Below are 57671 nucleotides of genomic sequence, written 5' to 3'. Positions count from 1 at the left end.
TCGCTGTACTATTCTTGATACCGTGGCTCGACAGATCACCTGTACGCTCAATACGCTACAAAGGTATCTTGTCTAAGATTGCACTAACTGTCTTTGCTATTAGCTTTATAGTACTAGGCTACTTGGGTGCAACACCTGCGACGCCAACTGCGACGATCATGTCACGTATATTCACCATTCTGTATTTCTTGTTCTTCTTGTTGATGCCGTTTTACACTGCAATCGAGAAGTGTAAACAGCCACCAGAACGCGTTACCGGAGGTCACTAATGAGCACGCTAATCAAATCCCTAGCTGGTCTAGGCTTAGGCGCGGCATTGAGTTTGACTGCTGGTAGTGCGCTGGCAGCAGGCGGCGGCGGATGTGGTACTTTTACCAATGCCGACGGCGTGGTAGAACCTTTGGCTTGTAGTGAAGCCCCCATTGATTTTACCAATAAAGGCTCGCTACAAAACGGTGCAAAAATCTTTATGAACTACTGTGCTGGTTGTCACTCTGCACAGTACGTTCGTCATTCACGCATCGCCAAAGACTTGGATATTCCACCTGAGCTGGTCGAAAAATACCTAATGGTCACCACTGATCAAATCGGTGACCATATCACCGCTGAGATTGACCCTGAGGTTCAAGCAGCATGGTTTGGTGCGGCGCCACCAGACTTATCGCTTGAAACCAGACTACGCGGTGATGACTGGGTTTATACTTATCTATTGTCATTTTATGAAGATCCAAGCCGTCCTTGGGGTTCAAACAACTTAGTACTGGCAAACGCGGCAATGCCTCACGTATTGCATAACATGCAAGAAGAGCTTAGTGCTGAAGAGTTTGAATCTGAAGTTGGTGACTTGGTCAACTTTATGGCGTGGATGGCAGAGCCTGTCCGTCATGACCGCCAAGTGATTGGTTTCTTTGTGATTTTATTCTTGTTAGTATTACTGATCCCAGTTTACTTACTCAATAAAGAGTTCTGGAAAGACGTAAAGTAATAGAGTCATAAACATAGCTTATCGCTATAAAAACTTGGTCATAATAGACACAAAAAGGCACTACTTTGGTAGTGCCTTTTTTCATTTTGCTGCACCGTATTTTGTACGTGTTACTATAGCGTGGACAATAGAGGCTTATAATAGGACAAACACTTATCCATATGGCACTCATCCATCGCGTTTACGTACACTGGCTTGATAATCGGCTCTACTTTGTTTACGATGACACCCTTTACTATGAACATTAGGCTTTCATGATTGATGCAAATGACATTCCAAGTAGTCAGCTAATCTTATATGCTGATAACGGCTACGACAGTCATGTGGTGCGCCTACTACTTGAAGAAAAAAAGCTCGATTATTACTTGTCACGTTTGCACTCTGAGCGCCCCGAGGACTTGACTGAGCTAAACCCCTATCATACCCTGCCTGTGTTGCAGCAACGTGATATTGCTCTTTATGAAATCAACGTGATTTTTGAATACTTAGAAGAGCGCTATCATACCAATAAGCTGCTCCCTGAAGCACCGCAAGAGCGCGCACAGTTTCGCCAATTGGCATGGCGCATCCAGCATGATTGGCTGGTGCTCGGCAGGCAACTACTGACACATCCTGATAGTTTTAATAAAGCAAAAGCTGTCATTGCCAAAAAACAGCTGAGTGATTCTTTGATCACGCTTGCGCCTTTGTTTGCGCATAAGCCTTATTTTATGGCAGATGATTTTGGCTGGTGTGACGTGTTGTTAGCGCCTTTACTGTGGCGACTAGAAGACATGGACATAGCGCTACCGCGTGCGATTAGTCGGCCTTTATTGGACTACCAGCAGCGTATCTTTGAGCGCGAGAGCTTCCAAAGAAGTGTGCGCTAATTAGACAACGCTCGATGTCTGTCTCAAAATAAAAAATGTAAAAAGAATAAAAACCAAACAAACAGTGACTACGCAAAAATTAGTCCCACCATATTTGCCTGTTGCAAACAATGTATTATTTAAAATAGTAGACTGTTGTCACAGATGACCGTTTATCTCATAACCCATATTTAGTATAGGAAATCATTAGATGAGCGATACCACTTCTCTCACCCCAACTCGCCCTTATATGGTACGCGCCCTTTACCAATGGATAGAAGACAATGCGCTGACGCCCTATCTGATGGTCGATGCGACGGCCAAAAACGTCCAGGTACCAACCGAACATGTGCAAGATGGCCGTATTGTACTCAATATTGCCAGCCGTGCGACAGGCAACATGCGTATGGACAATGACTATATCCAGTTCAGCGCTCGTTTTGGCGGCGTCTCACAAGAGATTTGGGTGCCATTGACGGCGGTGATGGGTATTTATGCCAAAGAAAACTCGCAAGGCATGTTTTTTGATCCAAACGAGTATGATAATTATGAGCCAGAAGAGCAGCACACGACGCCAAAGGCTGACAAGCCTAAACCCAAACGCGATAACAAAGCGGGTCTAAAAGTCTTAAAGTAACAGAAATCTCCAACACCTTGGTCTTTAGCCCACAAAAAAGCCAGTCATATGAACCATGACTGGCTTTTTGTCTGTTTAACACTCTATAAAGCTAAAAACCTAAGCTAGTGCCAAACAGCGATAATTAAGCAGCTGCCTGCCGACTACGTTCTTGGTAGCGTGACACCGCGTTGGCCTTGGTACTTGCCGCCGCGGTCTTTGTAGCTGGTTTCACAAACATCATCGCTATCGCTTTGGAAAAACAGCATCTGTGCGACCCCTTCACCCGCATAAATACGCGCAGGTAAATTGGTGGTATTACTAAACTCAAGCGTCACGTGCCCTTCCCACTCAGGCTCAAGTGGTGTGACGTTGACGATGATGCCACAGCGTGCGTAAGTAGACTTGCCAAGACAAATAGTCAGGACATCGCGCGGTATGCGGAAGTACTCAACAGTACGCGCCAGCGCAAATGAGTTGGGCGGAATGATGCACTCATCACCAACGATATCGATAAAGCTTTTATCATCGAAGTTTTTGGGATCGACCACCACAGAGTGTACATTGGTAAAAACTTTAAACTCAGGGGCACAGCGTACATCGTATCCGTAGCTTGAGGTGCCATAGCTGACCAAACGCTCGCCTGCATCGTTGAAACGTACTTGACCCGCCTCAAATGGCTCAATCATGCCATGTTCTTCAGCCATTTTGCGAATCCAGCGGTCAGATTTGATAGACATTTTTGTTCCTTAGAAAATAGTAATATAGGGATTGGGCGCTGACGATAGCGCATCAATGACCCAGAGGCTGTTATGATTACCACCCTCTAAGAGACACGCTTCGTATATTGGTAGCGGTGATTATACGGAATTGAGCACTGAATTTATAGAGCTGTCACTATTTATCATGCAAACCATTTAACAGCCAAACTGCTTGACAACCAAAATTTTAACATCCGAGTCAACCGAGTAACTTTATAAAAATCAGGCATATCTAGGCTACCATTTGGCAAAATGGTCTTCTGCCAATCCCATAACATGATCGAGCCTAATGACGGTATCGCCCAGCCGTATCTCTCCACTATACCAGCCAAGCCATTGCTCAAAAATACTGGCCAGCACGCCAAAGTTATCAGTTTTTTGATAGACAGTCATGGGCGTAAAGGTCAAATCAATATCGACATTGCTCCAGCCAAGGTTTTGATGATAAACACGCCAAGTACTTGGCACAGCTGACTGCGAGTCCTTACGTACAAACATCACAGGCGGTAGATAATGTATCCTCCCATCTAGCCAGCAGGCATTTTCGCTCATACCTGTTTCATTGACACCCATCGATAAGTTCAGTAAAAAATGGCGACCATCGGGCAAATAATGATTGATACATGTCCAAAACCAATTGGTCTTGCGGCGCATATAGCCCAGCGTCCAATCTAAATTGGCAATTGCAGACGCATCAAAGTCTATTTGCTTGGTTTGGCTGCCAGCCGTAACCGCAGCGGTATTAAATACCGACGCTTCTTTGATACGCATGTGTCCCATGATTGCTGTCAGTGGCTCTTTTTGCGTGTATGTCCAGCCGCGCCTGCCCGTTGGGGTGCAGATCGCAAGTGGCTGCGCTTGCCGCTGTAGCGTAGCATCAAGCGTAATGTGTTTACTATCCAATGCTACTGCGATTTGTGAAGGCGTAAAATCTAATGTTACGGTCAGCTTATTATGAGTAAATGCCATTCGCCCTTGATAGCAATCACCTATTAGCTGCGTCTGCCGTGTCAAAGGCTGCAAAGCTTCACAAACCTCTAGCTCATCAATCTCATCGTTATAAAGGTAGACAAAGGCGCTGGTGGCAAGCTTGATGGTCGCCAGTGCCAAACAGATGCGATAAGGCGGCTGGATAATTTGGATAAAGCAAAATTGATTGGCTTTGAGATCTTTTCGCCAGTTTGGCAGCGGCTTTTGCGAGATCAGATAACTGTGGTAGTCAAGATAATTGATGCTTTTGACTTGCGTAAATACCCCAAAAGTGGGCTGTCCCTCTTGGATAAGCTGTTCAATAACTGGTCTTGCACTCACAGATGAGTGCGGCTGATTTTGTGCGTTGGGGCTGGGGTTTTGGTTCATGTTTACGGCATCCTAGCCAAATTTTATCGTGAGACTACCCGTCCTTGGTAGCCAACGGTGGTGCTTATGACGCTTCTTTTCGCTTGTCTTGCAGACACCCAAATGGCTTCTCTTATCACCTTAATCTCTATATCGGTCAAACCATCTGCTAGCGTTTGTGTCACATCGGTAACGGCTATCGCGCTCGTCCACAAAAAGTGCCGAGGAAACTTCTTTAATAACTCAGCAAACACTGTTGAAAACTTATTAAAATCAGCGATCACCATGCGGCGATTGCTAAATTCGGCGTTGATTTGATACCGTTTGCTACTACCGTCTTTGTAATAGCAAACAGCAATTATTTGATTGTTTGAAAGCTCGATCACATATATCGGCGGGCGCAATAACTTCAATAACACATACTGCTTGGGAATATCGTCCAAATAACGTCGATAAATCGATACGCTCACCATACTTCCTTGTTATAAACCACGTTCTTTATGGAAAAAATGGAAAAATACGCTTAGGCTATCTTGCTATTATTCGAGCCGCGCGCAAAACTTATCAAAAAATCCGCTTATCATCGACTGGTTTGGCAAATTTTGCAATATTGGCTTCGATGTTTTTGGCAATGCTCAAATAATAAGAGGCAAACTCATCGTCAGCCAAGACGCTTGGCACCCCTTTGTCCACTTGGGCGCGGATGCCACTGGCAAGTGGCAGCTGGCCTAGTAGTGGCACCTGATACTGCTCAGCGATAAACTCGCCGCCACCGCTGCCAAAGATAGCCTCGGTATGGTTGCAGTTACTACAAGTATGTAAGGCCATGTTTTCTACCACACCCAGTACGGGGATATTGGTTTTGTGAAACATCTCAACGCCCTTTTGCGCATCCATCAAGGCCACATGCTGCGGTGTTGTCACAATTACCGCCCCTGTAACAGGGATACGCTGCGCCAATGTCAGCTGAATATCGCCCGTACCTGGTGGCATATCAATCACCAAATAGTCCAATTGTGGCCAGTTGGTTTGATTGTATAGCTGCATCAGGGCGCCCGTGGCCTTGGGGCCGCGCCACGCGACAGGAGTGTTGTCACTATCGAGCAAGCTACCTATCGAGAGCATGGCCATGCTGTGCGCCTCGACAGGCACAAACTGCTCGTTTTCTAGCTCAGGCTTGATATCCGCCACACCCAGCATCGTTGGCATACTAGGGCCGTAGATATCGGCATCTAGCACGCCCACACGGTTGCCAAGCTTTTGTAATGCCAAAGCAATATTGACTGTCGTCGTTGATTTGCCGACGCCGCCTTTGCCTGAGGCCACCACAATGATATGACGAATACGTGGGTGCGCCGCCAGTGATGCTTGCGTCGGCGCAGCCTTAGTAATCGGTGGTTCGCTACTTGTCGGCTCTTGGTCTACTTGGGTAGCAGGTTTGGCGTGAGTGGCCATGGCATCTGTCGTCTTTGGCATCGATTTGGGCGTCGCTTTGGGCAAGCTTGCACCGGCGCCTTTAGCATCGGCTGGTAGGCGCACATTCATATGAATGGTTCTGATACCATGCGGATGCAGCAGTTGACCCAGCTCCTGTTGTATCTGTTCAGGGTTACTGTCTTTGGGTAAGCGCAAATCTAAGGTGAGCACTTGCCCGTCGCGCTCAAGCCCCGTCACCATCGTGGCAATGCTAACGGTGCCGACTTCATAGCCGAGCAAGACTTTATCGACCGCGCTATCACGCTCGGCGCGCTGCTGCGGTGTTTCGGCTTTGGGTTTTTTCTTCATAAAATTAAACATGGCTATCATGACTACCTATTTTGCAAGTGGGCCGGTAAGACAACTCGAGCAATACCGTCATCGCGCTGGTCAATAATATATCATCAGCTTTTTGTCTACCCTTATTATCCGACAGTGTAGCTCAATTGACGCTATAAAAAAACCACAATGCCAGTGGGAACACGCGCGCCGACGATGCCTATGGCAAAAACCAAATCAACCAATCGCCAAAAACTTCGAGGCGATAAATAAATAGATCAGTACCCCCGACGCATCACACACTGAAGTGATCAAAGGCGCACTGGCGGCGGCAGGGTCAAAGCCTAATTTGTTCAGTACAAATGGTAAGCTCATGCCGATCACACAACCAATCATCACCACCGATATCATGCTAAGCGCCAGCACCAGCGACACCACGGCATCACCGCGAATATAACCGATGATAGAGATCGCCACCGCCATGGTGGCACCGAGCATCAACGCCACCAGAGCCTCACGACCAAGTAAGGAAAACCAATCGCGCATCACCACATCACCCGTGGCCAGTGCCCGTACCATCAAGGTTGCAGACTGCGAGCCGGCGTTGCCACCACTATCGACCAATAGCGGCAAAAAAAACACCAGCACTAAATTGGCGGCAATCACCTCTTCAAAATTTGCAATACTCAAACCAGATAGCAAGTTACCAAACACCAAAAACACCAGCCAAAACACCCGTTTGCGGTAGAGCATACGGATACTGACGTCTTTTAGCTTACCGACCATGGTCGAGACACCACCCGACTTATGAAAATCGTCGGTGGCTTCATCATTGACCACATCGATCGCATCATCATGAGTGACGATCCCGACCAGAGCGCCACTGTCATCAGTAATGGGCAAGGCGATCAAATCATAACGCGCGATGGTCTTAGCGACGTCCTCTTGGTCATCATGGACATTACACGACACCACGCTACTCATCATCAGATCCGCGATACGCTGTTCAGGCGATGCCAAAATCAATACACGTAAGGACACCACGCCCAACAGCTTGCGCGCCGCATCGATGACATAAGCATGATAAATGGTCTCAGCATCCGGCGCCTCTAAGCGTAGCGCGGCCAACGCCTCAGCGACACTCATCTGAGCGCTCAAGGTCGCATAATCTGAGGTCATCAGCGCCCCAGCGGTACGCTCTTCATAGGCGGAGAGTCTGCGAATGTCTTCGCGCTCTGCCTGTGCCAATGCTGGTAGCAGGGCATCACGCTGCGCTTGATTGAGGCGCTTATATAAATCGGTACGCTCATCAGCTGGCATCTCACCGACTATCTTTGCTAGGCTTGCCCGCGGGAACACCTGCGCCATGGCGACCTGAATATCAGGCGCTAAATATGCAAACACTGTCGCACGATTGGGCAGTCGCTGTAGTAATGGCCACGCAAGCGTGGGTGTCATTAATGCCAGTACGTCAGCGCTATCGATAGGTCGCAGGTCTTGCAACTGCTGTACCGACTCATCAAGTTGCTGCTGTGCGACAGCTCGGCTTAATTTGGCTGCAAACGTTTCTGCAAAATCTTTCTCATTCATCATTGTCACTCCGTGCAGCGCGAAGTCAGGCAACAGGCGCTCATAAAAAAGAGCCAATACAATTGGCTCAAGTCAACATAAAATCAAATCCTAATGGATTGGTCTTTTATTAGCAAGCTGATGATGACCAAATGCCTCAAATAGCCAGCAAACTACAATCACGGTCAGTTTTGTCAAAGTTGATAGCACAAACATCGATGGTATCAATTTATCTAAAAGCGTCATAAACCCGCGACTGGCTCAGTTTGGATTTTATTAATTCATAAACCAACCATGGCTGGCGACGATGGATTGCCCAGTAAAGACATTGCTTGGGAATGCTGCTAAAAACAAGGCCAGCTGGGCAATATCATCGACCGTGGTAAACGCTTTATCGACGGTATTGACCAACATAATGTCATTCACCACTGACTCTTCACTGATGCCTTTTTCGGCGGCTTGTTCAGGGACTTGTTTTTCGACCAGTGGGGTTTTGACAAACCCAGGGCAGATCACATGCGCGCGGACATGATGAGGCGCGCCTTCTTTTGCCAGCACACGGCACAGCCCTAGGAGTCCATGTTTGGCAGTGACATACGGCGCTTTATATAGCGATGCTTCGTGCGAATGCACTGAGCCCATATAGATGATCGTACCGCCTTTGTCATCTTTATACATATGCTGCGTGGCCGCTTTGGTGGTCAAAAACGCCCCGTCCAAATGAATGGCGAGCATTTTTTTCCAGTCTGCAAACGCCATCTTATCGATAGGGTCAATGATCTGAATACCGGCATTGGAGACGAGAATATCGATACTGCCAAACGTATCGACCAGCTGCTGCACGCCAGCGTTTACTGCAGCTTCTGATGTGACATTCATTTCAATAGCAAGTGCCCGACCACCAGCTGACTCGATGGCATCGGCCGTTTGCTGGGCGGCGGCCAGATTGATATCGGCAATACCAACCGCGGCGCCTGCCTTGGCATAGGTTTCGGCGATATCGCGTCCGATACCACTTGCAGCGCCTGTGACCAGTGCCACTTTACCTGTCAAATCTTGTTGTAACTGGGTCGCCATACGCGATCATCCTTTATCAGTTGGCTGTGTTCAGTCTGTGTGGGCCGTCGTTATTGCACAATGTTCACTGGCGTTTTTTCTTGTAGCTCCTCAAAGCTGACACCCTCTGCCAATTCCACCAGCTTTAGGCCATCGTCGGTGACGTCTAATACCGCAAGCTCGGTGATGATACGATCGACCACGCCTTTGCCCGTCAAGGGGAGCGCGCATTCTGCAAGGATTTTTGGGTCGCCGTGTTTGTTGACTTGCTCCATCAGTACAATCACGCGCTGTACGCCTGCGACCAAATCCATCGCCCCGCCCATGCCTTTGACCATTTTTTTGGGGATCATCCAGTTGGCCAAATCGCCTTTTTCTGAGACTTCCATCGCGCCGAGTATCGCCAGATTGACATGCCCACCGCGAATCATCGCAAATGACTCTGAGCTACTAAAGTAACTGGCACCCGGCTCTGCAGTGACGGTTTGCTTGCCGGCGTTAATCAAGTCGGCATCGACATTCTCCGCCGTTGGAAACTCGCCAATACCTAATAAGCCATTTTCAGACTGCAGCCAGACATCTACCCCTTCAGGAATGTAGTTGGCCACGAGGGTCGGTAATCCGATGCCCAAATTTACATAATAGCCGTCTTGCAACTCTTGTGCGGCACGCTGTGCCATCTGTTCTCTTGTCCATGCCATGGTGATTTCCTTATTTTTATAACCACTCGAAAAAATATGATTTGCGGCATCCAACTCGCCTAGTCTACAAAATGTAGCACTTAGGGTTATCTTGCTTACTGCTCAATTTTTAGAAGTGGTATTACAATATTCTATTATTAATGTCATCTTTGAAAGGTTTGGATAAAACCATTAACTAAGCACTCTCAGCGGCTTTGGTGGTGGTTTTTTCGATGCGTTTTTCAGGAGTCGTATTTAATACAATGCGCTGCACAAAAATACCGGGTAGGTGTACTTCATCTGGGTCAAGGCTGCCTGTCTCGACGATTTCTTCGACCTCGACGATGGTCACTTTGCCTGCCATCGCGCAATCTGGGTTGAAGTTACGGGCGGTCTTATTAAAGATTAAATTGCCTGCCTTATCGGCCTTTTGCGCTTTAATCAATGCCACATCGGCGCGCAGTGAATGCTCTAGCACATAAGTACGGCCGTCAAACTCACGGGTTTCTTTGCCTTCAGCGACCAATGTACCAACGCCTGTGGCGGTATAAAACGCAGGGATACCTGCACCGCCTGAGCGCAGTTTTTCGGCCAAGGTGCCTTGCGGCGTTAGCTCTACTTCAAGCTCGCCGGCCAAATACTGACGCTCAAACTCTTTGTTTTCGCCGACGTAAGATGAAATCATCTTTTTGATTTGACGGGTTTGTAGTAGTAATCCTAAGCCAAAGTCATCGACACCGGCGTTATTACTGATACAAGTCAAATCTTTGACACCGCTATCACGTAGCGCCTCGATTAATGCTTCAGGAATCCCGCACAGACCAAACCCGCCAATGGCAAGCGTCTGCCCATCGCTGACGATGCCTTTTAGCGCCTCTTCGGCACTACTGTATACTTTTGAGCGACTCATATTTATCTCCTTGCAAGTCTGTTTTTTTGTTATTAACGTCCATTATCTATTTACTGTGCCAATCAATAGCGTATTGGCTGTTTTAAATTTAAATCAATACATTTTCTATCGATATATCATATACTAAATACTTATGCTAACTTAACATATAATTCTCGTAGCGAGAAGACAATAACGCTAAGAACGAATGAGACAGCGAAGTATGAGGCAATTCAACATCATATTACTCTAGATTAATGTTTGATAAAAAATCAAAAATTCCATATTTTGATTAATTTTATTGACCTACACAAACATGCCCTGCATACTCGCTGATTGAACTTTGCCAAGGAGGGCGATTATGTTTAGCACATTTGCTATTGTCATTACGTTATTATTATTGATGTTCTTTGCTTATCGCGGTTATTCAGTGCTGATATTAGCACCGATTATGGCGACGCTGGCCGTATTACTGTCGGGCGACTTTCTTAGCAGTATTCCGGCTTATACCGATGTGTTTATGGGCGCGTTAAGTGGGTTTTTGCTTAAGTTTTTCCCCATATTTTTGTTAGGTGCGCTATTTGGGCGCTTGATGGCAGACTCAGGCGCGGCGACAGCGATTGCCAATACCGTGGTCGAAAAGCTCGGTGCTAGCAAAGCCATTCTCGCCGTCATCTTAGTCTGCGCTATCTTGACCTACGGCGGTGTGTCGTTATTTGTTGTGGCCTTTGCCATTTATCCAATCGCCAAGGATTTATTTAAGGCGGCGGATGTACCCAAGCGCTTGATTCCAGCGGCGATTGCGCTTGGCTCCTTTACCTTTACCATGACAGCATTACCAGGCACGCCAGCCATTCAAAACGCCATCCCAATCCCATACTACAATACCAACGTTTTTGCCGCGCCGATACTGGGTATCATCGGCGGTACCATTATGTTTGTCTGCGGCTGGCTATGGCTACAGACACGCGCCAAAAAAGCCAATGCCGCAGGTGAAGGCTATGGTCAGCATGACGAAACAGATGTGGGCGGTGTTGGTGCGGTTAAAAAAGAAACCGAAACTCTCAGTACGCATCCTACCTCATTTACCGTTGCGATGATTCCGCTGGTGTTGGTCATCGCTCTCAACGCTGTTCTGACCTATTTCATTTTTCCGTCAATGGACTTTAGCGGCTTACAAGCGCAGTTTCCTGATCTCAATATCGCAGGCTCGCTTGGCCTTTGGTCAATTATCATCTCGTTGGTCGTTGCTTGTACGGTTTTAATTGTGCTGCGTATTGGTCATTGGAATAATCTAAAAAAAACCATCAACCGTGGTACTTACGACTCGATGTTGCCGATTTTTAATACCGCCTCAGAGGTCGGTTACGGCGCGGTGATTGCCTCACTCGCAGGCTTTCTTATCATTCGTGATAGCATCTTAAACCTAAATCCTGACAATCCTTTGATTTCAGAAGCGGTGGCAATGACGACCTTGGCAGGTATCACTGGCTCCTCGTCTGGTGGCTTGAGCATCGCTCTGTCAACCTTGGGTGAGGACTATCTTAGAATGGCAGTCAATGCTGGTATCGACCCTGAGCTGATGCACCGTGTAGCGGTCATGGCGGCAGGCGGCCTGGATACCTTGCCGCACAGTGGCGCGGTCATCACCTTGCTGGCTATTTGTGGCTTGACTCACAAGCAGTCGTATCTCAACCTAGCCATGGTCACCATCGTGATTCCGCTGGTCGCAGTGGTCGCTATCATTATCTTAGGGACGATGTTTGGCTCTTTTTGATCGTACCGCTTGCCTAGCCTTAGCGCACCTCATTCTACAACCGTTTTATTTTCGATTGAAGATAACCACGAATACCACCCACTTAGCCTGCGCTCGGTGGGTTTTTTATGTCAAAGCGATGCTGTTTTTTTATAAAAAATCGGTCATCACTTAGCGTTAATTACTAAGGAATATCACAAATTTGGCCGAATTACGGTATCATAGGCACACTTTTTAGACTTTTGCTTATTTTAGAAGTTTTTAGCCTTGATAACGTCATCATCATATCTTTATAAACATCGTGTGACGTTTGATAACCAACCCATTTATACAAAAATATAGGTGATAAAAGTGCGTGAGATTTTAGTAACCAGTGCGCTGCCCTACGCCAATGGCTACATCCATTTGGGGCACCTTGTAGAATACATTCAGACAGACATCTGGGTACGTGCCATGAAGGCGCAAGGCCATCAGGTCACTTATGTCTGTGCCGATGACGCGCACGGTACAGCCATCATGCTCAAAGCAGAAGCCAATGGCGTCACGCCAGAAGAGCAAATCGCCTCAGTCAAAGCCTCACACGAAGCAGATTTTGCGAAGTTTTTGATTGAATTTGACAACTACCACAGCACCCACTCGGATGAAAACAAGCATTTCTCAGAGCTGATTTATCGTCGTCTTAATAACGCCGGCCACATTAGCACAAAGGATGTCGAGCAATTGTTTGACCCCGAAAAACAATTGTTTTTGGCCGATCGATTTGTCAAGGGAGAGTGCCCAGAATGCGCTAGCCCAGACCAATATGGTGATAACTGTGAAGTCTGCGGCACCACCTATGATGCCACCGAGCTAAAAAACCCCTATTCGACGTTGTCGGATGCCACGCCGGTACTCAAAACCTCAAAGCATTATTTCTTTGATTTGCCAGAATTTGAGCAGTTTTTAAAAGACTGGACCCGCAGTGATGAGCGCTTGCAAGTCTCGGTCGCCAATAAACTGCAAGAATGGTTTGAAGCGGGTCTCACCAGTTGGGATATCTCTCGCGATGCGCCGTATTTTGGTTTTCAGATACCCGATACGCCAAGCGATGAGCCAGACAAATACTTTTATGTATGGCTAGATGCGCCAGTGGGCTACATGGCCAGCTTTAAAAACCTCTGTGATAAGCGAGCGGGAACCGAAAACGAATTGGACTTTGATCGGTATTGGGCACAGGAAAATGAGCACAAAACCGAGGTGTATCACTTCATCGGTAAAGACATCGTGTATTTCCATGCGCTATTTTGGCCTGCCATGCTAGCCGGTAGTGAATTCCGCACGCCAACGGGCGTTTTTGCCCATGGTTTCTTAATGGTCAATGGCGAAAAAATGAGTAAGTCGCGCGGCACTTTTATCAAAGCTGAGACTTATGCCGAGCACTTGCACCCTGAGTATCTGCGTTATTACTTCGCCAGCAAGCTATCGGATAAGGTCGAGGACATTAACCTTGATTTAGAAGACTTTATGCAAAAGGTCAACTCTGATTTGGTGGGTAAAGTGGTCAATATCGCCAGTCGCAGCGCCGGTTTTATCGTCAAAAAATACGACGGAATGCTCTCAGAAGTCTGCGCTGAGCCTGAGTTGTTAGAAGACATCACCAAAACGGGCGATGAGATTGCGGCTGCTTATGAAAACCGCGAGTTCTCCCGTGCCATGCGCCTTATCATGCAGTGCGCGGACAAGGCCAACGAGTATATCGATGGCAAAAAACCATGGTCACTTGCCAAGCAAGAAGGCACTGAGCAAGAGGTGCAAGACGTCTGCTCGGTGGCGATTAATATTTTCCGTCAGCTCATGGTTTATCTTGCGCCCGTATTGCCTGAGCTGACCGCCAATGCTAAAACGTTTTTGAATATTGAAGATTTAAGCTTTGCCAGCCGCAATGAGTGGCTACTGGGTCATAAAATCAATAAATTCAAGCCACTCATGCAGCGTATCGAAGAAAAAGACGTCACCGCCATGATCGAAGACTCCAAAGCATCGCTAACCCAGAGTGAGACGCCAGCGGCTGAGCAGCCGGCTTCTGCCGCAGACAACGCAAGCGAGTCAGACGACTATATCGGTATCGAGGATTTTGCCAAGGTTGAGATGAAAGTGGCGCACGTGGTCGCGTGCAACCATGTCGAAGGTGCAGACAAACTATTGCAATTTACCCTAGATGTCGGCGAAGACAAACCACGCAACGTGTTTAGCGGTATTCGTAAGTTTTATGAGCCTGAGCAATTGGTTAATAAAAAAGTGATCTGCGTCACCAATCTGGCGCCGCGCAAGATGAAGTTTGGTGTCTCAGAAGGCATGGTACTCTCAACCGGTCATCCAAAGACAGGGCTTACGGTCGTCACCTTGCCAGATGACTGCGTGATTGGCGATACATTAGCGTAAAGTCGGTTTTGAGCGTGATGCTCTTTGTACATTTATGATTTTTTTGTTTCAAAAAAGACGTCCAAGTGACGTCTTTTTTGCGTTTTTGCCAATAAAAGCTGAGAAACGCCATCGTCAATATATCTGGCGAGACGACTGATGACGAACTCGCCTTAATTTTTTATTGCGATAACTTACATTACTGTCATAATATGGACGTAATAATCATGGATTGATTATTTTTATGTTCGCCCGTTATCTCAGCATGTACATAATATTGACTCGGGTAACCTGCACTTCTTTAACCGACGAGCCAGAATAACATGACCTTTGCTACTACTTTACGCTTTAGCCTATATGGTGCCGCCATGAGCGCTGCCCTTGGACTACTGGGCTGCTCAGACGCCACCGACACCGCCGCCGATAGCGCTGGTATTGATGCCGACAAACCTGCCAAGACCTTGGCCATCACTCAGATCGTCGAACATCCATCGCTAGATGAGATGCGCCGCGGTATTATTGATGAGCTGGCTGATAATGGCTACATCGAAGGTCAAAACCTCACAGTGAACTTCCAAAGTGCGCAGGGTAATACTGCCACCGCAGGGCAAATCGCCAAACAGTTTGCCGGCGACAACCCTGATGCCATCGTCGCTATATCGACGCCCTCGGCACAGTCAGTGGTGGCCTCTACCAAAACCGTCCCTGTGATTTATACCGCCATCTCAGACCCTGTGGCAGCGAAACTCATCGATGCCAATGATGTGCCTATCCAGTCAAATGTCACTGGCCTATCAAGTGAGCTGCCTATCGAGCCGCAACTGGACAATATCAAAAAAATCGTCCCCGATGCCAAAACCATCGGCTATGTCTATAGCCCAGGTGAAGTCAACTCTGTGGTGGTGCTCGATCAGCTCAAAAAAGCCGCGCCAAATTATGGCCTTACCATCTTAGATGTCACGGCCAATCGCCCAACCGATGTCGCCATGGCAACGCGCAGCCTCTCAGGTCGTGCCGATGTCATTTATACCTCGCTTGATAACAACGTGGTATCAGCCTTTGAGGCCATGGCAGGCGCAGCCAACGAGCTGGATATTCCGGTGATTGCCTCGGACGAGTTTAGCGTACGACGCGGCGCGACCGCTGCACTTGGAGTCAATGATTATGACTTTGGTCGTACCACAGGCAAGATGGTCTATCGCGTGCTAAATGGTGAGGCCGTGAGCGCCATCAAGCCTGAGGTCATGAACACCTTAACCTTGTACGCCAGTCCAAAGCATGCGGCGGAGCAAGGCGTAAGCTTGAGTGAGGATGTGCTAAAAAACGCCATCAATATCGACAAAAAAGCACAAACCACTGCACAGTAGTCATAGGGCGTGTGATGCAGTGATTTTATGACACAGTCAACTGACGTTATCCTTTACCCATTTATTAAATAATGTACGGACACATTATTATTTTCAGGAGTGAGAGCTATGTTTTATCAAAACCGTTTTGGTCATTTCAACTTCAGTAAGGCACTGTTATTAGGGGGCGTTTGTACTGCGATCTTAACTGGCTGTAATCAGACAGCCCAAGATACGGCCAATGCTGACGGTGCGACAGACAGTACCGCTACCCAAATGAAAACGGTCGCCATTACCGCTATTGTCGAGCATCCTGCCTTAGATGACGTGCGTAAAGGCGTGATCGACGAGCTCGATGAGGCAGGTTTTAAAGACGGTGAAAACCTAACGGTTAACTTTCAAAGCGCACAAGGCAATACGGCAACAGCCGGACAGATCGCCAAGCAGTTCGTCGCGGATGAGCCAGACGCTATCGTTGCGATCGCCACCCCATCCGCTCAGTCTGTTGCGGCAGCGACCAGCACCATTCCGATGGTGTTTTCGGCTGTGACCGACCCTGTCGCCGCCAAGCTAGTACCAAAACTTGATGGCTCAGGCACTAACGTCACTGGCGCATCAGATGCGCTACCCTATGAGCCGCAAATCGAGCTGATGCGTCAGATCATCCCAGACCTAAAAAACGTCGGTTATGTCTATAGCCCAGGTGAAGTCAACTCAACCATCATCCTAAAAAACCTAAAAGAAAAGCTGACGCCACTTGGTATCAATGTGCATGAAGCGCCAGCACAGCGTAGTAACGATATCGCTATGGCCGCCCGCAGTCTTGAGGGTAAGGTGGATATGATCTACACCTCAACCGATAACAACGTGGTGTCGGCTTATGAGTCGCTATACCAAATCGCCAAAGAAAGTAAGATTCCGCTGATTGCCTCAGACACCAGCTCAGTCGAGCGCGGTGCGGTGGCGGCGTTGGGCGTCAACTACTACGATCTTGGCCGCGAAACTGGCAAAATCGTTGTGCGTATCTTAAATGGTGAAAAAGCCGGCGCTATCCCTGTCTATACGCCGCAAGCGCTAGATTTGTATGTCAGTCCAAAACATGCGACTGAAGAAGGCATTACTTTGTCACAAGCGGTTATCGATAACGCCAAAGAAGTGATAGAATAACGCCCTTTTATCTTTGACGTCACATAGCAGCGTTTATCTATCAGAAAGACAACCAAACAGACAGCGCTATTCATGGCTGTCTGTCGTTGGTTTTGTCCGATGGGGCTATGCGATTAAAACCAAGGTAGCTTATGATCGTTATTCATCGTGATATGTTTTGGTTTACCCTAACCGCAGATTGTTTAATCTGTTAAATTCACCGCTTAGCTGTTTGGCGTTTATATAAGTGTGGCAATCGCCGCGCATTTATGTGACTCTCTCGCGCCGGACACTTGGTTATGACTTACTGATCTCTTATGTCTTTAATTGCTTTTTTTGGTGCGCTTGAAAGCGGTCTGATTTATGGCCTTGTTGCACTTGGCGTCCTGATCTCATTTCGTACGCTCGACTTTCCTGATCTGACGGCTGATGGCAGCTTTCCGCTCGGCGGCGCTGTCGCTGGTATCTCTATCGTCGCTGGTATCAATCCATGGCTTGCTTGCGCGTTTGGTATGCTCGCAGGATCAGTCGCAGGTATCGTCACGGCATGGCTCCACGTCAAGCTGGGTATCCTGCAGCTACTTGCCAGTATCTTGGTGATGGTCGCGCTATACTCTGTCAACTTGCGCATCATGGGTGCGCCAAACTTACCGCTCCTTGGTGAGACCACTGTATTTAGCAGCTTGGTAACTGATGGCAATGGCTATTGGATGCGCTGCTTAATTATTGGGGTGGTGATCTTACTGGCCAAGCTGTTTTTAGATTGGTTTTATAATACTGAAACTGGCTTGTCGATGCGCGCCACAGGCTCCAATCTACGGATGGCACAAGCCCAAGGTATCAACACCTCATGGATGACCATCATCGGTATGGCCATATCCAATGGTCTAATCGCACTGGCAGGTGCTTTGTTTGTACAAACACAAGGCGGCGCGGATATCTCTATCGGTATCGGTACCATTGTCATTGGTCTAGCAGCCGTCATCATCGGTGAGACCATCATTCCTGCCAAGCGTATTTGGCTGATTACCTTTGCTGTTATCGTCGGGGCGGTACTATATAAGCTGTTTATTCAGGTGGCGCTATCGAGCGATACACTACGTAGCATCGGCTTTGGTCCGCAGGATTTAAACCTAATCACCGCCCTACTGGTGGTACTGGCGCTGGTACTACCAAAAGCCAAAACTAAGTTTTTATCTCGTAAGGCTCGCGCTTAATAGTGGGTAAAGTAGCAATACAAGCTTGAAGTGACTGTCTTAAAGTGACAATAAGGAATAACAACTATGATGCAAGCCACAGATTTGCGGTTAACCTTTAACCCTGGCACGCCTATCGAAAATCCGGCGCTACGCGGCATCAATCTCAACATTGCTGATGATGAGTTTGTGACGGTGATTGGTACCAATGGGGCCGGTAAATCCACGTTTTTGAATGCTGTCAGTGGCACCACACGTGTCGATAGTGGCTCAATCTTACTCAATGGTATTGATGTCACCAAAAAAACCGCGCATCAGCGCGCGCACTGGGTCGCTCGCGTGTTTCAAGACCCGATGGCGGGCACCTGCGAGGCGCTTACCATCGAAGAAAACATGGCACTGGCGTACAAACGTGGCGGCAAGCGTGGGTTGAGCTTTGCCTTAAACCAAAGTAACCGTGATTTGTTTCGCGAAAAGCTATCCGTACTCAAACTGGGATTAGAAAACCGCTTAACTGACCGCATGGGATTGCTATCAGGCGGGCAACGTCAGGCAGTTAGCCTACTGATGGCCTCGCTCCAGCCTTCCAAAATCTTATTACTAGATGAGCATACGGCCGCGCTTGACCCGAAGACAGCGGCGTTTGTCTTGGAGCTGACTGATAAGATCGTCACAGACAACAGCCTTACGACAATGATGGTCACCCACTCTATGCAGCAGGCGCTGGCGCACGGCACGCGCACGGTGATGCTACATCAAGGCCAAGTGGTCTTGGATGTTGCAGGAGACACTCGTCGCGGCATGACCGTCCATGACCTACTCGATATGTTCGAGCAAACCCGTGGTGAAAAGGTCGAAGATGATAGCCTGATTTTAAGCTAAGTCGTTGATATTATGCACAGTGCTTATTTTAAAATAGATCCCCGATAGCTGGTAAGTAGACCGAAAAATGAGTCACCAGTAAGGACATGCCCTAAGAGTCAAGCAGCACCAGCTTTTGAATCAATTCACTGACATGCTGCGCTTGCATCTTTTTCATCACTTGTGAGCGGTGCACCTCGACTGTGCGCACGGCAATATCTAAGTGGTCGGCGATGACTTTATTGATATTACCTTGTAGCAGCTCATCGGCTACCAGCTTTTCTTTATCCGTCAGCTGAGCATACAGCTTGCGAATCTCGTACAGTTTGGCACGCTTGATGGTTAATGCTTGCGCCTGTGCCAATGCTTGCTGTAGACGCTGACTGCCTATGGGTTTTTCTAAATAGTCGGCCGCGCCCTGTTTGAGCATATTTACCGCATCCGCAATTTCGCCATTACCTGTCAAAGCGATGAGCGCCATAGGGCTATCATGATTATTCAGATACGCCTGTAGCGCCTGCCCGCTCATCTCCGGCATCATCAAATCACTGATGATGACAGCGGGACGATAGATATCTACCTGCTGCAAAAACGCTAACGCACTCGGCCATCCTTGTGCTTGCACCCCCAAGCTCCCAAGTAAAAACTCACAAGAGAGGCGCACGCTTTCTTCATCGTCGATGATATGGACGACAAGGGTCTCAGCGCTGGTTTTTGGTACATGGTCGGACGATATCATAGGCGTATATTGACCGTGCTCAGAGATGTGTGTCAAAGGGGAGAAAATCATATAAACCTTTTTGGCCCAATTGAGTGATGATAAATGATGGTGTTTTTAAATGTAGGTTGCACAGCATCGAAGGCATGCAGCACGTACGTAAAACTTATATCCATCACGCTTCACAATTTATAACCGTTTTCTGTTCAACTGGCTATATTACTGCCCGTTGTTTCTATCAAGTACAGACAGCGGCAAATAAAAAGAGACTTGCGCGCCTATCGTATTTGCTGGCGGCTGGCCTAGATGCGTGGGGAGCGACTGCAGTTTACCCTGTAAGGTACGCCGAAAGCGATAGGTCTGAGCGTTTGCCACAGGATATTTATCGAGCTCTGCGGCTACTTCGATATTACTTAGCGCTATCTGTGCCTCTATGGACTTACACAGTCGCTGACAAATCATCAGACCCAGCCCCAGACCATCCGCTTTGCTCGATTGCGCGGCATAATATCCAGATGCAGCGTCCTGCTGATGGGACTGAGCCAATTGCCGCGCATCAAACCCTCCTGCGTCGTCACTGACATGCAGCGCCAGCCACTTTTTGTCATGGCGGCTATCTATCTGACAGCGTAACGAGATACTTGTCGCACCTTGCTGGGCGGCATTGCTCATGGTATTGATGAGCAGTTGATCTAAGAGCAGATGCGGTAGGGTCACGCCTTTATAGTCGGTTGTCAGCCAAAAATCGATACCACTCGCTTTATCACCCAATAATAAAACACACTGCCGATAGGTCGCTATGATGTCGACCCTCACGTCATCGGTGGCGCTCCGCTGCGATCGTCCCGCCCAGCTGCGGATATTATTGACGACCGCCGCGACACGTTTGGTCTCATGGACGATCTGCTCTAAGGCAGTTTGTGTCATTTTATTATTTGCCTCTTTATTATTTGTCTCTGTTTTATGCTGATGCCGTATCAGCAATCCTTGTGCGTAGTTTTGAATAGTTGCCAGCGGCTGATTGATTTCATGGGCGATAGCACCACTCATCTCACCAATGACCGCAAAACGCTCTGATTGGCGCAGCTGCTCATCATAGTCACGAATGAGACGGTTTTGCCTCAGTATCTTTTGGCGGCGACGCCAAGCCAACCAGCTCATCCAGCCATAGTTGATGGTCGATATCAGAATAATAAACACCAGCACGCCGACTCCCAGCCGATGTTCTTGTATCCAGTCGAGCAAATGAGCGCTGAGCGGTTTTTGGGCTGGATGACGCTGCATCTCATACAAGACACGCTCAGCCTCCATGCTAGACTCTGGAGGAAGCCAGCGCAGTCCTGCCGTAGACATTGGCTCTGCTGACGGCGGGGCAAATACCTGCTGACTGACTTGCCGTACCAATGCCGCCGGTGCTTGCTCAGTGGCGGCCAACGTCCAGTTGGGATAGATTGCTGTAGAAGACTGGCAGCTTGATGCGGTCGCGACTGGGTGCAGTAGACGATATTGTTTGGCATGTATCTTCCCTTGCCGCGTCATCCCCTCCATCAAGCATAGCGGCACGATGGCAGCATCGACCCTGCCATGGGCCAAAGCCTGCAAACTCCGCTCAATCGGATAGCCGGTGAACTGTACGTGATAATGACTGGGCGTGATGCCGTTTTGCTGTAGTAAATGCGCGCCCAGCAAATATCCACCAAACGCATCGGCATCGACTGCGGCCACCGTACGGCGCTGTAAATCTGACAAACGATAGATATCGCTATCGGCTGCCACCCATAAGGCACTGGCGACCGCTTCCATCGCGCTGGGCTGTTGCTGCGCTATCGGCTCAGGTATTTGGTGAAACTGCTGAGCCAAGCTAACCGTCGCCTGCGATGCACGTTGGGTGAGCGTATGGGCCCGAAAGCCTTGCACCTTATCATCGACCGACAGCGCCTGCTCAGACAACACTGTCGGTGCCTGCAACGTAGCCAGCCAGCGCCATTTGGTGGTATTCATTTTTATAAACTGAACTTGCGGACCCAGCACAAATGCAAACTGTTTGGCTTGTATTTGCTGTTGCCAGTTTTCTAATGCCAACGGCACTAATATCACCGTGTCCTCGGCTAGCTGTCGATTGATATCATCTAGCCATGGCTGCCAGCGATCTTGCGCGGCTCTCTCGCCTTGCGGCGCCAGCACGCCCAAATAATACGTCTGCGCAAATGCTGTCGTGACACCTACCCCACTATATAACGTCATCACAAGCAGCAAAGCGGCACCAACAGACGCATGCCACGTCGCCTTATTTTTAGAGCCTTTGTACATCGCGCTCACTTCCCACTGGACCTATCAGTCGACATTATAAACCAAAACCCCAATTATAATGTGGTTTTCCACAATATCACTCTTGGCGCGCCTGCCCTATACTCAATCATCATAGTATGACCTTTAAATCGTCATGCGCACCGTATGCAATCCTAGGGCACGGTGTGCTGGACACAGCTATCTTATGGAGGGTGGACGGATGAAAAACAAAAAGTGGCCACTGATTATCTTGATCATCGGTATTATCGGGCTGGTCATTGCCTTTATTATTGGACAATTCCTGCCAAATATGCGCACCAGCACGAGCAATATCGAGGTCGATATCACCGACCCGGCCTTAATAAAAAAAGGCGCGTACATAGCCCGTACCGCAGACTGTGTCGCTTGTCATACGACGCTTGACGGCGAGACTTATGCAGGCGGTCTACCGATGCTGACGCCGCTTGGGGCGATTTACTCAACCAACATCACCCCCGACAAAGACACGGGCATTGGCAATTATAGTTTTGATGATTTCAAAAATGCGGTCAAACACGGGGTACGACGTGATAACAAAGCCTTGTATCCTGCGATGCCCTACCCGTCTTATCAGCTGATGCCAGATGAGGACGTGGCCGCGATGTATGCGTTTTTTATGTCTGACGTCAAACCCGTTCAGCAAGCCAACCTAAAGAGCGAGCTACCACCAGTGGCCAATTGGCGCTGGCCCTTAGCCTACTGGCAGGTGTTATTTGATCGTAAGCGTGAATTTGTCCCTGAGACAGACGATGCGCTCTTGACCCGTGGTCAATACTTAATCGAAGGCCCTGGACATTGCGGTTCTTGTCACACTAGCCGCGGTATCGGCTTTCAAGAGGTCGCGCTCAGTAACGCAGACTCCGACAAATATCTAAGCGGCGCGGTCATCGATGGCTGGCGTGCCAAAAGCATACGCGGCGAGCATCGCGGACTTGGCACGTGGACAGTGGCAGAGTTAAACGACTTCTTTAAGACTGGCCGTACCGACACCACTGCTGCCTTTGGTGCCATGGCGGAAGTGGTCGAGCACAGCACCCAATACATGACTGACTACGATATCAACGCCATGTCGTCCTACCTCAAAACCCTAAGCCCTGCACCAAACAAAGAAGAAACCCTGCCGAATAAAGCAGACACCACCACGCAAAAACTGTTAGATGGAAATTATGACTCACGCGGTGCAATCCTCTACGCAGAGTATTGTCAAGTGTGTCACCGCGCCGATGGTCAAGGTGTGGCACGTATCTTCCCCGCCCTTGATGGTAATAGCGCGGTGTATTCTAAAAACGCGGACTCCGTCTTGCAAATCACCTTAAGCGGCGGCCGGATGCCCAAGACCCCTTATGACCGTATGGCATTTACCATGCCTGAGTTTTCTAACTTAAGTGATGCGGATGTGGCCGAGGTGGTCAACTATGTCCGCAACAGCTGGACCAACCAAGCGCCCAAAATCGACGTCAATGACGTGGTAAAAATGCGCGCTTTTCTCGCCAAAAAACCAAAAACCAGTACCGATATCGCCCCAGACCTAAGCATTGATGCTGCAGAAAAAGGAGCAAACCAATGACCCATTTACTATTTACATTGCCGCGCGCTGCGGTTTATGCCATCTTAGGTGTCATCAGTATAAGCACTGTCAGCGGCTGCTCCAATCCTGCCCCTGCTGAGCGCAATGCACCTGAATTTAACACGGTCACAGCCGACGATGCCAACGAAGACATCGGCACATATATCCTACCGCAAGACACTGCCATCTTATATGAGCCAAATGCTGAGGAAATATTTTATGGCAAGCGGCTCCTCAACGAAACCAAGCGCCTGCTACCAGAGCACGTCGGCGCGCAGATGAACTGTAATAGCTGCCATATATCACAAGGCAAAGTCCCACTTGGTGACCCCTATATCAACAGCTATAACACCTACCCACGGGTGATGCCGCGTGCTGGCAAAGAAGTCGATTTAGAAGCCCGTATCAATGGCTGTTTTCAGCGCTCAATGAATGGCAAACCCTTAGACCGTGAGTCACCTGAGATGCAGGCGATGATGGCTTATATGAAATGGCTGTCACAAAATACGCCAAAAGAGCACAAAGTCGATATTAAAAACGCAGGCGCTGTCGATACCTCCTTGACACCGGACCCTATACGCGGCGAGCAAATCTATCAGGCACAATGCGCGACTTGCCATGGCGACAATGGTGAAGGGCTCAAAGACAGTCGCGGTGACATCGTCTTTCCACCATTATGGGGCGATGAGTCCTTTAATATCGGCGCAGGCATGGCTCGCACCTATAAAGCTGCCGCCTTTATTAAATACAACATGCCCATGGGCATTCAGACCAAAGGGCTATGGGGCCACGGCAATGTCCTAAGCGATCAAGATGCTGTCGACGTGGCGCATTTTTTTACCCATCAGCCTCGCCCTGATTTTGCAGGCAAGGTCAATGACTGGCCCAGTGGAAAAAAACCCAAGGACGCGCGCTACTGATCGTCCTAAACGCGGTGTTCTCCGTGGTTGTCTTTAGCTATTGATAAAACCACTCTAACAGAGCAAACCTTTAAGAAAACGCGCTTTTCTTAAAGGTTTTTTGTTATCTATGGTCACTACTGCTACACACGGTACAGCGGGCATTATGATGAAGTCGTGCAAATCCAAATCGGCGGCGCTGCTGACCGGCATTGCTAAATGGCTGATTGAGAATAATAAAGTTAATACCGATTTTATTACGACGCATACCTCAGGATTCGAGCCATTAAAACAATGGCTGACCGAGAAATTATGGACGGATATCGAGCAAGGCTGCGGTATGTGCAGTATCACGGGGCTGACATAAGCCTTACCTGATTTGAGCGCTTATACGCAAGATAGCCAACGAATTCGAGCAGCCTGTCCACGTCTGGATTGTTTATTAGGCTCATTGATACCCTGGCAAGCTCCTTCCCACAAATCCCATTTGGCAATGCTATTGTCATTTTCCTTGAGGCTTGTCCCTACCTTTTGACCATTTTTGACAGATAATTGACCGATAGATTTGAGCTTCACGGCAGAATAGGGTACCCTTAGCGCACGAGTATGTTACACATAGTTAACATAGCTGTAGTTTTATTTATAAATACCGAGCCTATGGTGCAACGCATCAGGGCTGTAGCGTGTTTGATACCTTAACTACAGGTAATGCGTCAATTACCCGAGTATAAGCAAAACTTTGCTCATGCTCGGGTGTATTACAGCCGGCTATACATATTAGCCGATGAAGCTGTCTACACTTAGCATCGTCATCAATAGATGACCAAATGCTTATCCATAATTTCGCTGTAGATACCTGCCTTGTCAGCGTTCTATAGCAGCCAGCTACTATCAAGTATGACAGCGTGGTGGACTATCCATCAACAGACGCATACTGATGACTACCCTAAGATTTTTGTGAGACGTGGCTCACTGTTGCATGTGATTTTTTCAAATGACGTACAACAGTGAGTGACCGGCATGATGTCAATGGGCAGTTGTCATTTACAGGTTGTAGGATCTACTCTTAAAACACCAAGTGTGGCAGCACGCTGCATTTGGGTCGGCGCTTACCGTTTTTTATGACGGTCAATTGTTAGCACTGTGTGATGCCTCTACATAAGAATTTTATGGGCTTTATTATATTCTTAACAGTTTTGGATAAAGTTATACTATTAAACTTTTATTTATGTAAAATAATCGCGAGGTATGAATTTGAAAACTGAGTCACTGTTCCAATTTTCATCGTTAACCATTATTTTATTATTGTTAGCGTTCTATGGCGGCACGTATTTGTTGTCATTGCTGATCAAAAAAGACAAAGAAACCACCTCAGGATTTATGGTGGCAGGCCATGGCGTCGGCTTTGGCATGGGTGCTGCCAGTATGACCGCTACTTGGATTTGGGCAGCATCATTTTATGCCGCGGCGACCTCTGGCTACAAGTATGGCGTGTCAGGGCCGATACATTACGGCTTTTGGGGCGCGCTGATGATCTTATTCATCTACCCTTTTGGCATGCGCTTTCGTGAGCTTGCGCCCGATGGTCATACGTTGGGTGAGCTTATCCACGCTCGTCATGGCTCATCAAGCCAATTAATTTTAGCCATATCCAACCTTATGGGCAGCTTAATTAGCTTGATGGTCAACTTCACCGCCGCAGGCGCTTTAGTATCCGTATTATCACCGTTATCGTTTCAGACCGGTGTACTTATCGCGGGTATCGGGGTGCTAAGCTACACCCTAACCTCAGGGTTTCGCGCTTCCGTCTTTACAGACTTTGCGCAACTGGTCGCTTTGATGGCCATCGGTATTGTCATTATTCCAGCGGTACTGTTTGCGATGGGAGGACCACAAGTCATGGTCGATGGCCTCTCCAACCTCACGCTTGAGCAGCAGGATTTCTTTTCATCCGAAGCGTTTTTTCAGCAAGGGGCGCCCTATTTTGTCGCTGTACTCGCTTATGCGATTGGTAACCAAACCATCACGCAGCGCTTGTTTGCGATCGATAAGACCAAGATTAAACAGACTTTCATTACCGCCACGGTCGGCTATGCTGGTATCGTCATCGGTCTTGGTATGATTGGATTGATGGCTTTGACCATCGGCATCGAACCACTAGATGGCAATATGAACAACCTCATCCCGCAGATGGTCAGCACTTACTTGCACCCTGTATTTATCGCTTTGTTCTTTATCTTGGTCATTGGTTCACTATCATCGACAGCCGACTCGGATTTGTCAGCCTTATCGACCATTATGATGGCGGATGTGTATGGCAAAAACATTGCCAAGGGCCGCGTCAAGCCTAAAACAATGCTGCTCGTTGGTCGTAGCACGATGATTATCGCCACCGCTGCTGGGCTGATCTTTGCCAGCTTCAAGCTAGATATTTTGGTGATGTTAGTCTTTGTAGGAGCACTATGGGGCGCGATTGTTTTTCCGGTCATCGCCAGTGTGTTTTGGAATCGCGTGACCAATACCGCCTTTACCTCAGCAGTTATCGTCGGCCTACTGCTATTTTGTGTAGTACGCTTTGAGCTGCTACCGATGACAGGCTTTACTGCCCTTTTCTTTGAAATACTGGCCAGTGTGGGCGCCGCAGTCGTGATTGGACTGATGGTCTTTGGCTTTTTGGGTCGTAAAATCGGCATGGTAGCGGCAGCGATCACGCTGGTACTGATGCTCATTTTTGCCACGGGCTTCTTACGTCAGTACATGGTGCTACTGGCCTCACTAACGGCCTATGGTGCCAGTACCATCGTTTGTATCATCGTTAGCCTCATGGGTGATGAACACTTTGATTTTGCTTTAATCAATCAACGTGTCGGCGACTACGAGAAGAAAGTCAAGGCATCGACCTCTGAGCTTTCATAAAAACAGACAGCGAGCATCGCTTGCTGGTCTGGCAGTTGGTCAAGATATGGCCAACTGCATAGGTAACTATGCATAAATACTATAAGGAGATATCATGGACAACGTCTTTATCTACGGCTTATATATTTTAATTTGGCCAGCCATTACGCTCGGCGTGCTGTTATTGATTTGTACCGCGACTTATCGCGATATCAAACGAGCCAAACGTAATAACGAAGAGATATTATAAAAGTACACACTCAATAATCAGTACTCTCATCAGTGAGCCCGGCTCGCTGATGAGCCTGAATACGCAAAAAACTTATAAAAAAGCACTAAAATTAGCACAAGTGAGCAAATAAGCTATTTTTCGCCAAAAAATGACTTGTAATTTAAATTATTTTTGCTAATATAGTCCACCTTGATTGGCTGGATGGCAGAGTGGTCATGCAGCGGACTGCAACTCCGTTAACGCCGGTTCGATTCCGACTCCAGCCTCCAATTATTTATTAACGTCATGTTAATTTCGGCTTGCATTATCAGCATAACCGCTTATAATAGCGACCACTTATCTTACCAGCGAAAAGCACTATCAACGCTTTTTAATGGATAGATAACACAAGTTTTGCCCGGGTGGTGAAATTGGTAGACACAAGGGATTTAAAATCCCTCGCTAGCAATAGCGTGCCGGTTCAAGTCCGGCTCCGGGTACCATTATAGCAGTACAGAAAAACCGCAAATCGTTATGATTTGCGGTTTTTTTGCATTTATGTCAAATACATAAGTTACAGAATTGATAACAAATCGAGCAGACTTACTATCGGAGCAAACTTCAGTTTATGGCACACTGACTGCTGGTATTTATTGAGCAAAGCACACTTTTAAAAGGAAAGCGTCGTGACTTCAGGAAGAAATCATAGCTTAAACCAATCAGCTGCCTATATTCAGCCAGAGCGCTTTATTAACTATTTAGCTCATCGTTCAAACCCTGATGCCATTGACTATTGTTTGTTTGTAGATATAGATGGCACGCTGGCTCCTTTTACCCTCAATCCTACCGACAGCTTTATCCCCTCGACCACTCTTGAGGTTTTACAAAGCTTGAATAACCACGGTATCAAAGTGGCGGCTGTGACCGGACGCAGCCTTGCACAAGCAAAACAAATGCTGGCGCCCATGGATCTGCCGATTGCTGCTTCACATGGCTTACAAATAGCAATGAACAGCCTTAATAATACTCACCAAAGTGGCGCTAATGACGTGATTAGCGCGGTACCAGTAGATAACGCTGCGCTGATTGAGATAAAACACGCCATTCGTCAAGCATGTCGGTCATACCCTGATTTTATACTAGAAGATAAACCACACTCTGCTGCTCTGCATTATCGACAAAACCCTACTTTGGCTCAGACTGCTTATCACATTATGTCAACGATAGCAGCGCCATATCCAAAATGGACATTGAGACAGGGCAAGTATGTGTGGGAGGTCATGCCAAAAGGGGCAGATAAAGGCTCGGCCATCCTCACGTTGTTACAGCACTTCCAAACCGACAAGCCGATTTTTTCGATATTTATCGGAGATGATATCACCGATGAAGTGGGATTCGCTGCGGTACAAGGAGGCTTTAAGTCTCAACCGTCTTTAAAAGGCAGCGCCACCCCTAGCCCATTTATCAAAAACCATCTAATAGATTGCCCTTCTCCATCAATAACAGGCATAGGTATCAAAGTCGGTAGCGCGCCTACGTGCGCCCATTATTACGTCAATAATATTGAAGAAGTCGTCGCTGTTTTAAACAACTTTTTGGTGTTTTGCCAACAGCGCTGTGCTGGTCGATCTGCTCTGATAAAAGAGCGCACTGCGATACAAAAATCCGTGAGAAGCATGTCATGAGCCGTTTAATCGCCTTATCTAACCGCGTAAAGCTGCCTGATAATGGCCCGATGGCAGGTGGGCTGGCAGTCGCTTTACATGAAGTGCTAAAGGGACGCTCCGTTGTATGGATGGGCTGGAATGGTGAAGTCGAAGACGCGCCTAATACCTTTCATCAGCAAGAGCAGACTGTCACGAGCACTGACAGCGAAGGACAAAAAGTCAGTAGCCAAATCACCTATGTCACCACTGCCTTAACGCCTAAGCAGTACCAACATTACTACTGCGGGTTTGCCAATAGTGTGCTATGGCTGCTCTTACATGAACAGCCAAATTTAATCCATCAAGCGCCAGAGGACTACGCCAACTATCAAACAGTCAACCGCCTTTTTGCTCAGCAGTTACAAGCGATCGCTCAGCCTGATGATGTGATTTGGGTGCATGACTATCATTTTTTGAGCGTGGCGTATCATTGCAGGCAGCTTGGGATGCGTAACCGGATTGGCTTATTTTTACATATTCCCTTTGCGCCATTGGTTTTTTGGCAGCCGCTGCAACAAAGCGCCGAGCTGATTTATCACCTTGCCCACTACGACCTACTTGGCACGCAGACCATACAAGACAAAACCAAGGCAGCTGCCGTCTGCCAGCATTATCTAAAAGATAGATTATTGCCACAGACGCTTGCTGATGCACATCTGGACATGACTACTCACCGTCAGCCGCCTCCGAATTCCAATGATACCCAGCTTACGCTGTGGTTAGATTTACAAAGCCCGCATCGCTTAAAGATTGACGCCTACCCTATCGGTGTCAATGTCGCTAGAATCCAGCAGCACGTCAGCCACTTGATCTCAGATGATCCTCTATACAAACACAGTGCTAAATCTGACACAAAGCAAATCATTGCCGTAGATAGGATTGATTACTCCAAAGGTTTGTTGGCGCGGTTTTCAGCTTACCGCAGTTTTTTACAACAAAATCCCCGCTATCAAAACCAGTTAAATTTTTTACAAATTGCCTGCCCTAGCCGCTTAGATTTGCCAGTTTATCAGCGATTGTATGCTCAGGTCAGACAGCTGGTGGCCGAGATCAATCAGCAGTTTTCGCCTTCTTTATATGCACCAAATAGTCTGAACCACCGACCAATCATTGATAATGATGACTCTGCTCTCGATGAGTGGCAAGCCATTACTTATAGCGAAAAAGTGCTGGAGCACAGACAACTGATGACGATGTTTTATAAAAGTGATGTCGGCTGGGTAAATTCACTCAAAGACGGTATGAATTTGGTTGCCAAAGAATATATAGCGGCGCAAAACCCTGATAATCCAGGGGTGCTGCTCTTGTCTCGATACGCTGGCGCAGCCGAGCAAATGCAGGCGGCAGTGATCATCGACCCTGCGCAGCCCAGCAGCATCATACAAGGCCTAAAAACCGCGCTGACCATGCCACTCAAGCAGCGACAAGAGCGGCATCAGGTGTTGCTACAAGGATTAAAAACCTATGATGTTCATCAGTGGCAACAGCAGTTTTTGGACGATTTGTATTTGAGTCGTCAATCTAAAATCATAGACTGAGCGTTGGTGGTATTATGATAATGACAAAAAATAAAACGGTAAAAAATCCTTTATTATCACAGATCCAAGCGGCCATAACAGCGGTCTTAACCACTGAGGATCACACCTCTGGTCACTGCGACATTACCGATGTATTACGCCGTGAGATATTAGAGGTTTTGCTAAGCTATGCTGAGCGAATTCCGCATCCTGCTGGCGATGAAGATGCTTATGCAAGCACGTTGATTCGATGGCAAATCTTGGCTTATGTTGCCAGCATTGATCTAACGATTGCCAAGTGGTTTGAGTCGCATTTAGACGCCTTAACCATCTTACACGAAGTCGGCGCTGCGACTACTACGCAAAAAGCACCTCAAGACTCTATGTCAGGGCTTTGGGCTGTTTGGGCGGCTGACGGTCCAGTTTTGGAGTTTGAACCAAATAAAGACAGTCAGGCAGGCAAAGTCAATGGTACAAAAGCGTGGTGCTCTGGTGCACGTTTTGTCGATTATGGGCTGATGACGTACCGCGATGCACAAGGTCGCTCGCAGCTACTTATCGTCGATATGCGGCAAGACGGTATTGTGATTGACGACAGTAGTTGGCAAGCGGTCGGTATGCAGGCCACTGACACGGCGGCCATAGCGTTTACTGATGTGACCGCGGTGCAGGTTGGCGCAGCGGATGCTTACTTAGAGCGCGCTGGGTTTTGGCACGGCGCCGCTGGCGTGGCGGCGTGTTGGTACGGGGCGACGACGGCTCTGGCACAGTACTTGATAACGTCTTATCAACAAAAACCAAATCACTATAAAGCCATGTATTTAGGCCAGATCAACACAGCGCTGTTTGGCACGCAGCAGTGTTTTTATCATGTGGCAGAGCTGATGGCCAGCCAGCCGCAGTCTCATCACGAGCTTGCGATACGAGCTCTTAGAGCAAGCACCGAGCAGTCAGCGCGTCAGGTCTTGGAGAATGTTGGGCAAGCCTTGGGAGCGGCGCCGTTTTGTACCAATGCTCATTTTGCTAGATTGGTAGCGGATCTGCCCGTGTTTATCCGCCAAAGTCATGGTGCTTTTGACTTACAAACCATCGGCGAGCTGACAAGCAAAACCCACGACAAGCACGCCAAACATCAGAGAAACCTATGGCAACTATAACCGCGCATATGAGCGAATTCTTGGTAAATAATGGTCTAACAGATGGCCATACGCAGAGTACCGCCATCAGTGCGCCCCATCCGATCGTCGGCGATCGCCTCATCGAGGGCGACGGTACCAGCCAAGACGCTTGGCAAAACTGGCAAGGACTGCAACGTTTGCCGCGTTTGGATATTGCGGCCCGTTTTCCTGTCCATCAGCGAGTATGTATCTTTGCCCCGCATCCTGATGATGAGGTGCTGGGCTGCGGCGGACTACTACAGCACCTAGCGGCAAATGGCAATAACATCGTCATTATTCATGTGACCAACGGTACCCAAAGCCATCCAGACTCTCAGCTTTATCCACCACAGACGCTAAATATCATTCGCCCACAAGAGAGCCTCGCAGCGTTGCGCGCTTTAGGCATCGCAGGGCAAGTATCGACGGTTGCATTGGGCTTGAGCGATGGCGATGTGTTTGCCCAGCAAGCGGTATTGCAGCAAAGACTTACCACCATGATCCAGCCGGATGACATATTGGTGACGCCGTTTAGGTATGATGGACATCCTGATCATGAGGCCACCGGTCACGTGGTCACTGATTTTGCCAAGCGCCAAGACCTAGCATGCTACCAAGCACTGATTTGGGCATGGCATTGGGCCAAGCCTGCTGATAGGCGCATTCCTTGGCACTGCGCTACACGTCTGGACTTAAGCGCCAAGCAACTGCATCAAAAAACACAGGCCATTGCGTGCTTTAAGAGCCAGATTACGATGGATAAAAGCACAGGCAATCCGCCTATTTTATCTGCACACACCATTGCCAGAGTCAGCCAACCTTGGGAGGTTTATCTATATGAGTGATGCGCCTAACGCCTTGCCTTCAGGTGACAACGTAAAATCTTCTGCCTATGTAGAGAAGTATTTTGAGGCGCTGTACCGCGACAATGACGACCCGTGGCAATATCAAACGCGCTGGTATGAACAGCGCAAACGCGATATGTGTCTTGCGATATTACCGCAAGACACATATGCCAATGCTATTGAGCTTGGCTGCGGCAACGGGGTATTTAGCCAGCTATTGGCCCATCGCTGTCAGGCTCTGCTCAGTATAGATGGCAATCACAGCGCCGTGCAGCTAGCCAGACAGCGCTTAATAGAGGCTCCTCACGCCGAGGTGCTAAAAGGCGTGATTCCTGATGTGTTATTAGCACTACAAAACGAGGGTCCACCCGCTCCGTCCATCTCACAGCTCGCCGATGCGCCCTCTCATCGACCACCCTACGACCTAATCGTAATTAGCGAGGTTTTATACTATTTATCAGCCCGTACGCTCACTACAGTCATTGAATGGATCCAGCAAAACATTGCTGCCGGCGGTACGCTGCTGTGTTGTCATTGGCGCTACGATATCGAGGGCTTTGCGCTGACTGGCGAAACGGTACATCAGCGCTTACAGCAAGCCTTTAGTCAAGAGTACAAGGCGAGCTTTACGCACCAAAGCCAGCTTGTGGACAGTGATTTTTTGTTGGATATATGGCAAAACTCTCAAAAAACCGTTGCCATGCAAGAGCATCTTGTCTAATCATTTGGGCTTTGGACAAACTCTTACCTATCTCTGTAAAAGTAAAGACAATGTATGAATAAAACTATCTAAACTATCTAAACTATCTAAACTATTTAAAAGAAAAGGTATGAAAAAGCTAAACATCGGGGTTATCATCCCAGCGCATAATGAAGCAATGACCATCAGTGACTGCTTGACCGCCATAAAAAAAGCGATGGCACAGTTACCCGCCACCATCAGCGCGCGGCCACTGGTGGTATTAGATAGCTGTACTGATGATACCGCGGCGCTCGTTGAAGCAGCAGGCGTTGCGTCTCTGACTTGTGACTACCGCTGTGTGGGACAAGCACGCGACTTGGGGGCGCGCCATGCGATAAAATCCGGCGCAACATGGCTTGCCTGCACCGATGCCGACTCGCTCGTCGCTACTAACTGGTTAACAGAACAAGTGAGTCATCTAACATATCAGCCGACTGCGATGATCTGCGGCGTGGTCAGCATCGATAGCTGGGCACATCTCACTCCGCAAACCAAAGAGGCATATACTGCCCACTATCAAGACATGATGGATCATCGTCATATCCACGGCGCAAACCTAAGTTTTAGTGCTGAGGCCTATCAAACAGTTGGCGGGTTTGCTGCTCTGCCGTGTCACGAAGATGTGGATTTGGTCAAAAAATTCGACTCTCAAGGCTACAATATCATCTGGAGTAATCGTGTGCGCGTGACCACCAGTAGCCGCTTGAATGCGCGAGCCTCAGAGGGTTTTGCTGCCTTTCTAGCCAATCTTGAGACAAATCATCGCACATAATGCAAAACATCTTTCTCACTGCACACTAACTGTGCTGGTTGACCACCTCGATGATACTTTTGCAGATTAGGCTGTTGATGCTGCGAAGCTTTTGGACGGGTGGTCCGCTACACAAAACACGAAAATCATAAATCTCGCCTTTGTAGCCGATACAATAAAAAAAGGTGCCGACAGGTTTTTCCTCGGTTTCAGAGCCGCCAGGCTTTAGCAGTCCGGTGCAGGCGACATATACATCAGCGTCAAACATCGCTTTGGATTTTTTGACCAGCTCACGCGTGACTGCCAATGACTCTGGGCTACACTTATCAATTAACTTATCAGATATATGTAGCACGTTCTTTTTTAAAGACACGTCATAACACACCAAACCGCCCATCAGTACCTCACCAGAATATGGGCTAACAGAAAAACGGTGAGACAAATAGCCGGCCGTGGCACTCTCAATAAACGCGATGGTTAACTGCTTATCAGCCAACAGCTTGGCACAACTATCCGGCACAGTGACCTCCATACCAACGTCCATATTTAACATTTGCGCCAATATAAAATCAGCTATAGATATTACAGTATGACTGCTCTGAGTAAACAATATACCCCGTGCTTAATTTTCGTAACCGCGTGTACCTATCATATTGCGCTTATAAATTAAGTGCTTATTTGTATCGAAGCCTGTCAAAATGACGTCATAAAAAAAAGTCAGCCACCTAAGTGACTGACTTTATTTAATATATTTGGTGGAGATGGCGGGAGTTGAACCCGATTACATCAAACACTATCACACGCTATCAAATCAGGGCTTATTAAAATCAATGACTTACGATAAAACAATGTGATTAGATGTGATAGTTATTAATGGTAGGCTGTCAAAAATCGTGTCACAGATTAAAAGATTGTTGGCTACACATAGAGTATTATATAGCTTATTATAACGATAAGCTTTATTGGCTTTAGACAGTTAAGGACAAATATGGAACGTTTTACGCAAGCAATTGACAAGAGTATTGAAACTGGAAATTGGTATTCAGCACTCACACTAGCTTTGACTATCCCAGATATTTGTGGGCGGCTCAGTTACCCTGAGTTGGCGAGCAAATCTCAAAAACGCTATGAAAAATGGTTCGATGAATACGTGCTGCATCATTATAAAAGCCCTTTTCATGGAGAGGGATTTACCTTTATGTCTGGAGGTGATTGTTATGCATTACGTTGCGCTCTTCTTCATGAAGGCAGAGATGATATAACCAGCCAAAAAGCTAGAAGAGATGTCCTTTCAAGAATTATATTTTCTACAACTGGATCCCATCGTTTACATATTAATGGCATACTAGTTCTTAATCTTCAGGCTTTTTGTTCTGAAATTTGTCAAGGCGTCGAATCTTGGCATGAGGACTATCAAGATAGCTCTGATGTACAAAATGCGATAAAAGAGTTATTAAAAATTCATACTCAAGGGTTTTCCCCATCTTTCGGCACATTCGTCGAATAACTTAAATCCTAGACATGAGAAAAGTAATCCTATCGAATTAATGGTAGAACTAAGATTAATTATCACTAGCTGCATAACGTAGATTTTTGACAATTCGACGTGCCCATCCTTTACCAAAAGTTTGCCAGATACGCAGGTTAGTAAAAAACTCTAAGCGCTCAGCATTGAATAATAATACTACATCGTTTTTATCCATCGCTGCGACTGCTGCCAATGTACGAGGTCCGATTAAACCATCATCACTGGCACCGACTGCACGCTGTAAGAATTTAACAGCTTGGCGTTTACCATGATTATATGCCGCATCTGTCAACTGCCATGCAATCAGTCGATCAAGCTGATCACCTTTGACTGCTTTATAGTATGACTTCTCGGTGATTTGCTTAGCAAATGACTTGGGTAGCTTACGCATATCACCAAAATAACCATGCGCTTGTGCTACTCGCTTAGTCACACCGTACATGGTTTCGCCACCAGGGTCGTTCGGATGATTGACGTAACCACCCTCATGATCCATTAATCTATCAAAAATCATGTCATAAATACTCATAGCCTATACCTTATTTTGGACATTAAAAAAGCCCCAAATTGGGGCTGTGATTAATGCGATTTGTTATTTGTTGTCTGCGATGCGTAGAGCGTAATGCAGCGCATTGAGTGCGAGTAGTCCGCGTCGGTAATGTCGTGGTTTGACGTATGGCTGGACAATATCGCTGTTTTTGATTGCGATATTTGTCAGCTGACGTGCTGTTTTGATTAGATTAAATCGCATGGTTTTTACTCCTGTTATTTGCCAAATATCGCAAACGCTGCGTCTTTGACCTCTTTGATAACCGCAGACAGCGGCTTGCCCTGCAATAGAGCGACGGACTGATAAAAGACGCCAATCGCCAACATGCCGAATACTGCCCAGCCCAGCATAATGCCACCTTGCGCCATCACGCTATAATCTTGATATCCCATGAACTCAATATGTGCTTGGCCACCGAATAATGAGATCGTTACAGCAATCGTAAACTTGACGATGACCGACATATTAATTTTTATTTTACCGTCTTTGCCGATGTCACCACTGAGCATAAGCCCAAAGATAGCGCCAATGACGGCGGCAAAGACTTTAGGGAGATAAGTGAGCATCTTTAGCAGCACTATGTCCCAGAATGGCATGTTGTTTGGCATCGTCTCTCCTCAAGTTTTTGATATAAAAAAACCGCCTCATAGGGCGGTTTCAAAAAAAATCCTTAATATTACTTTACTGAATATAAGAGATAATTTGTTCGAATGACTCTTGTTTGTTTAATGGCACATGCCCACCTTTAGATAAGTGCCATTTTGAGTAAGTGTGTAACGTTAAATCACCCACTTTATCTTGATCCAATTTGTGTGCAAGTTCAGACCATCTGTTAATGAGGTAGTTGAACTGCTGGGAATGCGCTTTATCCTGCACGTTATACAAATATTTTATGTTTGGAATAAAGCCGTATTTTTCAAATCGCTTTGTTACATCAACTCTATACTGAATATCTGCTGGAACTGCAGTATTGTTAACACCAAAGGCTGATCTAAAGAGGTTTAAAACTTCGTTTTGCTTATAATATGTTTGAAGGTCTATTTGTGGTATGTCAATAATTGCTTGGGCATTCTCGCCGTAACAAGTGGCAAGCATCAATGATGAAAAACCACCTGCAGAAACTCCAAAAAAAGTTACTTTGTTATCTAACTTAAACCACTGAACTATTTTGCTTATCATATCGGCTTGAATTTGGGCATAATCCTCAGTTTCAGTTCCGACAAACCAGCCTCCATTAAGAGTATCGTCTATGTATAGAGTTGGGTCATTTAACACGATTACCGAATAAGGCAGCTCTGTTGCCCAGCTCCATCTAAAAAATAGAGGTAAATCAACCTTGCTACGTGTTATCGCATCCTGACCCATTATAAGTAATTTTTGAGATTTTGACTTTAATGACATAAACATCTGAAAGGTATCATTAATGTTTAAAATATAATTATCATCGAATTTAATATCATCTTTTTTTAGATCACTAATGGTGATAATTTTTTCAGGATAAGAAGCCTTGCTAGGTTTTAGTGTTGAGCCTTTCGGTTGATTTGATAATAGTATTTCTACATGCCGTGCAACTTTTCTTGCGTATTCTAGCTCTGTTGCACATGGAACGTGTTGTACTACAGCTTTGTCATTGCTGTAAGGCGCAGCAATATCAGAAAATATAACTAAATAACGTAAGCAGCTATTGAAATTATCAGTAGCGTAGTCAAATAAAGTTTTAATTTCATTTGCACTATGCCCATACGCATTAAGTAAGATTAGTATCTTTTTACGGCCAATTTTAAATCTATTATTATCGATAAAGCTATTCATTGTGCTTAAAGACTCTAGGGTATCTGTCGACCCTACAAAGTCTTTGCTTATATCAAAGCTTTCGATGCTAACGGTCTGGAATACCTTAAACAAGCAATCGCTATTATCGATACGCGCAAAAGCATCCCAACTTTGTTCTTTAAAACTTTGCATATTATTACCTAGTATTATTAGATCTCTTTCAAAAGCACCAGTTCATTGATTTCCAATGACGAAGTTACAAAAGCTAGAGAGGACTGACGCAAGAATTCTATATTAAAATAGTAAAAAGCAGACCTTCATCAGCCCTTTACACTGTATTTAATATCATAAGTATAGCAAAGTACGTGTAATTGCACTTACGCAGTGATAACTGCATTGCATATGTTTTCAAAAATCATCTTATGACCCAAATCGTTAGGATGCAACCCATCGTCCGTATAAGCTACGCCGTCAATCTTAGCTTGCACGGTCGCTGCGTAATTGTTGATGAAATCAACACCTAATTCCGCTGCCAATTCTTGCGTTACCCTCGAAACATCGCCTTGGCTATATTTTCTGTTTTTAGCTTCGTCAGTCGCACTTGCTGCATTAGCAGACATCAAAACCACCTGCTTACCTGTGCTAATTAGCGTGTTTGCAATAATCCGCAAATTATTTTTTGTTTTTTGAGCTGTGAGCGGTTTGATATTTTGCGATCTGTCGTTGGTTCCCAACATGACAAAAACAAACTCATCTGACTCAGAGATCGCGTTAAATAATCCATTTTGGCTTGGCAACCATTCGTAAGTCCAAGTCCCACTGATGCCATCATTAATCATCCGCATCTTTTGAGTAACTTGTATTGCTTCTAATCTAAATATACCTCCATCAGTTGATCTATTGCGCAAGCTGATACGATGACGGCCAAAATCCAAATCGAACGATTTTGTCAGACTCCACGAGACAGGACTTGAGTAGTCAAACTCGCCTATTTTTACATCGTTATCATAAACATCAACAACTCTACTCGTACCGTCAGGCTGACCCGCGTAGATTACTGTAAAATTATCGCCGACCAAATCAAACTCCACGTATGCATTATTATTAAAAGACGCCGAGGTTTTATTGGCTATATCGACATGATGATCAAGTATCGGGCTACTGCGCTTAATCACAACCACATTAGATTTGTTAATCTTACGGCCATTTGTTCTGTCATAAAAATCAATGCCGCTGTCAGCGTCAGCAGGGTCAACTAAGAATGTTTTTTCATAATATCCGCTGCCGCTAGATCTCCCATCAGGTCTAGGCTCTTTTATTAGAGCGGATTGATCAAAGTACAAGCCGCCAATCCATCGACGCAGTAAGTTTGCCCAACTGTCATTATCTAAATTATTTCGAGGGTCGTCTAGCGAGTGTGCCCTATCATCGTCCGAAGATGTTCCGCTACTACCAACACCCCATGTTATCGAGTCACCTATCAGCCTGATTTGTACGCTACGCAAAGGATTAGATAGTCTTTTTTTGAGCAATTGCAAAGAGCTGAGCGCGCGCGGGGCGTTTTGGTATTTTAAATACTCCCAGTAATCCCCGTTTTTTTGATAAAAACCATTTTTTGCTATATCGTCATCATTAGTCACAATCGCATAATCACCATCAGCCAGTGCGCTCGCAGTCATGGCCACGTGTGTGCTAAAAGGCGTTGCACCAAGCAAGCCGTTTTCGACGAGCAATCGTGAGGCCATTGGCGCTGACGGATACTCACGACCATTGCGACTTACAACCGTTTTATCTTCATTTGTAAACTCGCCAAGCGTGTCGGCATCAATACTGGCATCTGTCAGTTTTTGCATTGTAATCGGCTCTGCCATTTTTAAAGCTCCCACAAAAAAGCCCTCATATAGAGGGCGTTGTTTAAATTATTGGTTTAGGCTATCAGGCCATTTATGTAGTCTTTATCGTTTGGGTAGTACCTGCTGTCATAAGCCATTGCACTTATCGTCGACTCAAACAGCCCGTTCCCAGTTTTTTCGCTGATCAGATACGCATCAGACTCCGAGGCGGTCGCTTCTGTAATATTAAACACAGCATGAGTCACGCCAGCGGTCACCAGCGGTATCATAGGTATGCGAGCAACTTCGATTTGATAGTCACCAGTCTGCCTAATGATTTCAATCACATCAACGGTGCCATTTTTAAGCTGCAGATGGATAACATAGCTCTTGCCAGCGTCCAGATAAACCGGATAATCCAGCGTCAAAACGGTGTTTTCCTGCAATTCGATTTGACCGCTGCACAGTATCGGCACAGTAGAGTCGACGACGGCAATCCTATCCATACGTGTCACCAAGTCGCCCTCGCCGTATGCGGTGAACTCGATAGCCTTACGGTTATGTTTAAGCTTATTCCAAGCCCTATGCGCCAAAAAATGCGCCTGCACGTTGTTAGTCACGCCTTGGCTTGTAATGGTCTTATAGTTGGTGCGCAGGTCATCTGGCAGTCGGATTATGGCTTCGCCATAGTTATCTGATGGATCGCGCCACTTAAGCTCAACGCCATCATAATTATCTTGTATGCCAAAAAACTCGGTGACAGACATACTCTCTGGCGCAATATTTCGATGATTAAATAGCGCCAGGCTATTAGGCGTTTCGCGCTCAAAGCTAAAATAGTGCAAGCCGCCTTCACGACGCGCTGTACAAAAAACCGCTTCCGCAACTGTAAATATCATCTCTTGATAGCTAGCGTATTTATCATCAAACGTATAGTTAAAATCACACGCCTTATCGGTGCCAAAGTACGCGGCTATTTCATCACTGACATTGTAAAGCGATTGAGCATCTATTTCGCTGGAATCCATGCGACCGATGAATGGGTCAAGTGCCATCGCAATCGATATATCAGCAAAGTCACTTGTGGGTAGAAAACCATCAATCGTATTCAGCTTGCGATGTGCAATCATATTCAGCTCACTGGCGTTGGTGCCAGATCCGATAGCCATGCGCCGCAATCGGATAATCGTGTCATGCTCATAGACTGATTTCTTAGTCTCGTAGTAGCTGTACGCACTCTCGAAAACCACATCATCTATTAAGCTGGCGCTATCACCGTTATCGTTTTCGCGCTTGACCCTGAATCTAAACTGGCCAGCCTGCGGCAACTCTTTTCGTATGCTCAAACCAATCGGATTTCGGTTATTGGCGACGCCTTGCATGACATCGCCGTAGCGATATATCTGCCCAGTCGGCACGCCATCAACAACCATCTGATATTCGATTTCAATGGCTACTTGCTTGCTATCGTCGCCATCATAAATACCATTTTGCGCCAAGAAGTTAAGAATAAACCCAGTAGTGTCTTTATTGCCCGAGTAGTACCAGCCAATAAAATTGTCCTTTGAGCCTTTTATTAACACCTCTCTATTTAAAAAGCTTTGTTTTTGAGCCTCTGTTAGGCTATCAAGCTTACCCCAGTCAGCATTCACCGAAACAGGGTCAACAAGCTTCAATACGCCGCCGCTTGTACTGGCGATAGTATAGGTGCCACTCAGATCCACGTTGTTATTATTGCCTGTCAAAACTGCAGCAGCAACAGCGACACTATCTGCAGTTAATAGCGACCAGTTAGGGTTGGTATTTGCAAAGCCATCCGCCAATGTTACCTCATAGAAGTAAGCGCCAGGTGAGCCTGATTTGGTTATCGATGCAACGTCATATTCTCCCGCCAAGTCCAGCGACCCGCTCGATGCGTCATTAATTAGCAAAGCAGCAATACGCACTTTTTTATAGTTGTTTGGATCGATCACATTGATTGATGTAGCGATAGTCAGCACACCGGCCATCGCTACATCAGTGTTACCCGACAGTCGAACATCTTCAACCGTGCCATAAATAGCATTGCTGATAATCACTTGTTCACCAGCAGTAAAGCTATAAGAAAAGTCGACAGAGCCTTCAATCTTATATTCTACAAAACTGCCAAAGTCTTTATCCCATCTGCGGCCAGTCTCGCTTATTGTGCCGCTAGGTACGGTTATTTCATTTGGGCTGGTGACAGTGACCGAACGTGTAGAGATTCGCGCGCTATTTGGCGATAGCAGTGTTTGCTTACCGTCGATGGCGCTGACTTGCTTAGTGACAATCGGCAACTGATCAAAAACAGACCCTATTTGTATTTGTGGCGTTGGGCTGATTAACGACTGGTTTGGCTCATAAATACTGATAGAGGCGCCATCAATCGTGCTGATAGGCGTCTCACCCTCGTTTATCATATTTTCGTCAATGGCAAAGAAACCAGTGCCAATGCTGAGCAAGCACTCTTCTACTTGTACGCTACCGTCATAATACCGATAAACTGTTGATATCAAATCAGGTATAACTTTGCGCTTACCGTATATATCCGGCACCCGCTCGCCTACGCGGTGTTTGTTTTGACGCTGCGCCAAGCTATTATTTGGAGAGCCAGACACCTCTTGAGGCGTGTTCATTTCTGGCATGTTCATGTATGTGTATACCGCCACGCCGACCGATATAACGGCTGCAAGGACGCCTATTGTCACAGGGTCTTTTGCATGGCACAGCACATGATAGTCACCTGTCACACCCTTCATGGCCCACGCTTGAGCTTTGGTTTTGGGTGTGATGTCGTTCTGCACGCATATTGTGTCTTTGTAGAGACGCGCTGAGGGGTATTGCTCACGGATTGACAACCACTCTGTCAGTAAACAGTCAAAACTGTACTCACTACACTCGCTCGCATCAAGCTCATTGTGGAAAATCTTTAACGTCATAAAACCGTACCTTTTTATATTGGCGTTTGATGCTTCGCATAGCTTCGAAACGTGGTCCCAACTCAGACAAATGCAGCACTCGACCGCAATAATACAGCCCAACATGATGACGATTATCTAGTGTCATCATTAGCACGATAGTGCCATCAGCAGGAGACATCACCAGCTGTCCCCGGCTCATACTGTGTTTATTTGGGCTTAGTGTGGTATTGAGCGAGCCAGTAAGGCCTAAAAAACAGTGGCTAAAATCATAATCAAATAAATACTTGCCAGCGTCGATCAAAAAGTGCACGCAATGATAGTTGTCACGGTCAAAACTACGGTTAAGTAAAGGGTCAATGCTCTTCATAACAATGCCTTTAGATCAGGATATTTATCAGGCGTATAAGGCCGCCCTGTCGCCACGGTGTTTTTGTCAGGCGTTTTGGCATCAAACGTAGTTGCTTGATGGTCGCGGCTCATTTGCTCAACAAACAAGCCTTTGATGATGTCGATAGGTTTATCTTTGGCAAATGACATCGTGGCGACGTCATAAGCGTACTGACGGTAAATGACCTGCGGATGCTCATCACTATCGGACGATCTTATCTGCTTGATGAGCGGTGGTACTACTTCGCCCAAATCGCCCAGAGTGATGTTAAGGCTTTGGTCTAGATCATCAGACGTCTTGCCTTTGTTGATAAGCAGTGGTGCAAACTCAAAGTGTACGACCTCTCCCGTCTCCAGCATGGCATCAATACCATCAGCATGATTGGTCACGATTCGTATTGGTGTTGGCCAAAGACTATGGCTGACCTCTATCGTCTCAAGTGCAGCAATACTGGGTGCACTATCAAGATGTAGGTCTTTGATATCGTCAATCGTTACCGCCATTACAAACTCCCTAGTGCATCGGGCAAATCTTCGTTTACCAGTTTTTCGAGTAAATTAAGTAACTTGCGTGGGTCGCCTGACTCCCACAGACCAATAATGGTTTCATCAAATCCCTTGTCGGTATGGTTTGGTTTTAAGCGCAGGCCAAACGATACGCTATAGACTTTACCGTCACGCTCATTAACACGTAGCGAGCCTGCGACAAACTGACAGACGTAAGTCGTCATCTCAGTATCATCGACGATCAAGCGCCAAAGAAATGGCCGTGGGTTTGTTTGATGACTACGCCAGAATGCCCAAAAGTATTGCTGCTTAATCTTTTCATCGAGCATGACTGACGCTGTGACAGTATGTACATTATTAACAAACTGAATGCGCTGACGAGCAAACCCGCCTGCCAGCGCCTGCTCAAGCAAGTTGTTTGCCACTTCAGGCGTGTAACCGCGCTGTAGTGGGCATAATGCAAAGTTATTCATTAACGTTTGACCCTTGCTGTTGTATGGCGTTGTATTGATTTACTCTCTAGCGAGTTCGGGCGACCAATACGACGAAACGATTTTTCAATCATTTTGTCTACCATATCTATAGTGACTGCGCCGTTTGGTTCGCGGCGGGCGCTGACCTCGGCGCTAGAGTTGTTGTTGATCGTGATATTACCTTGCCTGCCTGCAGTATCCATAAATTGGGTAAAGTCTTTATTTTGCTTGGGAGATAGCACGCGCTCACCCTCATCAAGCAGGTACGTTGACTCTTTTGGTACATAATCAAGACCACCGTGGGCGATACCGGCGACTGATGGCGCGTTCATGCCCTGAATACTAGCAGCACTTGCGACTTGTATAGCCGCCGCGGCTGCGGCTCCTGGGGCTGCGATATAAGGACCGAACAGCGGGATGGCAGAGAGTGAGTTGAAAGTATTAGAGTAAGTTTCCTCTACATTCATAAGCGCTTTATGCACGGCGTATGCTTTCTCTGCAGCGAAGGCTAACTTATGCATTCTCGAGCTTTCACCAAAAAACACGGCTGCAGCTTCGGTCATGCCAGCGAAGAGACTTTGATAAATAGCGACCCGCTGCGCTGCCTGCTGTTCTGCTAGTGTCTTATCTCTTAACGCATACTCCTGCTCTAGCGCCCACATCTTATCTAGATGCTCTTGCTTGGCAATCTCCAATAACTCAAAGCGCTCAAGCTCAGGCAGCGCATAATTGCCACGCTCATCGACAGCGTTAATCTCACTTTCGCGGGATTTATACTGATTATTAATAGAGTCAAAACCCTCTACATAATCTTGATTCAAGCGCCACTCTTGATACTCTTCATCGTTTAATGTGCGCTGCATCATGCTATCTTTGCCAGTGCTTAGCGCGTTTATACCGCCTGCACGGGCGCTATCAGCAATGGATTGATACATTTTGTCCTGAGCACGAGCCTTGGCCTCTGATGCAAACTTAAAGTTATCTAAGTCCTTTTGATAAGCCGCGTTTTGCATATCAACATACATTTGACGCACGCTATCATCTTTGATGTTGGCGGCTTCGATTTCTTTGAGTGCTTTTTGATGCCTGGCATGGATGCGCTGCTCCTCGCCTTGGTATCTCTCCATGATAGATAGAGCTGCTGCGTTTTTTTCTTTAGCGTAGCGCTCTTCTTCGCGTGCCAAATACTTAGCTCGCTCAGCAGAGCCTTCGGCGTAAGCTTCTTCTATACTTTCAACACGGGCGATATGATCAAGCTCGATTTTCTCTTTATCGCTTGCGTATTGATTGACGATAGAGAGTTGAGCGCGTTCAATCGCTTCTTGCTGGCGCAATGCTTCTGCAGCGAGTCTTGCTTGTTCGCGCTGAGCTTGTTCAGCAATCTTGGCATCTTGCGCTAAAGCTTTGCCATAAAACGTACCTGAAGATTTACGAGACATGCCAGCGCTATGCGCCGCCTTTAGCCATCCTGGCGCATTGACCCCTTTGCCATCTTTGCCCCAAGCCGCTGCGTTTTGCTGAATACCAAAGTGAAAGCGCCCAGCGCCCATATAATCATTACCAGCACCGATACCGTTGATGCCACGTGCGGCGGCCTCTTCAACGATAGCTTTTAGCAGTGGTAAATCTTTAGAGTTATTCCAGTCTAGTTTTTTACCACCCTTATATAGATCACCATCAGCGGCATAGCCATGGTCATGCGCAGTAGAGCCAACTCGCTTACCACCTGATCCTTTACCAGGCTGACCGCCTGAATTCACTTTGAAAACTATCCCTTCTTCTTGTAAAAAAGATAATGCTTGCTCGAGCTCGGGATTTAAGCGTTGATTTCGAGTTGCGCCTTTGTTTGCGTATTGGATATATTTAGAAGCATCAGCGGTTGCTTTAGCAGTTCTTTCTCTAGCCTTAGCCTCTTTTTCAGCGGCATCAGCCAAGGCCCTAGTAGCTTTTATCTCCGCATCTACCGCACCATTTCTATAAGGGACCCCATTATTGTTATAAGGAAAAGCCACATTGGAGCCGCTTGCGCCTAACACACTCCCGAATGAATTATTGATTGCAGGGCGCTGTGTATTGATTCTATTCATTTTGCTAGACGCGCCATCCAATAGCTTGTCTATAGTTTCCATATCCCTAGCCCACTGGCTAGATATATCCAACATACTGCCACTCGCTAAAGCGCCAGCGCTGAAGAACCCGGTAAATAGAGCCTTACCTTTATCCGCTAAAGTATCTGCGCTGAAGAAGTTCTCAGCGGTTTGGCCAATATTGCGCATCTGCATACCGACTGCTGAAAAAGCATTGATGAGCTGCCCGATACCCGCCGCTATCCCAACTACTGAAGCGGCGGCTATGTTTATAGCTTGTCCAACGCCGCTAACTTCATCTTTAAAGCTACCGCCTTGCTTCGTGCCTTCCTTAAAGTACTCTATTAGCGTCGCCATGGCCGGGAGAGCCTCAGTAACCAGCTCATTGCGTACGCCCTCAAAATTAATCTTTAGCCCTTCGACTTCATTGGCTAATATCTTAGATTGCTCTATAGACTCTTTGGTTCTGATTACGCCCGCTTCATTAAGATCGCGCTCATAGTTTCTGAGCGCTTCGCCGTTGTTATCCCACAAGGGTATGATATCGCCAAGGCCACTAGCCAAAGACTCAGTGACAAATCTAACCTCTTGGGTGGTTGCCCCTGCCAGCTCCATTTCATCTACGACGGCTTGAATAGCATCGACGCTATCCATCGTTGACAGGCTTTTACCGAATATCTCAAGCTCCGCGTCAGTTTTATTAGTGGCTTCTTGCATAAGCTCTAAGGTATCAACCAAGCCGCCGCCACCAGTAGCACTAAACTCACCAAGCTTTTCTTGAGCATCGGCCAATATATCGCCAACACCTTCCATCTCTAACCCGTAGCTGGCAGTTGCAGCGGTCAAAACTTGTAGGTTTTCGGTCGAGGTATTGGCTCTTTTTGCCAGTCTTTCTAGCTGTTCATCCGCTTCGGCGGTCTGTAGTGCTAAAGTTACTAAGCCTGCACCCATGACCGCCACTGACGCTACAACAGAAGCAGCACCCACCGCCGCTGCACCCGCTATTCCACCTTTGCCAAAAGCATCGGAAATAGAACCAAGTTGCTCGTTAAGAGAGTCAATAGCACCACCGACAGGCGTACCACTGAGGTCCTCAATCAACTGCTCTTTAAACTTAGATACTGACTTACCCATATTCTCGGTACGATCACGGGTTTCGCGTTCTGCGCGGGTCAAGCCATCTGTAAACTCACTTAGGCGTACCGCCAAATCAAGTGTCAGCCTACCAAGTGAGTTTGTTGCCATGATAAACACCTTTTTTTGGATAATAAAAAACCCCAATCATTGCTGACTGAGGTTTCTTTAAATATTTTAGTTTGCTAAATTACTTTACCATTCTAGCATTTTGGCTTTTCAGGCTCTCAAACACACTAGATAGCATCGTAACGTATTAATGCTGCCAATCCAGATCAGCAGTATCGAACGTAAACTGTTGATTACCGTTATTGTAAAACCCTATTTCAAGCATCATTATTTTGGAATCTTTTAGTTTGTTTATAAAAAGTTCTTCAGAGCCATCCAAGAACATCGCTTCACTTGAGCCGCCAGCAGCCCTAGATAAAGAATATTGCTCAATACTATTATCATCAAATTTCACTGTCATGGCGCAATTTCGGTATTCACACCATAACTGACCATTATTTGTAACAAACAAGACCTCATTATTTAGTTCATCGGTATGCCTAATAATAATACTTAATTCAGTACCACCACTATAGGGTGAACTTAAATGAACATTATTTCTAGATGTAGTTATAGCAGTATATGTCGTAGTATCACGCATTTTATCTACTGATTCACCATACATCCAGTTAGGGACTGCCTGAACCTCAGTAACTTCGTTCAATTGGGTAGCGTCAGCTTCTGCAACATTATTGCTAACTTCGCCAGCGCTGCTATTGTCTGCTACGCCCGGTGAAGGATTGTCAGACATGCCGGCCATTAAAGCCGAAAGCACCATAAATCCAATAAATACCACTGCAATCCATGTAAGGACTGACGTGCGATTAACTCTAGCACCACAACTGGGACAGGAATCTGCATTTTTAGCGATAAAACCACCGCAATTTTTACAATTAACGAGCTTCGCCATACTCTGTCCTTAATGATTTTTTTCGAAGCATTACTATAAATCATCAAACACAATTCAGCAACATTTGTTAGTTTGTGTCCTCGATCTGATCTTCAAAGCTGACGATCACATCATCTTCATGTGGCATGAGCTCAAGCGCTTCTATATCACCCCCTTGAGAGTTGATATAGATAGCCATCATGTTGGCGACCGCTTGTTCGACTCTTCTGCCCACATTTAGACTACCACGGCGATAGCGGTATTCCGCCCACTGCTTAATCTCAACCATCGTTAGATTGGTTTTTACTTGATGAACACTATTACCACCTATACCGTTGAGAGCCAATTCAAACAACAGCTCATGCTCGCCGGCGATTATTCCTTTTTCTTCTTCGGCGCCTGCTTCTCTACCGCCTTTTTTATATTATCAAGCCCCCATACCTTGTTGAATACCGCGTTCGCCAGTGGCTGAATAAAATTATCTTCGACTTGTTCTTTGGTGAATTGCAACTTACCGTCTTCATCAACTAGCGCCTTACTAATCCATTCAGCGGCCACATCTTCCTTATTGTTCATACGGTTGTGCAGATCATCGCTTATGGCAAAAGGAAGGGTCTTGAACATAATATCGACTTCACAAAGCTCGCCTTTATGATAAAACTCAACCTTTTCTGAATGTATTTCACCAACCAAGCTACCCGCTTTCACATCTGACAATAATATCTTTGCCATTTTTGTAATCCTATAAATAAGTAAAGCCCCAATAAAGGGGCTTTTGGTTTAACCAACTAATCCATCCGTATCTTTTATAAAGCTTACGGATTTGTCTTATACGCCGTGATAGCCTTGGACTGACGCTTCATCGGCACTGAGTGCTTAACCAGTGAGTTTGGTTCAAACGTAGGGTTAGTGTCTTTCAATTGGGTTACGAACGAAGTCCAAGTACGAGTCGGTGGTAGCGTTACAGAACCAGTCTCAAGCACTGGCGGCTCTTTACTGTCCGACCAACCAATAAAGACCTCGATAGTCGCGCGTTCATCAGCCAACTGCAGTAGCTTCATATGCGTGTCATTTTTGGGATCAGTGTTAATAGAGATAGAACCTTCACCGGGCGTAGTAAGTCCTGGTATCGATGTAGTGGTATCCTCTTCTTCTAGGCATGTATCGTCAATATCATTGACACTATCATCGCCGAGTGTAATACCTGTGATGCAAATCATCTTAGTAAGCTCAGGCGTATCGCCATGCTTAATCCATACTTGCGTGCCTTGTGATAGTACGCCTTTTTCGACTTTAGCCATGATGCTAATCCTCTGTTGTTGAACGGTCTGATATCCAATTGGCATCAAAGCCGCGCCCGTAAAGTCGAGCGTTGGAATCATATTGATTGATGATGGGGTTTAATATCCATGCACGTGATTCTAATGCGTTTCGTATAGCGCCACGTAACGCGCTGGCATATTTAGAGCTCGTGTCATAGACCATGATTTGAAATTGTACGTTGTCAAAGTTAGCGGGTGCGTCCAAGTGGTTCTCAGCTTGACCGCTGATGATCTGCCACACCACATAAGGCGCTTGAGTGCCCTCTGGTGCAACACCCTCCCAAACCTTGGCTTCTACATCTATAAGCGATGTCACGCCAACATCGGCATTAAGCATGCGGTAAATAGGCAAATCGCTCATAGTTTGGCAATCTCTTTATCAAGTTCAGCGCTATAAGCGCGGGTAAACTCCGCTTGCACGGCGTTGATATTATTATTCAGCGCCGGACGTAAGAAAGGATCCGCGTTATTCGTAGCAGACCCAAACTCTTTAAAGCGCCAGTACCAAGTGTCGCCGCCGGGGTTCTTTTTGCTGCCTTGGGTTTGATAGCTGCGTCCAGCGCGGTTTGCTCTTCTGTTAGAACGGGTGTTAGCGTACTTTCTAGCGCCACCTTTGACGCCGACTTTCATCGTTACGTTATCATAGCCTTTGGTTTTACCAGCTTTAACGACGATGTTCTTCCAAATCTTTTCGGGACTGTCTTTATCATCGATACGTTTGGCATTCTCACGCGCGGCTTTTTTGACGATGTTCATAGCTTTGCGACTAGCGCGATTGGCGGCGTTTTTAGCTTTACGCTTATTACCAAGCTGTCTTAGCTTGGCTTGGACCTCGTCGAGACCGGTGATGTTGTTTGGCATAATTAGCCCCTAAATTGCTCAACTCCGCTGCCAAGGTTGAATGTCATATACTCGACGCCCGTATCGTTATCAGGCAGACCAAGACTATCAATCGCATAAGTACGGCCCTGCCATATTACGCGCATAGTCGTATCGAGACTGGTGCCGGTCTTATAACGCACCATCATTCTCGCCGTAATCTCTGACTGAGCCGCCTGCGCTGTCAGCAAGTCTTTAGTAGATAGCGGTGTGACCTTGGCATAAACTTTTTTGTGAGTGGTCCACGTGCCATCTAACCGATGCCCGTCTGCATCACGGCCGCCGCTGACATAGCGCTGGATAGTAACTCTATGACGTAACTCGCCTGCCTTGACTGCCATAATTAATCCATATCTAAAAAGGTCGAGCCTGCGTCGGCGTCATCTTCTTGTTCGACCAGCTCATTTATCAGATCGTTGTTTTGGTCGATGAGCTCAGCAGTGTTTTGATTGCTAATGTCGATTTGTTGAATCAGTATCGTGTTTTGTTCGACTACCTTTGTCATCAGCGCTATTAAGTCTTTGCAAGAGCAGCTTGGCTCTTCGCTTTGCTTCACTGGCTCTGTCTTTAATCCACTCACGTCTGGCCTCGCATCCTTTACAGTTCATATCAAACACCCATGCGGCGGTACGGTTGCAGTACGTGGTAAGCCCCCATAGGCACCTCAATCATCGATGAATCGCTAACTGACTCACGATGAGCATACCAATGCGCCACTATCATCAATGTCGCTTGATCAATAGAAGCGTTATCTAGCACGCCATCTGGATCTTCACTTGGTACTGCCAACTCATAAATAGTACGATCAAGATACATCTGAATATGATCTCGAGCGGCTGCCACATACCCAATCAATAAAGCGTCTTCATCATCGTGGTCGATGCGGCATTGGAACTTTACCTGCTCAAGAGTCACCATCGTTAATCTGCCTTGTCGTCTTTAGCCTTGCTATCGGCCTTTTTGGTTGTTTCTGTTTTTGATGGAGTCGATTTAGGTGATTCGACTTCGACAGCATGACCTTTATCAATCAGCTCTTTGCCTGCTTTGACGGTTACGGTTAGCACTTCGTTCTTTTGTGCAATCGTGCGATCAATCATCATTCGTTTTAATATTTTGATTTTCATGGTTTATTACTCAGCTTTTTTAGTAGTCTTTTTGGTCGCTTTGGACTTATCGTCAGATTCATCCTTGTTATCAACCGCTTCGGCATAACCCTTCTTAATTAGCTGCTGACCAGTGATATCGCTAACTTCTGCAGTATCCTCCGCCAAGTATGTCTTGTTGCCCATACAAACAACATCTTTAAACTTAACTTTCATAACTTGCTCCTTTTAGTAAGACAAAAACAACTTAATAAATTGGCTTTGGCTTAATAAAAAAAACGAAACCCGCGATACGAGTTTCGTTTTTCATCATATTCTTGATAATCAAGCCTTAATTATGATCAGACAGTTAGCGAACCTTTAACAAACGCTTGCGGACGATATACGGCCAGTGCTAAGCGCTCTTCAGCACGGATTGAGACCATATTTTTCTCAAAGTCGTCCGCGTTTTCGGTACTGACGACAACGTTTGCGTCTTCACGGTCAAAGATTTGCGCGGCGTCAGCGAATGAGCCAGTTAAGAAGTTACCTAACATGCCAGCCTGGTTGGTTTGCGCCACTGGCAGACCCCATAAGCGCGCTTCTAAGGTGCCAAATGGATTGCTGAATAGGTAGCCGTTAGTGCTGGCGTCTTTCATCAGCTCAATATCAGTCCAGTCGATATCGTGCATGACGTGACCGGTTGCTGATAACTCAGCCAAAGTAACCTGCAGCATAGCCAAGCGCATTAAATCCAAGCTGTTTGACGGCGTAGTCTTAGTGCTAGGATTGGCGAATGCAGTGGCCTGCGTATAGATACCGTGCAAATTATTGCCAGTACCGCTACCAAATAGCAGCTGCGTATCTTCTACACGCTTAAGACCATTGAGCAAACGGCCATTAATGATGCTGCGTAGTTGCGGCAAGTCATCAAGCGTCTGTTTGGCAATCTTCATCAAGTGAGCAATCGTCTTGACACCAGACAGCACCTCTTCAAACTCAATTTCTGAGTAAGGTTTAGTGGTGTTTTCAGCGACCGGTGCCGCGTTATTCGTAAATAACGTTTCGCGTAGATACGCCACTGCATTTGATTCTGTGTCGCCCGGCGCTAGTAAGTCACGTACTGTCAAACGCTGGTTTGGGTTGGTAACAATCTTGGTGCTACCATCTACAGGATTTACGGCGAATGAGGTTAGTGCTGCGCGTGGCACATCGATAGCTAGGCGTCGACCGGCAGAAACATTCTTGCTAAATTCGATAATGCTGTCATTTGCAATAACCAAATCGCCTGCGCGGTTACGCGATGGCGACTGATCACCATTACCGCTACCAATACGCGCAAATAACTGCTCTGCCTCACCAAGCTCAGTTTGCAGCTTGTTCTGCGTATCGCGCATGGTATTTAAGTCGGTAAGCAATTCATCGACTTTGTTTTTTGTTTCAGTTGATAGCTCGCCAGCCTTTTGCGCTTCTTTCAAAGCGTTTTCAGCAGCAGGCAGTGTCTTTTCGGTCAGCTCTTTAACTTTGGCATTAACCTGTTTGAGCTGTTCTGCGGTTTGATCCTTGGTTTGATCAGTCATAATTTTTTCTCACAAAAAAGGCCGCCAAAAGGCGACCGGATGAATGAATAGGTTTGTTTAGTCTAGTTTGATTGAGTCAATCGCATTTTGCAGACCGTCAATCAATCCGCTTAGGTCAATGCCAGCGTTTTGCGTAGCATCTGGTTGAGTAGCGCTAGGCGTACTCTTTAAATCTTTCACAAGGCCGCGGCGCTCTTTGCGAGTCATACCCGCCTGCGCCATGATCAAATCTAGTTTATGGGCAGCGATACGCTCTTTAGCACAGTTGTTTGTCTGCTCAGTAATCACATCAGAGTCTAAAAAGCTATCAGCCATACCTGTCTCAACGGCTTGCTTGCCATTAATCCAAGTCTCTTTATCCATTTGTTCTGATAGCTCGGCGGCATCAAGACCACTTTTGACGTGATAAATATCAGCGATAGTGTTATCGATTTGCTCTAAAAAATCAGCCACATCACGCATGTCGTTGCGGTTACCGCCGACGCCAGTCCAAGCATTATGAATCATGAAGAATCCAGCGCGGGCAATTTTAACCTCATCAGCAGCCATCGCGATAAATGATGCGGCGCTTGCAGCCATACCAAGTACGCGAACGGTTACATGGCCGCCATATTCGCGTAGCATGTTATAGATGGCAAGGCCTTCAAAAACATCCCCGCCAGGAGAGTTGATATTAACCACGATATCAGCATTACCAAATCGTTTAAGTTTGGCGCTAATGGTTTTTCCAGTGATGCCGCCATCCGTCCACCAGTCGTAGCCGATAGGCTCTAAGATATTAATCACATTTTCAGAGTCGTCATCAGCAGCTTTGATATCAGGGTTCCAGCTATCTAGCGCCAATGGCATTTTTATATCGTGCGTCGCCTCAAAATCCGCTTTAGGCATCATCGTTCGCTTGCTCATCGTTGGCAACTCCATTGTAGTTTGTGCCCACCTTCTCAAGCGGGATTAGTGCTGATTGGATAGTGTATTTTTCACCGCCTTCGATCGGCGGCATGTTCTCTTTAGAGCGGACCTCATCGCGATTAATCCAACCGTTATTAAGGCCAGATGCGTAATATTCGGATCGCGTTTTACTGTCAGCTCGTAACAGCCCCTCAACATTAAACTCGACATAATATTTATCGCTTTCAATGCGGCCTATCAAGCAGCGCAAAATCTCTTGCTCAATATTGACCAGTAAAGGCCGGAACGTGTATTTCAAAAAGTGTAAATCTTGCGCTTCAGCTGACGCGGCCCAAGAGCTTTGTTTGTTAAAGTGACCAATCATAATTGGCGATACGCGGAACCAGCGACAGATCTCTTCAATCTCAAAAGCGCGCGTCTCAAGCATTTGCGCCGCTTCTGGGTTCATTGTCACGCCGTGATACTGCATACCATGCTCAAGCACCATCGTCTTGCCAGCATTGCTACTGCCCATAAATTTGGATATATGACCGTGTAGCTTGCTGCGCTGTTCGCCCGTGAGCTTCTGATCCGTTGTCAAAAACCCAGATGTTTGCAAACCATTTTCAAAAAACTTGCCGGCGGCGTGTTCGGCTGATGCGGCGGTAGCAAAAGTTTCACGCCCTTTGTTGATCGTAAAGATACCCATGACGCCATCGATGCCGAACGCGCGAATGTGCATGATGTCTTTATGATCAATATCACGGCGGCTTGTGCCTTCAACATAACTGTATTCGAGTACGCTATTGTTTTTGTTGCGACCTACTTTTACATGCTGCGGTAATAGCGGCTCAAGCGATATAATGCGCCTGCCTGTAACATTGCGCTTAATCTCAACGTAGGCATTACCCCATAGCAGTAGGCTTGCCACAATCATTTGCATGAATCGCGCTGGGGTCATCTCATAATTGGGCGACCGACATAGCAGGTCATATAATGGATGCTGTTTGGCCACCACACGACTACCGTCGGCTTTGGTTTCATAAACCTTTAGCGGTAATGTTGATACCGTCTCTGCTACCAACCGCACACACGAAAAAACCGTACTAAGTTGCAAGGCACTATCAACAGTGACATTCTTGCCACTGGCCGTCCTAGTTGACACGTTATCACTAGGCGTTAGACTCAGCTGTCCATCCAAGCCTAGAAAGCTGATCGCCGCCTGTGCAGCTCTGGCAAGACGCTTGGGCTTGATTAGATTACGCACATTAAATCCTTAATATTAAACGCCAATCATGATTGGGTCATCGTAAAAGCCATTATCACCGCCGCCATCACCTGCCAGCACCATGGCGCGGCTGATACCCATTAACAGAGCAACAGCACCATCGATTTTTTTGTAGTTAGTCTCTTTCCGTGGGAATACGTTGCCATTGGCATCTTCACGCGATACCACGTTACCAATCATCCAAGATAGGACCGGATGGCCGTCATGATGAAAGCGGCCGCCCTTCATAGCAGCTTCAAGCTCTCGCATAGCAGGAGAGAAAGATTTTACTGTCTTAGGTATCTTTACCGCATCATAACCTGCAGCCTCAATAGTGGCGGCAACTTGAAATCCACCCCATTCATCATAAGGCACTTCAGTGAGCGGGAAGTTCCCCGCATCAACAACCAAATCTTCAGCGATGGCATTTAGATCGTTTTCAGCGCCATCATGTACTTCAAGCAGGCCTTGGTTCATCCACTTCTGGTACCGCTCGACCGCTTGCTTTTCATCACCTTTATAAACCGTATCTTCAGGTAAATAAAACCATGGTGCCAAACAGTAATAATGCAGCCTGCCATCATCTTCGTGTCGATAAAACAAGTTAATGCGGGCCGCAATATCGATTTTTGATGCTAAATCTATCGGCATTACACAAGGTGTTGTTGAAAAATCATCGAGATTGAGCGTGTCATCAGCACATGCTCGCCAGTGCTCCATGTTAAAGAATGCCGACTTAGCAGATACCCAGACGTTTAGATGCTTAGTCTTAAAAGAGTTTTGGCGGCTGGCATTATTTATGGCCTTTGTTTGCTGCGACTCTAAGAAGTCAGCATATACAGACACATCATAATTGGGATTGGCCTTGATTAGGACGTTTGGATCTGTCCAATCATCGCCTTCGTCAATACTCCAAATCCAACCGAAAAGCTCATCGTCTGGCACGTTGCCAAGCAGCATATCTTGCACACGGCTGCGCAGCTCATAGCAAGGGCCCTCGATATTATGACCAGCTGTCGTGATCACGAAAATCATGGGTTGGCGGCGTGCACCCATACCTGTTTGCATCGTGTCATAAAGGCGACTATCTGCATGCTCGTGGTACTCATCGACAATAGCGCCATGCGGCGACTGTCCATCTGGCGGGTCACCGATAATAGGCTCAAATAATGAGCCGTCAGCAGGACGCTCAAGGCTTGCCGCGTTAATCTGTATGCCGGTTGCTGCGACTAAGTCAGGCGAGCGCAAGACCATCAGGCGAGCAGGTTTGAACACCTCCCAAGCCTGCTTCTCCGTTGTGGCGCCTGAATAAACCTCACTACCAAACTCGCCATCGTTGGCAAACATATTAAGAGCGACGCCAGCAGCAATAGCAGACTTACCATTCTTACGTGGCACCTCCCAATAGGATTCACGGAAGCGTCTGAACCCATCTTTTTTACGAACCCAGCCGAATGTGACTGCTATACCAAATTTTTGCCAAGGCTCAAGCTTAATTTTTAAGCGCTTTAAAGCCCATTCGCCTTTCGTATGAGGTAGCAATTCAATGAAAAGTATCTTTTTTTCGGCGGCTTTTGGGTCAAATTTGTATGGATAACCACGCTTTTTAGATGCTTTTAAGTCGTCTAGGTGGCGCTTACAAGCCAAAACCACCCACTTGCACGCTGGTACCTTGCCCTTAACAACCGACCGTGCCCATTTGTTGGCGATATCAACATTAGGATAATCAGCCATATATATCTCGCTTGAGCATCAGTTACATATTAAGGACACCTGCAAATGGGTTTGTTTGTTCTTTATTGCCAACGCCAGTTAAGCGCTGGCGAGAGGAAGGATCTAGGCCCAGCAAACTACCAAAAGTTGCCATCTGCCTTACCGCTTCATTGAGTGCTGTCAATGCTGGATTTTTTATCACACTGCCAGCTTCGGTATTTAATGTGACCCCGCTAAAAGCAATCTCTGACTGAC

59 protein-coding genes and 2 tRNA genes (2 of these 61 cut by a window edge) are annotated in these 57671 nt (G+C 46.8%); 24 read left to right on the top strand and 37 right to left on the bottom strand.

Annotation, left to right across the window (positions count from 1 at the left end):
* The 4 genes from R0I52_RS06660 to R0I52_RS06645 all read left to right on the top strand — a co-directional run.
* Positions 1–269: the 3' end of a cytochrome b gene (locus R0I52_RS06660; protein WP_410524035.1), read on the top strand. 952 nt of this gene lie to the left of the window's left edge; 269 of the gene's 1221 nt are visible here — the last part of the coding sequence; its start codon lies beyond the left edge, outside the window; its stop codon occupies positions 267–269.
* On the top strand, positions 269–985 hold the full coding sequence (locus R0I52_RS06655) for a cytochrome c1 (protein ID WP_317053672.1): 717 nt from the start codon (positions 269–271) through the stop codon (positions 983–985). The genes R0I52_RS06660 and R0I52_RS06655 overlap by 1 nt, the downstream gene beginning before the upstream one ends.
* A 254-nt stretch (positions 986–1239) precedes the next feature.
* Positions 1240–1854, top strand: coding sequence for a glutathione S-transferase N-terminal domain-containing protein (locus tag R0I52_RS06650; RefSeq protein ID WP_317053671.1), 615 nt, complete (start codon positions 1240–1242; stop codon positions 1852–1854).
* 190 nt (positions 1855–2044) lie between these two features.
* Positions 2045–2470, top strand: coding sequence for a ClpXP protease specificity-enhancing factor (locus tag R0I52_RS06645; protein ID WP_317053670.1), 426 nt, complete (start codon positions 2045–2047; stop codon positions 2468–2470).
* A gap of 143 nt (positions 2471–2613) precedes the next feature.
* Here R0I52_RS06645 and dcd read toward each other — a convergent pair whose 3' ends face one another.
* The 8 genes from dcd to R0I52_RS06605 all read right to left on the bottom strand — a co-directional run bounded on the left by dcd (position 2614) and on the right by R0I52_RS06605 (position 10518).
* Positions 2614–3189, bottom strand: a complete 576-nt coding sequence (gene dcd / locus R0I52_RS06640) for a dCTP deaminase (RefSeq protein ID WP_075101619.1) — start codon at positions 3187–3189, stop codon at positions 2614–2616.
* 258 nt (positions 3190–3447) lie between these two features.
* Entirely contained in the window at positions 3448–4569 is a 1122-nt protein-coding gene (locus R0I52_RS06635; protein ID WP_317053669.1) for a DUF2804 domain-containing protein, read from the bottom strand.
* Between the two features lie 23 nt (positions 4570–4592).
* A complete protein-coding gene (locus tag R0I52_RS06630; RefSeq protein WP_317053668.1) occupies positions 4593–5018 on the bottom strand; it encodes a hypothetical protein in 426 nt (141 codons plus the stop codon).
* A gap of 94 nt (positions 5019–5112) precedes the next feature.
* Entirely contained in the window at positions 5113–6345 is a 1233-nt protein-coding gene (apbC, locus tag R0I52_RS06625) for an iron-sulfur cluster carrier protein ApbC (protein WP_317053667.1), read from the bottom strand.
* A gap of 195 nt (positions 6346–6540) precedes the next feature.
* Entirely contained in the window at positions 6541–7893 is a 1353-nt protein-coding gene (mgtE, locus tag R0I52_RS06620; RefSeq protein WP_410524044.1) for a magnesium transporter, read from the bottom strand.
* 255 nt (positions 7894–8148) lie between these two features.
* Positions 8149–8949 (bottom strand): 3-hydroxybutyrate dehydrogenase, encoded by an 801-nt coding sequence (locus R0I52_RS06615; RefSeq protein ID WP_317053665.1) that lies wholly within the window; start codon positions 8947–8949, stop codon positions 8149–8151.
* A 50-nt stretch (positions 8950–8999) separates the two neighbouring features.
* Complete coding sequence (locus tag R0I52_RS06610; RefSeq protein ID WP_317053664.1) at positions 9000–9629, bottom strand: CoA transferase subunit B; 630 nt, start codon at positions 9627–9629, stop codon at positions 9000–9002.
* A 175-nt stretch (positions 9630–9804) separates the two neighbouring features.
* Positions 9805–10518 carry a CoA transferase subunit A gene (locus R0I52_RS06605; protein ID WP_317053663.1) on the bottom strand — a complete coding sequence of 238 codons (714 nt, stop codon included), beginning with the start codon at positions 10516–10518 and terminating at the stop codon, positions 9805–9807.
* 340 nt (positions 10519–10858) lie between these two features.
* On the opposite strand from R0I52_RS06605, the gene R0I52_RS06600 reads away from it, so the two are divergent.
* The 6 genes from R0I52_RS06600 (at position 10859) to R0I52_RS06575 (ending at position 19223) form a co-directional block, all read left to right on the top strand.
* Complete coding sequence (locus tag R0I52_RS06600; RefSeq protein ID WP_317053662.1) at positions 10859–12274, top strand: GntP family permease; 1416 nt, start codon at positions 10859–10861, stop codon at positions 12272–12274.
* Between the two features lie 330 nt (positions 12275–12604).
* Positions 12605–14674, top strand: a complete 2070-nt coding sequence (gene metG / locus R0I52_RS06595) for a methionine--tRNA ligase (RefSeq protein WP_317053661.1) — start codon at positions 12605–12607, stop codon at positions 14672–14674.
* A 302-nt stretch (positions 14675–14976) separates the two neighbouring features.
* A complete protein-coding gene (locus tag R0I52_RS06590; protein WP_317053660.1) occupies positions 14977–16020 on the top strand; it encodes an ABC transporter substrate-binding protein in 1044 nt (347 codons plus the stop codon).
* Positions 16021–16128: 108 nt separating this feature from the next.
* Positions 16129–17166, top strand: coding sequence for an ABC transporter substrate-binding protein (locus R0I52_RS06585; protein ID WP_317053659.1), 1038 nt, complete (start codon positions 16129–16131; stop codon positions 17164–17166).
* Between the two features lie 296 nt (positions 17167–17462).
* Entirely contained in the window at positions 17463–18362 is a 900-nt protein-coding gene (locus tag R0I52_RS06580; protein WP_075101629.1) for an ABC transporter permease, read from the top strand.
* A gap of 66 nt (positions 18363–18428) precedes the next feature.
* Positions 18429–19223 (top strand): ABC transporter ATP-binding protein, encoded by a 795-nt coding sequence (locus R0I52_RS06575; protein WP_317053658.1) that lies wholly within the window; start codon positions 18429–18431, stop codon positions 19221–19223.
* 91 nt (positions 19224–19314) lie between these two features.
* Here R0I52_RS06575 and R0I52_RS06570 read toward each other — a convergent pair whose 3' ends face one another.
* Both R0I52_RS06570 and R0I52_RS06565 read right to left on the bottom strand, forming a co-directional pair.
* Entirely contained in the window at positions 19315–19992 is a 678-nt protein-coding gene (locus tag R0I52_RS06570) for a response regulator transcription factor (protein ID WP_317053657.1), read from the bottom strand.
* A 147-nt stretch (positions 19993–20139) separates the two neighbouring features.
* On the bottom strand, positions 20140–22230 hold the full coding sequence (locus R0I52_RS06565; protein ID WP_317053656.1) for a PhnD/SsuA/transferrin family substrate-binding protein: 2091 nt from the start codon (positions 22228–22230) through the stop codon (positions 20140–20142).
* A gap of 199 nt (positions 22231–22429) precedes the next feature.
* Here R0I52_RS06565 and R0I52_RS06560 point away from each other — a divergent pair, with 199 nt between their 5' ends.
* From R0I52_RS06560 to R0I52_RS06500, 13 genes are all read left to right on the top strand, one after another.
* Positions 22430–23815 (top strand): cytochrome c, encoded by a 1386-nt coding sequence (locus R0I52_RS06560; protein WP_317053655.1) that lies wholly within the window; start codon positions 22430–22432, stop codon positions 23813–23815.
* Positions 23812–24735, top strand: a complete 924-nt coding sequence (locus R0I52_RS06555) for a c-type cytochrome (protein ID WP_317053654.1) — start codon at positions 23812–23814, stop codon at positions 24733–24735. The genes R0I52_RS06560 and R0I52_RS06555 overlap by 4 nt, the downstream gene beginning before the upstream one ends.
* A 109-nt stretch (positions 24736–24844) precedes the next feature.
* Positions 24845–25081, top strand: a complete 237-nt coding sequence (locus R0I52_RS06550) for a hypothetical protein (protein ID WP_317053653.1) — start codon at positions 24845–24847, stop codon at positions 25079–25081.
* A gap of 902 nt (positions 25082–25983) precedes the next feature.
* The gene (locus R0I52_RS06545) at positions 25984–27630 is read left to right on the top strand and encodes a sodium:solute symporter family protein (protein ID WP_317053786.1); all 1647 of its coding nucleotides are present in this window, start codon (positions 25984–25986) and stop codon (positions 27628–27630) included.
* A 94-nt stretch (positions 27631–27724) separates the two neighbouring features.
* The gene (locus tag R0I52_RS06540) at positions 27725–27859 is read left to right on the top strand and encodes a putative transporter small subunit (RefSeq protein WP_317053652.1); all 135 of its coding nucleotides are present in this window, start codon (positions 27725–27727) and stop codon (positions 27857–27859) included.
* 177 nt (positions 27860–28036) lie between these two features.
* A tRNA-Cys gene (locus R0I52_RS06535) sits at positions 28037–28110 on the top strand.
* A gap of 126 nt (positions 28111–28236) precedes the next feature.
* Positions 28237–28323 (top strand) — tRNA-Leu (locus tag R0I52_RS06530).
* A 183-nt stretch (positions 28324–28506) separates the two neighbouring features.
* Entirely contained in the window at positions 28507–29505 is a 999-nt protein-coding gene (gene otsB / locus R0I52_RS06525) for a trehalose-phosphatase (protein ID WP_317053651.1), read from the top strand.
* Positions 29502–31064 (top strand): trehalose-6-phosphate synthase, encoded by a 1563-nt coding sequence (locus tag R0I52_RS06520; RefSeq protein ID WP_317053650.1) that lies wholly within the window; start codon positions 29502–29504, stop codon positions 31062–31064. Before otsB ends, R0I52_RS06520 begins: the two co-directional genes overlap by 4 nt.
* Positions 31065–31078: 14 nt before the next feature.
* The gene (locus R0I52_RS06515) at positions 31079–32200 is read left to right on the top strand and encodes an acyl-CoA dehydrogenase (protein WP_317053649.1); all 1122 of its coding nucleotides are present in this window, start codon (positions 31079–31081) and stop codon (positions 32198–32200) included.
* An 8-nt stretch (positions 32201–32208) separates the two neighbouring features.
* On the top strand, positions 32209–33045 hold the full coding sequence (locus tag R0I52_RS06510; protein WP_317053785.1) for a PIG-L deacetylase family protein: 837 nt from the start codon (positions 32209–32211) through the stop codon (positions 33043–33045).
* Positions 33038–33766, top strand: a complete 729-nt coding sequence (locus R0I52_RS06505) for a class I SAM-dependent DNA methyltransferase (RefSeq protein ID WP_317053648.1) — start codon at positions 33038–33040, stop codon at positions 33764–33766. The genes R0I52_RS06510 and R0I52_RS06505 overlap by 8 nt, the downstream gene beginning before the upstream one ends.
* 109 nt (positions 33767–33875) lie before the next feature.
* A complete protein-coding gene (locus tag R0I52_RS06500) occupies positions 33876–34559 on the top strand; it encodes a glycosyltransferase (protein WP_317053647.1) in 684 nt (227 codons plus the stop codon).
* A gap of 25 nt (positions 34560–34584) precedes the next feature.
* Here the strand turns inward: R0I52_RS06500 and R0I52_RS06495 are convergent, their stop codons facing one another.
* On the bottom strand, positions 34585–35058 hold the full coding sequence (locus R0I52_RS06495; protein ID WP_317053646.1) for a CinA family protein: 474 nt from the start codon (positions 35056–35058) through the stop codon (positions 34585–34587).
* Between the two features lie 468 nt (positions 35059–35526).
* Between R0I52_RS06495 and R0I52_RS06490 the strand changes: the two genes are divergently transcribed.
* Positions 35527–36045, top strand: a complete 519-nt coding sequence (locus R0I52_RS06490) for a hypothetical protein (protein ID WP_317053645.1) — start codon at positions 35527–35529, stop codon at positions 36043–36045.
* Positions 36046–36100: 55 nt separating this feature from the next.
* Here the strand turns inward: R0I52_RS06490 and R0I52_RS06485 are convergent, their stop codons facing one another.
* The 26 genes from R0I52_RS06485 to R0I52_RS06360 form a co-directional block, all read right to left on the bottom strand.
* Positions 36101–36595 carry a glycoside hydrolase family 108 protein gene (locus R0I52_RS06485; RefSeq protein ID WP_317053644.1) on the bottom strand — a complete coding sequence of 165 codons (495 nt, stop codon included), beginning with the start codon at positions 36593–36595 and terminating at the stop codon, positions 36101–36103.
* 63 nt (positions 36596–36658) lie between these two features.
* A complete protein-coding gene (locus tag R0I52_RS06480; RefSeq protein ID WP_317053643.1) occupies positions 36659–36817 on the bottom strand; it encodes a hypothetical protein in 159 nt (52 codons plus the stop codon).
* 14 nt (positions 36818–36831) lie between these two features.
* Positions 36832–37224, bottom strand: a complete 393-nt coding sequence (locus tag R0I52_RS06475; RefSeq protein ID WP_317053642.1) for a hypothetical protein — start codon at positions 37222–37224, stop codon at positions 36832–36834.
* A 73-nt stretch (positions 37225–37297) separates the two neighbouring features.
* Positions 37298–38581, bottom strand: a complete 1284-nt coding sequence (locus tag R0I52_RS06470) for a hypothetical protein (protein ID WP_317053641.1) — start codon at positions 38579–38581, stop codon at positions 37298–37300.
* A gap of 185 nt (positions 38582–38766) precedes the next feature.
* Positions 38767–40260, bottom strand: a complete 1494-nt coding sequence (locus tag R0I52_RS06465) for an SGNH/GDSL hydrolase family protein (protein WP_317053640.1) — start codon at positions 40258–40260, stop codon at positions 38767–38769.
* 56 nt (positions 40261–40316) lie between these two features.
* Complete coding sequence (locus R0I52_RS06460; protein WP_317053639.1) at positions 40317–43178, bottom strand: host specificity factor TipJ family phage tail protein; 2862 nt, start codon at positions 43176–43178, stop codon at positions 40317–40319.
* A complete protein-coding gene (locus R0I52_RS06455; protein WP_317053638.1) occupies positions 43153–43527 on the bottom strand; it encodes a hypothetical protein in 375 nt (124 codons plus the stop codon). The genes R0I52_RS06460 and R0I52_RS06455 overlap by 26 nt, the downstream gene beginning before the upstream one ends.
* The gene (locus R0I52_RS06450; RefSeq protein ID WP_317053637.1) at positions 43524–44051 is read right to left on the bottom strand and encodes a DUF1833 family protein; all 528 of its coding nucleotides are present in this window, start codon (positions 44049–44051) and stop codon (positions 43524–43526) included. Before R0I52_RS06450 ends, R0I52_RS06455 begins: the two co-directional genes overlap by 4 nt.
* On the bottom strand, positions 44051–44527 hold the full coding sequence (locus R0I52_RS06445; protein WP_317053636.1) for a hypothetical protein: 477 nt from the start codon (positions 44525–44527) through the stop codon (positions 44051–44053). Before R0I52_RS06445 ends, R0I52_RS06450 begins: the two co-directional genes overlap by 1 nt.
* Positions 44527–47859 carry a hypothetical protein gene (locus tag R0I52_RS06440; protein WP_317053635.1) on the bottom strand — a complete coding sequence of 1111 codons (3333 nt, stop codon included), beginning with the start codon at positions 47857–47859 and terminating at the stop codon, positions 44527–44529. Before R0I52_RS06440 ends, R0I52_RS06445 begins: the two co-directional genes overlap by 1 nt.
* A 145-nt stretch (positions 47860–48004) precedes the next feature.
* Positions 48005–48706: a hypothetical protein gene (locus tag R0I52_RS06435; RefSeq protein ID WP_317053634.1), complete on the bottom strand. Its 702-nt coding sequence runs from the start codon at positions 48704–48706 to the stop codon at positions 48005–48007.
* A gap of 67 nt (positions 48707–48773) precedes the next feature.
* Positions 48774–49040 (bottom strand): hypothetical protein, encoded by a 267-nt coding sequence (locus R0I52_RS06430; protein WP_317053633.1) that lies wholly within the window; start codon positions 49038–49040, stop codon positions 48774–48776.
* Positions 49041–49060: 20 nt separating this feature from the next.
* Complete coding sequence (locus R0I52_RS06425) at positions 49061–49417, bottom strand: phage tail assembly chaperone family protein, TAC (protein ID WP_317053632.1); 357 nt, start codon at positions 49415–49417, stop codon at positions 49061–49063.
* A gap of 83 nt (positions 49418–49500) precedes the next feature.
* Positions 49501–49986 (bottom strand): phage tail tube protein, encoded by a 486-nt coding sequence (locus R0I52_RS06420; protein ID WP_317053631.1) that lies wholly within the window; start codon positions 49984–49986, stop codon positions 49501–49503.
* Positions 49987–49990: 4 nt separating this feature from the next.
* Entirely contained in the window at positions 49991–50368 is a 378-nt protein-coding gene (locus R0I52_RS06415; RefSeq protein ID WP_317053630.1) for a DUF3168 domain-containing protein, read from the bottom strand.
* Complete coding sequence (locus R0I52_RS06410) at positions 50365–50868, bottom strand: HK97-gp10 family putative phage morphogenesis protein (protein ID WP_317053629.1); 504 nt, start codon at positions 50866–50868, stop codon at positions 50365–50367. The genes R0I52_RS06415 and R0I52_RS06410 overlap by 4 nt, the downstream gene beginning before the upstream one ends.
* A 2-nt stretch (positions 50869–50870) precedes the next feature.
* The gene (locus tag R0I52_RS06405) at positions 50871–51227 is read right to left on the bottom strand and encodes a phage head closure protein (RefSeq protein ID WP_317053628.1); all 357 of its coding nucleotides are present in this window, start codon (positions 51225–51227) and stop codon (positions 50871–50873) included.
* A 2-nt stretch (positions 51228–51229) separates the two neighbouring features.
* Positions 51230–51466, bottom strand: coding sequence for a hypothetical protein (locus R0I52_RS06400; protein WP_317053627.1), 237 nt, complete (start codon positions 51464–51466; stop codon positions 51230–51232).
* A gap of 29 nt (positions 51467–51495) precedes the next feature.
* Positions 51496–51804, bottom strand: coding sequence for a head-tail connector protein (locus R0I52_RS06395; RefSeq protein WP_317053626.1), 309 nt, complete (start codon positions 51802–51804; stop codon positions 51496–51498).
* Positions 51805–51806: 2 nt separating this feature from the next.
* A complete protein-coding gene (locus R0I52_RS06390; protein ID WP_317053625.1) occupies positions 51807–52010 on the bottom strand; it encodes a hypothetical protein in 204 nt (67 codons plus the stop codon).
* Between the two features lie 6 nt (positions 52011–52016).
* Entirely contained in the window at positions 52017–52205 is a 189-nt protein-coding gene (locus R0I52_RS06385; protein WP_317053624.1) for a hypothetical protein, read from the bottom strand.
* Between the two features lie 125 nt (positions 52206–52330).
* Positions 52331–53548, bottom strand: coding sequence for a phage major capsid protein (locus R0I52_RS06380; RefSeq protein ID WP_317053623.1), 1218 nt, complete (start codon positions 53546–53548; stop codon positions 52331–52333).
* Positions 53549–53605: 57 nt separating this feature from the next.
* The gene (locus tag R0I52_RS06375) at positions 53606–54454 is read right to left on the bottom strand and encodes a head maturation protease, ClpP-related (protein WP_317053622.1); all 849 of its coding nucleotides are present in this window, start codon (positions 54452–54454) and stop codon (positions 53606–53608) included.
* Positions 54429–55703, bottom strand: coding sequence for a phage portal protein (locus R0I52_RS06370; protein WP_227526310.1), 1275 nt, complete (start codon positions 55701–55703; stop codon positions 54429–54431). Before R0I52_RS06370 ends, R0I52_RS06375 begins: the two co-directional genes overlap by 26 nt.
* A gap of 15 nt (positions 55704–55718) precedes the next feature.
* Positions 55719–57437 carry a terminase large subunit gene (locus R0I52_RS06365; RefSeq protein ID WP_317053621.1) on the bottom strand — a complete coding sequence of 573 codons (1719 nt, stop codon included), beginning with the start codon at positions 57435–57437 and terminating at the stop codon, positions 55719–55721.
* 22 nt (positions 57438–57459) lie between these two features.
* A protein-coding gene (locus tag R0I52_RS06360; protein ID WP_317053620.1) for a phage terminase small subunit P27 family crosses the window boundary here: on the bottom strand, positions 57460–57671 show its 3' portion. Its footprint extends 253 nt past the window's final position; the window shows 212 of its 465 coding nt (coding positions 254–465); the start codon falls outside the window, past its right edge; the stop codon is at positions 57460–57462.

This window comes from Psychrobacter sp. CAM01, assembly GCF_032842965.1.
GTDB classification, from domain to species: Bacteria; Pseudomonadota; Gammaproteobacteria; order Pseudomonadales; family Moraxellaceae; genus Psychrobacter; species Psychrobacter celer.
This window is presented reverse-complemented; position numbering and strand designations above follow the sequence as displayed.

Excerpts from the sequence above, each read along its gene's own strand:
- R0I52_RS06655 (WP_317053672.1), top strand. The coding sequence starts at position 269 with ATGAGCACGCTAATCAAATCCCTAGCTGGTCTAGGCTTAGGCGCGGCA.
- R0I52_RS06650 (WP_317053671.1), top strand. The coding sequence starts at position 1,240 with ATGATTGATGCAAATGACATTCCAAGTAGTCAGCTAATCTTATATGCT.
- R0I52_RS06645 (WP_317053670.1), top strand. The coding sequence starts at position 2,045 with ATGAGCGATACCACTTCTCTCACCCCAACTCGCCCTTATATGGTACGC.
- dcd (WP_075101619.1), bottom strand. The coding sequence starts at position 3,189 with ATGTCTATCAAATCTGACCGCTGGATTCGCAAAATGGCTGAAGAACAT.
- R0I52_RS06635 (WP_317053669.1), bottom strand. The coding sequence starts at position 4,569 with ATGAACCAAAACCCCAGCCCCAACGCACAAAATCAGCCGCACTCATCT.
- apbC (WP_317053667.1), bottom strand. The coding sequence starts at position 6,345 with ATGTTTAATTTTATGAAGAAAAAACCCAAAGCCGAAACACCGCAGCAG.
- mgtE (WP_410524044.1), bottom strand. The coding sequence starts at position 7,893 with ATGAATGAGAAAGATTTTGCAGAAACGTTTGCAGCCAAATTAAGCCGA.
- R0I52_RS06615 (WP_317053665.1), bottom strand. The coding sequence starts at position 8,949 with ATGGCGACCCAGTTACAACAAGATTTGACAGGTAAAGTGGCACTGGTC.
- R0I52_RS06610 (WP_317053664.1), bottom strand. The coding sequence starts at position 9,629 with ATGGCATGGACAAGAGAACAGATGGCACAGCGTGCCGCACAAGAGTTG.
- R0I52_RS06605 (WP_317053663.1), bottom strand. The coding sequence starts at position 10,518 with ATGAGTCGCTCAAAAGTATACAGTAGTGCCGAAGAGGCGCTAAAAGGC.
- R0I52_RS06600 (WP_317053662.1), top strand. The coding sequence starts at position 10,859 with ATGTTTAGCACATTTGCTATTGTCATTACGTTATTATTATTGATGTTC.
- R0I52_RS06590 (WP_317053660.1), top strand. The coding sequence starts at position 14,977 with ATGACCTTTGCTACTACTTTACGCTTTAGCCTATATGGTGCCGCCATG.
- R0I52_RS06585 (WP_317053659.1), top strand. The coding sequence starts at position 16,129 with ATGTTTTATCAAAACCGTTTTGGTCATTTCAACTTCAGTAAGGCACTG.
- R0I52_RS06580 (WP_075101629.1), top strand. The coding sequence starts at position 17,463 with ATGTCTTTAATTGCTTTTTTTGGTGCGCTTGAAAGCGGTCTGATTTAT.
- R0I52_RS06575 (WP_317053658.1), top strand. The coding sequence starts at position 18,429 with ATGATGCAAGCCACAGATTTGCGGTTAACCTTTAACCCTGGCACGCCT.
- R0I52_RS06570 (WP_317053657.1), bottom strand. The coding sequence starts at position 19,992 with ATGATTTTCTCCCCTTTGACACACATCTCTGAGCACGGTCAATATACG.
- R0I52_RS06565 (WP_317053656.1), bottom strand. The coding sequence starts at position 22,230 with ATGTACAAAGGCTCTAAAAATAAGGCGACGTGGCATGCGTCTGTTGGT.
- R0I52_RS06560 (WP_317053655.1), top strand. The coding sequence starts at position 22,430 with ATGAAAAACAAAAAGTGGCCACTGATTATCTTGATCATCGGTATTATC.
- R0I52_RS06555 (WP_317053654.1), top strand. The coding sequence starts at position 23,812 with ATGACCCATTTACTATTTACATTGCCGCGCGCTGCGGTTTATGCCATC.
- R0I52_RS06550 (WP_317053653.1), top strand. The coding sequence starts at position 24,845 with ATGGTCACTACTGCTACACACGGTACAGCGGGCATTATGATGAAGTCG.
- R0I52_RS06540 (WP_317053652.1), top strand. The coding sequence starts at position 27,725 with ATGGACAACGTCTTTATCTACGGCTTATATATTTTAATTTGGCCAGCC.
- R0I52_RS06520 (WP_317053650.1), top strand. The coding sequence starts at position 29,502 with ATGAGCCGTTTAATCGCCTTATCTAACCGCGTAAAGCTGCCTGATAAT.
- R0I52_RS06515 (WP_317053649.1), top strand. The coding sequence starts at position 31,079 with ATGATAATGACAAAAAATAAAACGGTAAAAAATCCTTTATTATCACAG.
- R0I52_RS06510 (WP_317053785.1), top strand. The coding sequence starts at position 32,209 with ATGAGCGAATTCTTGGTAAATAATGGTCTAACAGATGGCCATACGCAG.
- R0I52_RS06505 (WP_317053648.1), top strand. The coding sequence starts at position 33,038 with ATGAGTGATGCGCCTAACGCCTTGCCTTCAGGTGACAACGTAAAATCT.
- R0I52_RS06500 (WP_317053647.1), top strand. The coding sequence starts at position 33,876 with ATGAAAAAGCTAAACATCGGGGTTATCATCCCAGCGCATAATGAAGCA.
- R0I52_RS06490 (WP_317053645.1), top strand. The coding sequence starts at position 35,527 with ATGGAACGTTTTACGCAAGCAATTGACAAGAGTATTGAAACTGGAAAT.
- R0I52_RS06485 (WP_317053644.1), bottom strand. The coding sequence starts at position 36,595 with ATGAGTATTTATGACATGATTTTTGATAGATTAATGGATCATGAGGGT.
- R0I52_RS06480 (WP_317053643.1), bottom strand. The coding sequence starts at position 36,817 with ATGCGATTTAATCTAATCAAAACAGCACGTCAGCTGACAAATATCGCA.
- R0I52_RS06475 (WP_317053642.1), bottom strand. The coding sequence starts at position 37,224 with ATGCCAAACAACATGCCATTCTGGGACATAGTGCTGCTAAAGATGCTC.
- R0I52_RS06470 (WP_317053641.1), bottom strand. The coding sequence starts at position 38,581 with ATGCAAAGTTTTAAAGAACAAAGTTGGGATGCTTTTGCGCGTATCGAT.
- R0I52_RS06465 (WP_317053640.1), bottom strand. The coding sequence starts at position 40,260 with ATGGCAGAGCCGATTACAATGCAAAAACTGACAGATGCCAGTATTGAT.
- R0I52_RS06460 (WP_317053639.1), bottom strand. The coding sequence starts at position 43,178 with ATGACGTTAAAGATTTTCCACAATGAGCTTGATGCGAGCGAGTGTAGT.
- R0I52_RS06455 (WP_317053638.1), bottom strand. The coding sequence starts at position 43,527 with ATGAAGAGCATTGACCCTTTACTTAACCGTAGTTTTGACCGTGACAAC.
- R0I52_RS06450 (WP_317053637.1), bottom strand. The coding sequence starts at position 44,051 with ATGGCGGTAACGATTGACGATATCAAAGACCTACATCTTGATAGTGCA.
- R0I52_RS06445 (WP_317053636.1), bottom strand. The coding sequence starts at position 44,527 with ATGAATAACTTTGCATTATGCCCACTACAGCGCGGTTACACGCCTGAA.
- R0I52_RS06440 (WP_317053635.1), bottom strand. The coding sequence starts at position 47,859 with ATGGCAACAAACTCACTTGGTAGGCTGACACTTGATTTGGCGGTACGC.
- R0I52_RS06435 (WP_317053634.1), bottom strand. The coding sequence starts at position 48,706 with ATGGCGAAGCTCGTTAATTGTAAAAATTGCGGTGGTTTTATCGCTAAA.
- R0I52_RS06425 (WP_317053632.1), bottom strand. The coding sequence starts at position 49,417 with ATGGCAAAGATATTATTGTCAGATGTGAAAGCGGGTAGCTTGGTTGGT.
- R0I52_RS06420 (WP_317053631.1), bottom strand. The coding sequence starts at position 49,986 with ATGGCTAAAGTCGAAAAAGGCGTACTATCACAAGGCACGCAAGTATGG.
- R0I52_RS06415 (WP_317053630.1), bottom strand. The coding sequence starts at position 50,368 with ATGAGCGATTTGCCTATTTACCGCATGCTTAATGCCGATGTTGGCGTG.
- R0I52_RS06410 (WP_317053629.1), bottom strand. The coding sequence starts at position 50,868 with ATGCCAAACAACATCACCGGTCTCGACGAGGTCCAAGCCAAGCTAAGA.
- R0I52_RS06405 (WP_317053628.1), bottom strand. The coding sequence starts at position 51,227 with ATGGCAGTCAAGGCAGGCGAGTTACGTCATAGAGTTACTATCCAGCGC.
- R0I52_RS06395 (WP_317053626.1), bottom strand. The coding sequence starts at position 51,804 with ATGGTGACTCTTGAGCAGGTAAAGTTCCAATGCCGCATCGACCACGAT.
- R0I52_RS06390 (WP_317053625.1), bottom strand. The coding sequence starts at position 52,010 with ATGAAAATCAAAATATTAAAACGAATGATGATTGATCGCACGATTGCA.
- R0I52_RS06385 (WP_317053624.1), bottom strand. The coding sequence starts at position 52,205 with ATGAAAGTTAAGTTTAAAGATGTTGTTTGTATGGGCAACAAGACATAC.
- R0I52_RS06380 (WP_317053623.1), bottom strand. The coding sequence starts at position 53,548 with ATGACTGATCAAACCAAGGATCAAACCGCAGAACAGCTCAAACAGGTT.
- R0I52_RS06375 (WP_317053622.1), bottom strand. The coding sequence starts at position 54,454 with ATGAGCAAGCGAACGATGATGCCTAAAGCGGATTTTGAGGCGACGCAC.
- R0I52_RS06365 (WP_317053621.1), bottom strand. The coding sequence starts at position 57,437 with ATGGCTGATTATCCTAATGTTGATATCGCCAACAAATGGGCACGGTCG.